The sequence below is a fragment of the Bradyrhizobium sp. HKCCYLRH2015 genome, from assembly GCF_051168215.1.
Classification (GTDB): Bacteria; Pseudomonadota; Alphaproteobacteria; order Rhizobiales; family Xanthobacteraceae; genus Bradyrhizobium.
Genome location: NZ_JBNPUO010000001.1, coordinates 344,814 through 402,484 on the forward strand (window position 1 = coordinate 344,814; position 57,671 = coordinate 402,484).

General features: G+C 65.7%; 47 protein-coding genes (2 of these 47 cut by a window edge). 25 read left to right on the forward strand and 22 right to left on the reverse strand.

Annotation, left to right across the window (positions count from 1 at the left end):
* The 3 genes in view from hpaE to hpaH are tightly spaced (at most 24 nt apart) and all read right to left on the reverse strand, a layout consistent with a single transcriptional unit that may run on beyond the window.
* A protein-coding gene (gene hpaE, locus ACQR1H_RS01480) for a 5-carboxymethyl-2-hydroxymuconate semialdehyde dehydrogenase (RefSeq protein WP_434907019.1) crosses the window boundary here: on the reverse strand, positions 1-565 show its start. 974 nt of this gene lie to the left of the window's left edge; the window shows 565 of its 1,539 coding nt (coding positions 1-565); its start codon is at positions 563-565; its stop codon lies off the left edge, out of view.
* Positions 558-956, reverse strand: a complete 399-nt coding sequence (locus ACQR1H_RS01485) for a 5-carboxymethyl-2-hydroxymuconate Delta-isomerase (protein WP_434907020.1) — start codon at positions 954-956, stop codon at positions 558-560. The genes hpaE and ACQR1H_RS01485 overlap by 8 nt, the downstream gene beginning before the upstream one ends.
* A 24-nt stretch (positions 957-980) precedes the next feature.
* Positions 981-1,787 carry a 2-oxo-hept-4-ene-1,7-dioate hydratase gene (gene hpaH, locus ACQR1H_RS01490; RefSeq protein WP_315801283.1) on the reverse strand — a complete coding sequence of 269 codons (807 nt, stop codon included), beginning with the start codon at positions 1,785-1,787 and terminating at the stop codon, positions 981-983.
* Positions 1,788-1,963: 176 nt separating this feature from the next.
* On the opposite strand from hpaH, the gene hpaR reads away from it, so the two are divergent.
* The 4 genes from hpaR to ACQR1H_RS01510 all read left to right on the forward strand — a co-directional run bounded on the left by hpaR (position 1,964) and on the right by ACQR1H_RS01510 (position 6,214).
* Entirely contained in the window at positions 1,964-2,419 is a 456-nt protein-coding gene (hpaR, locus tag ACQR1H_RS01495; protein ID WP_409997893.1) for a homoprotocatechuate degradation operon regulator HpaR, read from the forward strand.
* Between the two features lie 157 nt (positions 2,420-2,576).
* The gene (locus ACQR1H_RS01500) at positions 2,577-3,662 is read left to right on the forward strand and encodes a malate/lactate/ureidoglycolate dehydrogenase (RefSeq protein WP_434895273.1); all 1,086 of its coding nucleotides are present in this window, start codon (positions 2,577-2,579) and stop codon (positions 3,660-3,662) included.
* A 131-nt stretch (positions 3,663-3,793) separates the two neighbouring features.
* Positions 3,794-4,573, forward strand: coding sequence for an HpcH/HpaI aldolase family protein (locus ACQR1H_RS01505; RefSeq protein ID WP_316183352.1), 780 nt, complete (start codon positions 3,794-3,796; stop codon positions 4,571-4,573).
* 117 nt (positions 4,574-4,690) lie between these two features.
* Positions 4,691-6,214, forward strand: coding sequence for a UxaA family hydrolase (locus ACQR1H_RS01510; RefSeq protein ID WP_434907021.1), 1,524 nt, complete (start codon positions 4,691-4,693; stop codon positions 6,212-6,214).
* 236 nt (positions 6,215-6,450) lie between these two features.
* Here ACQR1H_RS01510 and ACQR1H_RS01515 read toward each other — a convergent pair whose 3' ends face one another.
* The gene (locus ACQR1H_RS01515; RefSeq protein ID WP_008964013.1) at positions 6,451-6,648 is read right to left on the reverse strand and encodes a hypothetical protein; all 198 of its coding nucleotides are present in this window, start codon (positions 6,646-6,648) and stop codon (positions 6,451-6,453) included.
* A gap of 434 nt (positions 6,649-7,082) precedes the next feature.
* On the opposite strand from ACQR1H_RS01515, the gene ACQR1H_RS01520 reads away from it, so the two are divergent.
* The 4 genes from ACQR1H_RS01520 (at position 7,083) to ACQR1H_RS01535 (ending at position 14,314) form a co-directional block, all read left to right on the forward strand.
* The gene (locus ACQR1H_RS01520; protein ID WP_434907022.1) at positions 7,083-10,394 is read left to right on the forward strand and encodes a DUF2126 domain-containing protein; all 3,312 of its coding nucleotides are present in this window, start codon (positions 7,083-7,085) and stop codon (positions 10,392-10,394) included.
* Between the two features lie 30 nt (positions 10,395-10,424).
* Positions 10,425-12,959, forward strand: a complete 2,535-nt coding sequence (locus ACQR1H_RS01525) for a circularly permuted type 2 ATP-grasp protein (RefSeq protein ID WP_434907023.1) — start codon at positions 10,425-10,427, stop codon at positions 12,957-12,959.
* Entirely contained in the window at positions 12,956-13,834 is an 879-nt protein-coding gene (locus ACQR1H_RS01530) for a transglutaminase family protein (protein ID WP_315801276.1), read from the forward strand. Before ACQR1H_RS01525 ends, ACQR1H_RS01530 begins: the two co-directional genes overlap by 4 nt.
* A 99-nt stretch (positions 13,835-13,933) precedes the next feature.
* Positions 13,934-14,314: a hypothetical protein gene (locus ACQR1H_RS01535; RefSeq protein ID WP_315801275.1), complete on the forward strand. Its 381-nt coding sequence runs from the start codon at positions 13,934-13,936 to the stop codon at positions 14,312-14,314.
* A 350-nt stretch (positions 14,315-14,664) separates the two neighbouring features.
* Here the strand turns inward: ACQR1H_RS01535 and ACQR1H_RS01540 are convergent, their stop codons facing one another.
* The 9 genes from ACQR1H_RS01540 to ACQR1H_RS01580 all read right to left on the reverse strand — a co-directional run bounded on the left by ACQR1H_RS01540 (position 14,665) and on the right by ACQR1H_RS01580 (position 25,380).
* Entirely contained in the window at positions 14,665-15,567 is a 903-nt protein-coding gene (locus tag ACQR1H_RS01540; RefSeq protein WP_316238762.1) for an SMP-30/gluconolactonase/LRE family protein, read from the reverse strand.
* A gap of 199 nt (positions 15,568-15,766) precedes the next feature.
* Positions 15,767-17,812: a PQQ-dependent sugar dehydrogenase gene (locus ACQR1H_RS01545; RefSeq protein ID WP_434907024.1), complete on the reverse strand. Its 2,046-nt coding sequence runs from the start codon at positions 17,810-17,812 to the stop codon at positions 15,767-15,769.
* Positions 17,813-17,821: 9 nt separating this feature from the next.
* Entirely contained in the window at positions 17,822-19,105 is a 1,284-nt protein-coding gene (gene nhaD, locus ACQR1H_RS01550) for a sodium:proton antiporter NhaD (RefSeq protein WP_315801272.1), read from the reverse strand.
* A gap of 115 nt (positions 19,106-19,220) precedes the next feature.
* Entirely contained in the window at positions 19,221-20,747 is a 1,527-nt protein-coding gene (locus ACQR1H_RS01555; protein ID WP_434907025.1) for a cryptochrome/photolyase family protein, read from the reverse strand.
* A gap of 30 nt (positions 20,748-20,777) precedes the next feature.
* The gene (locus ACQR1H_RS01560; RefSeq protein WP_315801270.1) at positions 20,778-21,371 is read right to left on the reverse strand and encodes an RNA polymerase sigma factor; all 594 of its coding nucleotides are present in this window, start codon (positions 21,369-21,371) and stop codon (positions 20,778-20,780) included.
* A 162-nt stretch (positions 21,372-21,533) separates the two neighbouring features.
* Entirely contained in the window at positions 21,534-22,184 is a 651-nt protein-coding gene (locus ACQR1H_RS01565) for a ChrR family anti-sigma-E factor (protein ID WP_315749232.1), read from the reverse strand.
* Positions 22,181-22,726: a sigma-70 family RNA polymerase sigma factor gene (locus ACQR1H_RS01570; protein WP_315772520.1), complete on the reverse strand. Its 546-nt coding sequence runs from the start codon at positions 22,724-22,726 to the stop codon at positions 22,181-22,183. The genes ACQR1H_RS01565 and ACQR1H_RS01570 overlap by 4 nt, the downstream gene beginning before the upstream one ends.
* 205 nt (positions 22,727-22,931) lie before the next feature.
* Complete coding sequence (gene folE, locus ACQR1H_RS01575) at positions 22,932-23,552, reverse strand: GTP cyclohydrolase I FolE (RefSeq protein ID WP_434907026.1); 621 nt, start codon at positions 23,550-23,552, stop codon at positions 22,932-22,934.
* 91 nt (positions 23,553-23,643) lie between these two features.
* Positions 23,644-25,380, reverse strand: a complete 1,737-nt coding sequence (locus ACQR1H_RS01580) for a methyl-accepting chemotaxis protein (protein ID WP_316183363.1) — start codon at positions 25,378-25,380, stop codon at positions 23,644-23,646.
* Positions 25,381-25,963: 583 nt separating this feature from the next.
* Between ACQR1H_RS01580 and ACQR1H_RS01585 the strand changes: the two genes are divergently transcribed.
* Complete coding sequence (locus tag ACQR1H_RS01585; RefSeq protein ID WP_434907027.1) at positions 25,964-27,550, forward strand: B12-binding domain-containing radical SAM protein; 1,587 nt, start codon at positions 25,964-25,966, stop codon at positions 27,548-27,550.
* Positions 27,551-27,930: 380 nt separating this feature from the next.
* Positions 27,931-30,288: an efflux RND transporter permease subunit gene (locus ACQR1H_RS01590; protein WP_434907028.1), complete on the forward strand. Its 2,358-nt coding sequence runs from the start codon at positions 27,931-27,933 to the stop codon at positions 30,286-30,288.
* A gap of 240 nt (positions 30,289-30,528) precedes the next feature.
* Here the strand turns inward: ACQR1H_RS01590 and ACQR1H_RS01595 are convergent, their stop codons facing one another.
* Positions 30,529-31,023 (reverse strand): hypothetical protein, encoded by a 495-nt coding sequence (locus ACQR1H_RS01595; protein ID WP_434885137.1) that lies wholly within the window; start codon positions 31,021-31,023, stop codon positions 30,529-30,531.
* Between the two features lie 478 nt (positions 31,024-31,501).
* Between ACQR1H_RS01595 and ACQR1H_RS01600 the strand changes: the two genes are divergently transcribed.
* The 5 genes from ACQR1H_RS01600 (at position 31,502) to ACQR1H_RS01620 (ending at position 36,035) form a co-directional block, all read left to right on the forward strand.
* Positions 31,502-31,738 (forward strand): hypothetical protein, encoded by a 237-nt coding sequence (locus ACQR1H_RS01600; protein WP_315801265.1) that lies wholly within the window; start codon positions 31,502-31,504, stop codon positions 31,736-31,738.
* Positions 31,739-31,961: 223 nt separating this feature from the next.
* A complete protein-coding gene (gene hpnC, locus ACQR1H_RS01605; RefSeq protein WP_434907029.1) occupies positions 31,962-32,840 on the forward strand; it encodes a squalene synthase HpnC in 879 nt (292 codons plus the stop codon).
* Entirely contained in the window at positions 32,837-33,676 is an 840-nt protein-coding gene (hpnD, locus tag ACQR1H_RS01610; RefSeq protein WP_315801263.1) for a presqualene diphosphate synthase HpnD, read from the forward strand. The genes hpnC and hpnD overlap by 4 nt, the downstream gene beginning before the upstream one ends.
* Positions 33,676-34,926 carry a hydroxysqualene dehydroxylase HpnE gene (gene hpnE / locus ACQR1H_RS01615; protein WP_316183367.1) on the forward strand — a complete coding sequence of 417 codons (1,251 nt, stop codon included), beginning with the start codon at positions 33,676-33,678 and terminating at the stop codon, positions 34,924-34,926. Before hpnD ends, hpnE begins: the two co-directional genes overlap by 1 nt.
* 344 nt (positions 34,927-35,270) lie before the next feature.
* Entirely contained in the window at positions 35,271-36,035 is a 765-nt protein-coding gene (locus ACQR1H_RS01620) for a phosphorylase (protein ID WP_410051467.1), read from the forward strand.
* A gap of 218 nt (positions 36,036-36,253) precedes the next feature.
* Here ACQR1H_RS01620 and hpnH read toward each other — a convergent pair whose 3' ends face one another.
* Together hpnH and ispH are read right to left on the reverse strand one after the other, a co-directional pair.
* Positions 36,254-37,402, reverse strand: a complete 1,149-nt coding sequence (gene hpnH / locus ACQR1H_RS01625; protein WP_316183626.1) for an adenosyl-hopene transferase HpnH — start codon at positions 37,400-37,402, stop codon at positions 36,254-36,256.
* A 34-nt stretch (positions 37,403-37,436) separates the two neighbouring features.
* Complete coding sequence (ispH, locus tag ACQR1H_RS01630) at positions 37,437-38,363, reverse strand: 4-hydroxy-3-methylbut-2-enyl diphosphate reductase (protein WP_434907030.1); 927 nt, start codon at positions 38,361-38,363, stop codon at positions 37,437-37,439.
* Positions 38,364-38,849: 486 nt separating this feature from the next.
* Between ispH and ACQR1H_RS01635 the strand changes: the two genes are divergently transcribed.
* Complete coding sequence (locus ACQR1H_RS01635; protein WP_315801258.1) at positions 38,850-41,450, forward strand: MMPL family transporter; 2,601 nt, start codon at positions 38,850-38,852, stop codon at positions 41,448-41,450.
* A 68-nt stretch (positions 41,451-41,518) separates the two neighbouring features.
* Here the strand turns inward: ACQR1H_RS01635 and ACQR1H_RS01640 are convergent, their stop codons facing one another.
* On the reverse strand, positions 41,519-42,145 hold the full coding sequence (locus ACQR1H_RS01640) for a DUF2147 domain-containing protein (protein ID WP_409997886.1): 627 nt from the start codon (positions 42,143-42,145) through the stop codon (positions 41,519-41,521).
* Positions 42,146-42,246: 101 nt separating this feature from the next.
* On the opposite strand from ACQR1H_RS01640, the gene hpnO reads away from it, so the two are divergent.
* The gene (hpnO, locus tag ACQR1H_RS01645) at positions 42,247-43,638 is read left to right on the forward strand and encodes an aminobacteriohopanetriol synthase HpnO (RefSeq protein WP_434907031.1); all 1,392 of its coding nucleotides are present in this window, start codon (positions 42,247-42,249) and stop codon (positions 43,636-43,638) included.
* Positions 43,639-43,835: 197 nt separating this feature from the next.
* Here the strand turns inward: hpnO and ACQR1H_RS01650 are convergent, their stop codons facing one another.
* The 4 genes from ACQR1H_RS01650 to ACQR1H_RS01665 form a co-directional block, all read right to left on the reverse strand.
* Positions 43,836-44,618 (reverse strand): anti-sigma factor family protein, encoded by a 783-nt coding sequence (locus ACQR1H_RS01650; RefSeq protein ID WP_315801256.1) that lies wholly within the window; start codon positions 44,616-44,618, stop codon positions 43,836-43,838.
* 2 nt (positions 44,619-44,620) lie between these two features.
* Positions 44,621-45,169 carry a sigma-70 family RNA polymerase sigma factor gene (locus ACQR1H_RS01655; protein WP_316183628.1) on the reverse strand — a complete coding sequence of 183 codons (549 nt, stop codon included), beginning with the start codon at positions 45,167-45,169 and terminating at the stop codon, positions 44,621-44,623.
* Between the two features lie 97 nt (positions 45,170-45,266).
* Positions 45,267-45,584: a cupredoxin domain-containing protein gene (locus ACQR1H_RS01660; RefSeq protein WP_315801255.1), complete on the reverse strand. Its 318-nt coding sequence runs from the start codon at positions 45,582-45,584 to the stop codon at positions 45,267-45,269.
* 13 nt (positions 45,585-45,597) lie between these two features.
* Positions 45,598-46,542, reverse strand: coding sequence for a metallophosphoesterase family protein (locus ACQR1H_RS01665; protein WP_315801254.1), 945 nt, complete (start codon positions 46,540-46,542; stop codon positions 45,598-45,600).
* Between the two features lie 202 nt (positions 46,543-46,744).
* Between ACQR1H_RS01665 and ACQR1H_RS01670 the strand changes: the two genes are divergently transcribed.
* The gene (locus ACQR1H_RS01670; RefSeq protein WP_434907032.1) at positions 46,745-47,932 is read left to right on the forward strand and encodes an acyltransferase family protein; all 1,188 of its coding nucleotides are present in this window, start codon (positions 46,745-46,747) and stop codon (positions 47,930-47,932) included.
* Between the two features lie 352 nt (positions 47,933-48,284).
* Here ACQR1H_RS01670 and ACQR1H_RS01675 read toward each other — a convergent pair whose 3' ends face one another.
* Positions 48,285-49,904, reverse strand: coding sequence for a GMC family oxidoreductase (locus tag ACQR1H_RS01675; RefSeq protein ID WP_434840197.1), 1,620 nt, complete (start codon positions 49,902-49,904; stop codon positions 48,285-48,287).
* A gap of 173 nt (positions 49,905-50,077) precedes the next feature.
* On the opposite strand from ACQR1H_RS01675, the gene ACQR1H_RS01680 reads away from it, so the two are divergent.
* The 7 genes from ACQR1H_RS01680 to ACQR1H_RS01710 form a co-directional block, all read left to right on the forward strand.
* A complete protein-coding gene (locus ACQR1H_RS01680) occupies positions 50,078-51,247 on the forward strand; it encodes a M20 aminoacylase family protein (protein WP_434907033.1) in 1,170 nt (389 codons plus the stop codon).
* Between the two features lie 503 nt (positions 51,248-51,750).
* Entirely contained in the window at positions 51,751-52,098 is a 348-nt protein-coding gene (locus ACQR1H_RS01685) for a hypothetical protein (protein WP_315801250.1), read from the forward strand.
* Positions 52,099-52,335: 237 nt separating this feature from the next.
* Positions 52,336-53,367, forward strand: coding sequence for an aKG-HExxH-type peptide beta-hydroxylase (locus ACQR1H_RS01690; RefSeq protein ID WP_434907034.1), 1,032 nt, complete (start codon positions 52,336-52,338; stop codon positions 53,365-53,367).
* On the forward strand, positions 53,364-54,569 hold the full coding sequence (locus ACQR1H_RS01695) for a radical SAM protein (RefSeq protein ID WP_434907035.1): 1,206 nt from the start codon (positions 53,364-53,366) through the stop codon (positions 54,567-54,569). Before ACQR1H_RS01690 ends, ACQR1H_RS01695 begins: the two co-directional genes overlap by 4 nt.
* A 99-nt stretch (positions 54,570-54,668) precedes the next feature.
* Positions 54,669-55,784 (forward strand): aKG-HExxH-type peptide beta-hydroxylase, encoded by a 1,116-nt coding sequence (locus ACQR1H_RS01700; RefSeq protein ID WP_434891055.1) that lies wholly within the window; start codon positions 54,669-54,671, stop codon positions 55,782-55,784.
* Between the two features lie 42 nt (positions 55,785-55,826).
* Positions 55,827-57,116 (forward strand): YcaO-like family protein, encoded by a 1,290-nt coding sequence (locus ACQR1H_RS01705; protein WP_434840200.1) that lies wholly within the window; start codon positions 55,827-55,829, stop codon positions 57,114-57,116.
* A protein-coding gene (locus tag ACQR1H_RS01710; protein WP_434907036.1) for a TfuA-like protein crosses the window boundary here: on the forward strand, positions 57,113-57,671 show its 5' end (the start). It continues 794 nt past the right edge of the window; only the first 559 of its 1,353 coding nucleotides appear in the window; it begins with the start codon at positions 57,113-57,115; its stop codon lies beyond the right edge, outside the window. The genes ACQR1H_RS01705 and ACQR1H_RS01710 overlap by 4 nt, the downstream gene beginning before the upstream one ends.

The following is a 57,671-nucleotide window of genomic DNA, read 5'->3' on the forward strand; positions in this document are numbered from 1 at the left end:
GTGCGGGGGCGATCTTCCAGGTCGACAGCATGAACGGCGTGTTCCAGGGCGTGATCACGCCGACCGGGCCGATCGGCACCCGGGTCGAAATGTTCCAGTGCTCGTCGCTCGGCGTGCTCTGGCCGTCGCGGGCCTCGGTGCATTTGTCGGCGAAGAAGCGGAAGTTTTCCGCGGCGCGGATCGCGGCCTTGGCCATGAAGCGATAGGCCTGCCCGGTATCGATACATTCGAGCACCGCGATGTCGTCGGCATGATCCTCGATCGCATCGGCCACGCGATGCAGCAGCTTGCGCCGCATCGCCGGCGCCATGTCGCGCCAGGATTTGAAGGCAAGTGCGGCCGATGTCGCCGCGCGGTCGATGTCCTCGGCATTGCCGCGTGCGACGGTCGCGAGCACGGTGTTGTCGATCGGAGACTTGGTCTCGAACGTTGCGCCCGAGATGGCCGGCACCACCTTGCCGTCGATGAAATGGCCGATGCCCTCGTGCTTCAGCTTCGCGAGCAGGGGAGCCGCGCGGTCGAGGTTGGACTTGTAAATGTCGGTTTTGGGATTGGCCCTATCCATGGGATGCCTTCGCTTTCAGGGCGTCGTGGATGTTGTTGCGTTTCCAGCTGGTCGCGGCGTCGTTGATCTGCATGTCGAAGGACAGCGCGAACTTGCTGCTGGCGAAGACGGGATCGAGGTAATCCGAGAGCGCCTTGAAGACGTATTCGCCGGCCTTCTGCCGTGCCGGGAGGTTGCGGCCTTCGCCGAGCCGCAGCAGCATGGCGAGGAAGGCGGCATCGGGCTTGCCGTCGGCGATCGCGTAATGCTCGCAGCGGATCGCGCGCACGCGGATGCCGCCGATCGGAAAGATCCCGGTCTCACTGGCGGCCTTACGGACCACCTCGCAGACGTTGGCCATCACGACAAAGGCGTCGAGATTGGCGGAGTATTCGATGCTGAAATGCGGCATGATGCGGTCGCTCCGGTGCAGGCGTCAGGTGAAGTAACAGCTCACCGTTCCATACGGGCCGTAGTCGGCCTGGATGGTGTCGCCCTTGCGGGCCTCGATCGGCCGGATGAAGGAGCCGGCCAGAACGACCTGGCCTGGTTCGAGGGCAAGCCCGCGCGCTGCGATCTTGTTGGCGAGCCAGGCAACGGCCGTCGCCGGGTTGTTCAGCACGCCGGCGGCCAAGCCGGTCTCTTCCAGTTGGCCGTTCTTATAACAGAGTGCGCCGATCCAGCGCAGGTCGGTATCGAGCGGCCGCAGCGGCCGGCCGCCGAGCACGATTCCGGCATTTGCCGCGTTGTCGGCGATCGTATCGAAGATCTTGCGGGTCGCCTTGGTCGCGGGATCCACCCGCTCGATCCGCGTATCCAGGATTTCCAGTGCCGGTACCACGAAATCGGTCGCGTTGAGCACGTCGAACACCGTGCAGTCCGGCCCCGACAGACGGTGCTTCATGACGAAGGCAAGTTCCGCCTCGATCCGCGTCGCGATGAAGCGGTCGGACGGCACCAGCCCGCCATCGGCAAAGAACATGTCGTCGAGCAGCACGCCCGAATCCGGCTCATCGATGTTCAGCGCGCTCTGCATCGCCTTCGACGTCAGCCCGATCTTGTGCCCCTTGATGACGCGGCCCGCGGCCACCTTGATGCCGATCCAGGCCTCCTGGATGGCATAGGCATCTGCGATGGTGATATCGGGAAACTCCTGCGAAAACTGCCTGATCTGGTGGCGGCTCTTTTCAGCCTGATCCAGGCGTAACGCGCAGCTATGTATCTGGTCGCTCGAAAGAGGCATGGTTGTCGCTCAGAAAAGAGGTGGCCGCAGATGATTAACATGTTAAGTTTCTGCCGGCAAACCGAAAGGACGTTTGCTGCAGTGCAAATATTCGGGGCGACCCCCAGGAGATTGATGTGAGCGAGACCAGGGCGAAGGTCGCGAGGCCGGCGGCGAAGGACGCCCGCAAGGTGCCGATGCGCGACTTCTCGCAGTCGCTGCCGATGGCCTTGTTGCGGGCGCGCGAGGCCGTGATGCGGCAGTTTCGTCCCAATCTGCGGCAGCACGGCCTGACCGAGCAGCAATGGCGCATCCTGCGCGCGCTGGCGGCGGTCGACGTGATCGAGGTGACCGAGCTGGCGCGGGTCGCGTTCCTGCTCGGGCCCAGCCTGTCCCGCATCCTGCGCGATCTCGAGGCGCGTGGCTTGATTCAGCGCGAAGTCGATAGTCGCGACATGCGCAGGGGCGTGCTGTCGATTTCGAGCAAGGGCATGAAGCTGATCGCGCAGGTCGCGCCGAGCTCGGAGGCGATCTACGCATCGATTGCCAGCCGGTACGGTACACGCAAGCTTGCCGCATTGCACAAGATGCTTGGCGAGCTCGAGCTGAGCATCGGCGGCGATCTCGCCCCCGACGACAGCGGTGACGGCTGATATGCCGCGGACGAGGCGCAACGGAAGGGGTCTCGTACTTGGCAGGCCGTTCGGCGTTTTGATAAGAAGCGATGCAGTCGAGCGGAGATGGCGTGCGTCGCAGGCATGGCATTCCATGCTAACTCTGTCTGCATGCTGATCGAACCCGCGAGTTGTCATGGTCACAATCAAGGTTGCCCGCCTCATCGATTTCGTCGCCGACGTCTTCGAACATGCCGAGTCCTCTGCTGAGGAGGCGCGGCGGATCGCCACCTATCTCACGACGGCAAATCTCACCGGGCATGACAGTCACGGTGTGATCCGGGTGCCCGTCTATATCCGCTGGAAGAAGATGGGATCGATCGTGCCCAACCAGACGGCGGACATCGTGGTCGACACGCCGTCGCTGGTGGTCGTGGACGGCAAGTTCGGCTACGGCCAGACGGTGACGCCGCAGGCCGTGAGGATCGGCATCGAGCGCTGCAAGAAGAGCGGCCTGGCTGCGCTGGCGCTGCGCAATTCCGGCCATCTCGGCCGCGTCGGCGACTGGGCAGAAATGGCCGCCGCCGAAGGACTCGTGTCCATTCATTTCGTCACGGCCGCGGGCTCCCTGCTGGTGGCGCCCTATGGCGGCGTCGAGAAGCGGTTCTCGACCGCGCCCTATTGTGTCGGCATCCCGCGCCAGGGGCAGGATCCCATCGTGCTCGATTTCGCGACCTCGATCGTGGCCGAGGGCAAGGTCCTGGTGGCGAGCCGCGGCGGCAAGAAGCTGCCCAAGGGCGCTTTGATCGATGCCGACGGGACGCTCAGCGAGGATCCGGCGGTGCTCTATGGACCCTATGAGACCGAGGGGACGCGCGACCACACCAAGGGGACGGGAGCGATCCGCGCTTTCGGCGAGCACAAGGGCTCCGGGCTCGCCTTTATCTGTGAGCTGCTCGGCGGCGCCTTGACCGGCACCGGGGCGACGTCAGCAAACCGGCGCTTCGCCAACGGCATGCTCGCGATCTACATCGACCCGAAGGTGGTCGATCCGGCGAGCTTCTTCGACGGTGAGATCACCCGCTATACGGATTTCATCCGGGCGACCAAGCCGGTCTTCGGCGTCGATCAGGTGCTGGTGCCGGGCGACCCCGAGCGCAAGATGCGGGCCGAGCGTACGGCCAATGGCGTGCCATTGCCCGACGACACCTGGGCGGCAATAGTGAACACGGCGCGCGACGTGGGTGTCAGCGAAGCGAGCATTCAGCGGGCGACATCGTGATATCAGTGTGATCGCCGGTGGCGCGAGCGATCCACGCGCAGATTGAGCGGGATTGCATTGCGTTGCGCCATCGGCGAGAACGAATTTGAACGAGACAGAACGGTTGAACAACAAGGGAAGGAAACGCAGTCGTGGCGAACAATAAGGTCAAGCAGCTCTGGGCCGAAGGCAAGGCGGTGGTGAATGCCTGGCTCGCGATCCCCTCGGGGTTTTCCGCGGAGGTCGTGGCTCAGTGCGGCTTCGACAGCGTCACCGTGGACATGCAGCACGGGGTGCAGGACTATCTGTCGATGGTCCAATGCTTCCAGGCGATGCATGGCCATCCGGTCACGCCGATGGTGCGCGTGCCGTGGAACGAGCCCGGCATCATCGGCAAGGTGCTCGATGGCGGCGCCTATGGCGTCATCTGCCCGATGGTCAACACAGCGCAGGAAGCCCGCAACCTCGTTTCCTACTCAAAATATCCGCCGAAGGGCGTGCGCTCCAACGGTCCGATTCGTTCGGGCATGTATGGCAGTGCGGGCGAGTATCAGAAGACGGCCAACGACGAGATCGTGCTGCTGCCGATGATGGAGACCAGGACCGCGGTCGAGAACATGGAGGCCATCCTCGATGTCGAAGGCATCGACGGCGTCTATATCGGGCCCTCCGATCTCGGCTTTTCCTATGGTCTGGTGCCGAAGCTCGATCGCGACGAGCCGGAGATCCTCAAGATCTATGAGAAGATCGTGAAGGAATGCGGCAAACGCGGGCTCAATCCCGGCATTCATTGCAGCGGCGCCGAGGGTGCGGTCCGCGCCATCAACATGGGCTTCAAGCTCGTGACCTTGTCGAACGAGGTCGGCCTGATGCAGGTCTATGCCCGCCAGCAGGTCGCGCAGACCCGCAAGGACTCCGGCGGCAAGGCGTAACGAGAAGGGCGAATGGCGAGGAGGGCGTAGCGAAGAGGATCCGTTTCCTTTCGCTATGCGCCGCTCGCCATTCGCATGTTGGTTCGCGATCGACGTCCTGATACGAGAGAGACAGCCATGGCTCCGCACCCCGTCATTCGTCTGCATCCCGAGGACAGCGTCCTGATCGCGCGCGCCAGCCTGCCTCCGGGGCTGTCGATCGCCGAGGGGGTCACGACGACCGACCGGATTCCGGCCGGTCACAAGGTCGCGGTGCGTCCGATCGCGCAGGGCGAGCCGATCCGCCGCTACGGCCAGATCATCGGCTTCGCCACCGCGCCGATCGCGCCGGGCCAGCATGTTCATACACAGAACTGCGGCATGGGCGATTTCGCCAAGGACTACGCCTATGGGGTCGACGTGAAGCCGACACCGAATTTCGATCTTCCGGCGACGTTCGAGGGCATTCGCCGGCCCGATGGCCGGGTTGCGACCCGCAACTACATCGGCATTCTGACCTCGGTGAACTGCAGCGCCCATGTTGCGGGCCTGGTCGCCGATGTGTTCAAGCGCAATCCGTTCACTGGCGACGATCCGCTCGCCGACTACCCCAACGTCGACGGCGTGGTGGCGCTGACGCACAAGACCGGCTGCGGCATGACGCTGGACGAACCGCTGAAGCTGTTGCGGCGAACCCTGGGTGGCTACGCGCGGCACGCGAATTTCTCCGCTGTGATCGTGCTCGGCCTTGGCTGCGAGGCCAATCAGATCGGCGGATTGATGGAGGAGCAGAAGCTCGCCGGCCGCCTGCGCGCCATGGACATCCAGGAGGTCGGCGGCACCCGCAAGACCGTCGAGGCCGGCATCGGCTTCGTGAAGGAAGCGCTCGCCGACGCCAACAGGGTCAAGCGCGAGACGGTTCCGGCCAGCGAACTGACAGTCGCCCTTCAATGTGGTGGATCCGACGGCTATTCCGGCATCTCGGCCAATCCGGCGCTCGGTGCGGCAAGCGATCTGCTCGTGCGACATGGTGGCACAGTAATCCTGTCGGAGACACCGGAGACCTATGGTGCCGAGCATCTGCTGACGCGCCGCGCGGTCAGCCGCGACGTCGGCGAGAAGCTCGTTTCCCTGATGCGCTGGTGGGAGGAGTATACGGCGCGCGAGGGTGCGGAGATGAACGCTAATCCCAGCCCGGGCAACAAGGCCGGCGGCCTGACGACGATTCTCGAGAAGTCGCTCGGCGCGATGGCCAAGGCCGGCAGCACCAATCTGGTCGATGTGCTGCATTATGCGGAAGCGGTCACCAAGAAGGGCTTCGTGTTCATGGACACGCCCGGCTACGACCCGGTCGCGGCGACGGGGCAAGTGGCCGGCGGCGCCAATCTCGTCTGCTTCACCACCGGCCGCGGCAGCGTGTTCGGCTGCAAGCCGGCGCCGTCCATCAAGCTTGCGACCAACACGCCGATGTACAAGCGGATGGAAGACGACATGGACGTCAATTGCGGCACCATCCTCGACGGCGAGGAGACGGTGCAGGACTGCGGCCAGCGCATCTTCGAACTGATGCTGAAGACCGCCTCGGGGCAGCCGACCAAGAGCGAGAGCTTCGATTTCGGCGGGGCCGAGTTCGCACCCTGGGTGCTCGGCGCGACGATGTAGCTTGATCGGTGTAGCTGGATCACTCAGCTATTCGACGGCCCCCATCGGGGCTGTGGTTCGGATGTCCCGGCATCTGATCGCAGCTGAGATCGCAAGTTAGCTGAGATTGGATCGCAACTGAGATCAGATGACAGGTGAGCGCGCCGCCATGTGCTGGCTGTCGTGGTCAGCCTGTTATGGGCAGTCCGTCATGGGCTTGCCCTGCCGACGCTCGCGCGACAGCGGCGCCGAGCAATTTACCGCTGGTGACCCAGGCCGATGCCGAGCGCCAGAGCCTTCTGGCGGAGCGAGCCTTCGGTCCGCTTCATCGCCTTGGCGATCTTGGCAACCGGGGTCTTGGACTTCGAGTGCTGCTTCAGCAGCTTGATGTCGGCGGGCGTGTAGGGTTTCCGCGCCAACTTCTTGGTAGCTGCCTTCTTAGCTGTCTTCGCCACTTGATTCTCCTTTTGGCAATGGTGGTCCTAAATAGCATGTGTAGTCGAGCTATCAAGCGATTGCGGCAAATGCAACGCTATTAGTTCTTGTTAGTTCATCATTCGGGGTTAATCCCTGCTTTGACGAACTGGTCAATCTTCCGTGAGCGCTTCCGCCGCTTCCTGTGGACAACTCTGCGTGGAGCGGCTGATAGGTTGTTTGTTCTTCTCTCGTTCTTTGTTCCGGCCCCGATTGGGGCGCGCAGCGGCCGGAAAAGCGACCGGTACGTGCAGCGGAGGCACCTGATAGGGGGGATACATTCCAACGGCGCGGCGCCAAATGCCGCCTTTCGGGCTTAGGATAGTTCAATAGGCAGCTCTTGCCCTTTGTTAGTGCTTGATCCCTAAGCACAGCAATGTTCTGCTCAAAAAAGTTGCTGGAGCGCCGAAACCTCGTGTCAATCTACGTCGCGTTACATCACGTCACCCATTACAAATATGATCGTCCGGTCGAACTGGGCCCGCAGACCATCCGCCTGCGTCCTGCACCCCATACCAGGACCCCCGTGCTGAGCTATTCGCTCAAGGTCACGCCGCCCAACCATTTCGTGAACTGGCAGCAGGACCCGCAGGGCAATTGGCTGGCCCGCCACGTTTTCCCCGAGAAGGTGAACGAACTCAAAATCGAGGTCGACTTCACGGCGCAGATGACCGTGATCAATCCGTTCGACTTCTTCGTCGAGCCTTATGCCGACAGTTTTCCCTTCGCCTATCCGGACGGCCTTAAGGTGGAACTCGCGCCCTATCTCGAGACGATCGAGCCGGGGCCGTTGTTCGCGGAATACTTGAAGTCGATTCCCCGTGACGCGGACAACACGGTCAACTATCTCGTCGAACTCAATGCGCAGTTGCAGAAAAAGATTCGTTATATCATCCGGATGGAGCCCGGCGTTCAAACGCCGGAGGAGACGCTGTCTCAGGCCGCCGGATCCTGTCGCGACTCGGCATGGCTGCTGATCCAGACGCTGCGACATCTCGGCCTCGCCGCCCGCTTCGTCTCCGGCTATTTGATCCAGCTCCGTCCCGACATCGATCCGGTCGAGGGACCGGTCGAGGTCGAGAATGATTTCACCGATCTGCATGCCTGGGCCGAGGTCTATCTGCCCGGCGCTGGATGGATCGGCTTCGACGTCACCTCGGGCATGCTCGCGGGCGAGGGGCACATTCCGGTCGCGGCTACGCCGCACTATCACTCGGCCGCGCCGATCAGCGGCAGTGCCGGCGTTGCCGAGGTCGATTTCAACTTCGAGATGAATGTGAGGCGCATCCGCGAAGCGCCGCGGATCACCCGGCCATTTTCCGATGAGGCGTGGGACCGGCTCGACCGCCTCGGCGAAGCGGTCGATGTCGATCTCGCCGCGCACGACGTGCGCCTCACGATGGGCGGCGAGCCGACCTTCGTGTCGATCGACGACATGGAATCGGCGGAGTGGAATACGGCGGCGGTCGGCCCGGCCAAACGCGGGCTCGCGGACAGCCTGATCCGGCGTCTGCGCGCGCGTTTCGCGCCCGGCGGCCTGCTGCACTACGGCCAGGGCAAGTGGTATCCCGGCGAAAGCCTGCCGCGCTGGGCGTTCGGACTGTATTGGCGCAAGGATGGCGAGCCGATCTGGCGCAATCCGGATCTGATCGCCAGCGTCGATGGCCCGCGCATGGCGACGATCCAGGACGCAGAGCGTTTCCTCGATACGGCCGCCGAGACGCTCGGGCTCGAGCCGGACTACGTGCTGCCCGCGTTCGAAGATCCCGCGCATTGGCTGCAGAAGGAAGCCGCGCTGCCCGAGAACGTCGATGCGCTCGATTCCAAGCTCGCCGATCCCGAGGAGCGCGCGCGCATGGCTCGTGTATTCGACGAAGGGCTGCACATTCCGCGCGGCTTCGTGCTGCCGATCCAGCGCTGGAATGCACAGCCCAGGCGCTGGCGCAGCGAGCGCTGGGGCCTGCGGCGCAAGCGGCTTTTCCTGATTCCCGGCGACTCGCCGCTCGGCCTGCGGCTGCCGATCGGCTCGCTGGCCCACATTCCGCCGGAGGATTTCCCGTACATCCACGAGCAGGACCCGATGGAGGAGCGCGGGCCGCTGCCGACCTACGCGCAGGGACGCCCGGTGATCGTGCCGCAGGTGCCGCCGCTGCCGAAGCTCGATCGTGCACAGTCGCCGCAGGACGTGCAGTATCAGTACTGGGGAGGGCTCGGCGTCCGCACCGCGATGTCGGTCGAGATCCGCGACGGCATTCTCTGTGTGTTCATGCCGCCGGTCGAAACCATCGAGGACTACCTGGAACTGGTCGCAACGGTCGAAGCGACGGCCGAGGCGATGCAGATCAAGGTTCACGTCGAGGGGTATGCCCCGCCGTTCGATCCGCGCATCGAGGTGATCAAGGTGACACCCGATCCCGGCGTCATCGAGGTCAACATCCAGCCGGCCGCGAGCTGGCGGCAATCGGTCGACATCACTTTCGGGCTCTATGAGGACGCGGCGAAGGTGAGGCTCGGCGCCAATCGCTTCCTGATCGACGGCCGCCACACCGGCACCGGCGGCGGCAATCATGTCGTCGTCGGCGGCAGCTCGCCGCCGGATTCGCCGTTCCTGCGGCGCCCGGATCTGCTGAAGAGCCTGGTCCTGTATTGGCAACGGCACCCGTCGCTGTCTTATTTGTTCTCCGGCATGTTCATCGGGCCGACCAGCCAGGCTCCGCGCATCGACGAGGCGCGCCACGACAGCCTCTATGAGCTCGAGATCGCGCTCGCCAACGTGCCCCACGTCGGGCAGAGCGTGCCGCTGTGGCTGGTCGACCGGCTGTTCCGGCATCTGCTGGTCGACATCACCGGCAACACCCATCGCTCGGAGATCTGCATCGACAAGCTGTACTCGCCGGAGGGACCGACGGGCCGGCTCGGACTGGTGGAGTTCCGCGCGCTGGAAATGCCGCCGGATCCCCGCATGTCGCTGGCGCAGCAGCTTCTCATCCGGGCGCTGATCGCCAAATTGTGGCGCGAGCCGCAGGATGGCCGGTTCGTACGCTGGGGCACGGCGCTGCACGACCGCTTCATGCTGCCTCACTTCATCTGGGAAGATTTTCTTGATGTGCTGGATGAGCTGCGGTCGTCCGGCTACGACTTCTCGCCGGAATGGTACCAGGCGCAGCTCGAATTTCGCTTTCCGACCTTCGGCCGCGTGCAGCATGGCGGCGTGACCCTGGAGCTGCGGCAGGCGCTGGAGCCCTGGCATGTGCTGGGCGAGGAGGGCGCCGCGGGCGGCACCGTGCGCTACGTGGATTCCTCGGTCGAGCGGCTTCAAGTGAAAGCCGAAGGGTTTGTCGAGGGCCGCCACCTCATCACCTGCAATGGTAGGAGGATGCCGATGACCTTGACCGGGCGATCCGCCGAGGCGGTCGCGGCGGTGCGCTTCAAGGCGTGGCAGCCGGCCTCCGGCCTGCACCCGACGATTCCGGTGCATGCGCCGCTGACCTTCGACCTGATCGACACCTGGAACGGCCGTTCGCTCGGCGGCTGCGTCTATCACGTCGCCCATCCCGGCGGCCGCAACTACGACACCAAGCCGATCAACTCCTACGAGGCTGAGGCGCGGCGGCTCGCCCGCTTCCAGGACCACGGCCACACTCCCGGACGAATCGCGCTGCCGCCGGAAGAACGCACAAATGAATTCCCGATGACCCTCGACTTGCGCAGGCCGCTCCTGCATTGATGACACGGAGTTTGTGCGGAGGATCAGGGTATGGACGGCTCGAGCGGCCAGGACCAGGGAGCGAGCCCCGCCGCCGGTCGGCCGGCGGCACGTTCTCCGCTGCGCCGTGCCGAGCATTGGGCCCGCGACTATGCCCGGCTGCCCGGCATCCCCGATGAGTTCATCGGCGCCGACGGCCAGCCGCGACCGGTCTGGACCCGCTTTGCCGACACCTTTGCCGCGCTCGCGCCGACCGATATCGACCGCCGCTTCGCATCCGCCGATCGCCATCTGCGCGAGGCCGGCGTCACCTACCGCTCGCCGGGCGACAACGCCGAGCGATCGTGGCCGCTCAGCCATCTGCCGCTGCTGATCGACGAGTCCGAATGGGCGCAACTGTCCCAGGGCATCGTCCAGCGCGCCGAGCTGTTCGAACGTGTGCTGCGGGACATCTATGGCGAGGGCCGGCTGGTGACGAGCGGCGCGCTGCCGGCGGCCGCCGTCGCCGGCTCCAGCGAATATCTGCGTCCGGTCTGCGGCGTCAAACCGCCGGGCGGGCGCTTCCTCAGCATCTATGCCGCCGACATCGGCCGCGGCCCCGACGGGCGCTGGTGGGTGCTCAATGATCGCACCCAGGCGCCGTCCGGCATGGGCTACGCGCTGGAAAACCGCCTGGTGCAGTCGCGCGCCTTCTCCTCGATCTACAAGTCCATGAACGTGGAGCGGCTCGCGCCGTTCTTCGAAGCATTCCGCGATGCGCTGCGCGCCAGCGCCGATCGTGACGAGCCGCGCATCGCCGTGCTCACGCCGGGCATGTTCAGCGAGACCTATTTCGAGCACGCGACCTTGGCGCGCTATCTCGGCTTCCTGCTGGTCGAGGGCGACGATCTCGCCGTCAGCGGCGACCGCGTGCACATCCGCACCGTCGCGGGCCTCAAGCGCGTCGACGTGCTGCTGCGGCGGCTCGATTCCAACTCGCTCGATCCGCTCGAGCTCGATGCCGGCTCGCGGCTCGGCGTCGCCGGCCTGATGGACGTCGTGCGCAAGGGCGGCGTGGTGATCGCCAACATGCCGGGCTCCGGCGTGCTGGAGGCGCGTGCGCTGCTTGGCTTCCTGCCGAGCCTCGCGCGGCGCGTGCTCGGTGAGGATCTCAAGATCCCGCACATCGCGACCTGGTGGTGCGGCCAGAAGTCCGCGCGCGACGAGGTGCTGTCGCGGCTCGAGGAGTTCGCGATCGAAGGCGCTTATGGCCGCGCCGTGCCCGGCTTCGCCAGCAGCGGTCCGGTGCTGGCCGGCGAGCTCTCGGCCGCGGAGCGCGAACGGCTGCGCGCTGCGATCAGCCAGCGCGGCATCGACTATGTCGGCCAGGAGGTGGTGCGGCTGTCGACCACGCCGGTGTGGGAGGGGGGCCGGATCGCGCCGCGGCCGTTCGTCCTGCGGGTGTTCGCGGCCGCCACGCCCGACGGCTGGACCGTCATGCCCGGGGGCTTCTGTCGCATCGCCGACAAGCTCGATGCGCGCGCGGTGTCGATGGGCGACGGCGCCCGCGCCGCCGACGTCTGGGTGGTCGCCGACAAGGCGGTGGCGGCGCGCACCTTGCTGCCGGGCTCTGACAACGTGCGGATCCGCCGAATCGCCGGCGTGCTGCCGAGCCGCGCCGCCGACAATCTGTTCTGGCTGGGACGCTATCTGGAGCGCGCCGAGGCCACCGTGCGGCTGATCCGCGCGCTCGCAGCCCAGCATCGCGATCCCGGCAAGGGCTCGCTGGCGCAGCTCAACACCGCCGAGCGCATCCAGCGGCTGTTGCTGGCGTGGGGCGCGGTTGAGCAGACCTCGCGCAGCAAGGGATTCCAGGTGGCGGCCGAGGCTTTGCAGGCCGAGGCGCAGTTCGGCTCGGCGCTGTCGCTGCTCAGATCCGCCCAGCGCACCGCGACCTCGCTGCGCGAGCGCCTCTCGCCCGACGCCTGGCAGGTCATCACCGAGATGCCGAACCGGCTGGCGCAGGAGGCCGAGGATGAGGACGCCGTCGTCAGCATCGCCGAGCTCACGCTGGACCGGCTCGCGAGCTTCGCCGGCCTCGCCCAGGAGAACATGAATCGTGCCGCCGGCTGGCGCTTCCTCGACATGGGGCGTCGCGCCGAACGCGCCATCAACACCGCGCGCTTCGCGCGCCAGTTCGGCTATGACGAGGCGACGCCCGAGGACCTCGACGTCCTGCTCACGCTGGTCGATTGTCAGATCACCTATCGCTCGCGCTATCTGATCGGCCCGTCGCTGGCGCCGATCCGCGATCTCGTCGTGCTCGACCTCTACAATCCGCGCTCGGTCGCGTTCCAGGTCGAGCTGCTCAACGAGCACATCGCGAGCCTGCCGGTGCTGAAGGAGAACGGGCTGATCGAGCGGCCGCAGCGCCTCGCGATCTCGCTGGGCGCGCGGCTGACCGCGGCGGAGGCGGCGCATCTCGACGGCCGCGCCCTGTTTGCGCTTGAGCAGGACCTGCTCAACCTGGCGGAGGCGATCGGCCAGCATTATTTCCCGCACGGTCCGAACGCGACGCGGCCGGAAAAGCTGACGGGCCTCGCGTGATCTACGACATCCGGCACGTCACGACCTATGAGTATGAGAGCGCCGTCAGCTTCGCGCGCTGCTCGCTGCGGCTGGAGCCGCTCAGCGGCGACGGCCAGGAGCTGATCTCGCACAGCGTCGACATCCGGCCGCGGCCCTCGGAGCGGACCGCGCGGCGCGATTTCTTCGGCACGTTGACCGAGAGCGTCGTGATCGACACCCAGCACCGCCACCTGCGCATCGACTCGCGCTCGCGGGTGAAGCTGTCGCGCACGCCGCCCGAGCGCGATGCGCCGAGTGCGGACTGGGAGCAGGTGCGCGATGCAGCGTTCGAGGCGACGAGCCTCGGCCCGTCGTCGCCGATCGGCTACGTCTTCGAAAGCGCCCTGGTGCCGGTGCTGGAGCTGGTGACGGACTATGCTGCGGCAAGCTTTCGCGCCGGCACCGGCATCGTCACCGGCGCCGCCGATCTGATGCGGCGCATCCGCAAGGAGTTCAGATACGATCCGAAGGCGACCGTGATCTCGACCCCGCTGCGCGAGGTGTTCGACAATCGCCATGGCGTCTGCCAGGATTTTGCGCATGTCATGATCGCCGGCCTGCGTGGCCTCGGCCTGCCCGCGGCCTATGTCAGCGGCTATCTGCGCACCATCCCGCCGGAGGGCCAGCCCCGGCTGCAGGGCGCCGACGCCACCCATGCCTGGGTGTCGCTGTGGTGCGGCGACGAGCTCGGCTGGATCGGCTTCGATCCGACCAACGATCTCCTGGTCGGCAATGATCACATCATCCTCGGCATGGGCCGCGACTTCTCCGACGTGTCGCCGGTCGACGGCATCATCGTCGGCTCGCCCAAGCAGAAGCTCGGCGTCGCCGTCGACGTCGTGAGGGTCGAGTAGGGTTCCCTGGCCGCGAACGGCCGGAACATTTTTCCCGCATCGCACTTGATCCGCCCGAGGGGCCCGAATGGGGGCTGGCTGACCCTTTCGAGCGATGGAGTGATCGACATGAAACGTGTTGCAATCGTGATTGGCCTGGTCGGCGCCTGCGTCGCCGGCACCGCCTCGGCACAGCCGAGCGCCAACCTCACCGGCACCTACCGCTGCATCCAGATGTGCCGCGACGGCATGATCGGCGCGCCGGCCTTCGTGACGCAGAACGGCGATGCCGTGAACCTGACCACCGAGACCGGCGAGTCCCTCCAGGCCTGGCCGGACTGGAATGCGCCCAACAGCCGGCTCTGGATCGATGCGCGTGACGAAAGCGCGGTCTATTCGCCCGACGGCATGCGTATCCAGTTCGACGACGGCCGCGTCTGGCAGCGCGACCTGCCGCCGCCGCTGATCGTCCAACGCGCGCCGGTGGTGTACGGGCGGTAAGCGATCGCTGTTGTCAGGAAGGCCCTCGCGCATGCGGGGCTTTCCGTTTCCAGTGAGTTGGAATGCGCTTGCGCAACAACCAGTGTCGTCCCGGCGAACGCCGGGACTCATAACCCCAACTGTTTTGTTGGCCGGCACGCAGCTCGCAACATCGTGCTCATCACTCCTGCTGCGGAGTATGGGTCCCGGGTCGGCGCCGTGCCAACGCTGTCGCGCTGGCACGGCTTGCCCGGGACGACAGCCAATCTGTTGCACGGTCTCTCATGAGCGCCAGACATTGAATATGCTGCAGTAGTGTCGCTACACGTCGTGTCCGAGTGATGCTGGTCGTGTCCCACCCGGCTGAGCAGTCAGCACGTCTGTGTCTGCAAGCAATGCTCGCGCCCTTCGACATCGGTGCGAAAGGACTCGACGAAGCCGCCCTGACGCTGGGTGACGAACACGGTCTTGCCGTCGCTGCCGCCGAAGGCGAGGTTGGTCGGCTCCTTGGCTCGCAGCGTGATCTCCCTGATGGCGCGGCCGTCGGGCGTCAGCACGGCGATGCTGCCCTTCAGGATGCGTGCGACGAACAGCCGGCCGCTGGCATCGGTACGCAGGCCGTCGATCGTGTTGGGCTCGAACCTTCTGATCAGTCTGGGCGTGGCGAGCGCGTCGCCATCGACCGCATAGGACCAGATCTCGCCGCTGTTGGATTCGCCGACATAGAGCGTGCGGCCGTCAGGGCTCAGATCGATGCCGTTGGCGGTGCCCATCGCCCGCGGTGCCGCCATCGCCTCGCCCTGCAGCGCGCCGTTGGGCCCCCTCGCGATCCGCCAGATGCGGCCGCTGCGCGCCTTCCAGTTCGGATCGCTCGCATAGATCGTGCCGTCGCGCGACAGCGTGATGTCGTTGGGCTGGCTCATGTCGTCGGCATGGAAGACGAGATGCGGCGCGGTCTCGCCCGGTGCGATGGCGAAGATGTTGTGCTTCTTGTAGTCGGCGATGAACATCGTGCCGGCGGCGTCGATGCGGATCGCATTGCCGACGCTGCCGTCGGGCAGCTCGGTGAATTTCTCCGACGTGGTCGCCTCAGGTGCGAGCCGGCCGATCGTGCCGGGCTTGCCGAGATTGACGACGAAGAGATTGCCGTCGCGATCGACGGCGGGCCCCTCGATGCCGAAGGTGTATTCGCCGGAAGGTGTGAGCTGCGCGCTCTCGAACAGTTTCGAGGTGGCCAGGGCAGGGACGGTCGCGAGGGCGAGCGTGACGAGCATCGCCCAACACGAGATGCGTAGGGTGGGCAAAGGCGCGATACGCCACTGCGCGCGCCACAACGCGCTCTCGTGCGCGCCGTGCCCACCATCACGGAGACAGGTGCCCGCGGCCGGCGGGCACGGCGCGCGCGAGATTGCGTTTTGGCGGAGGAAGCGTCGCCCTGCGCCTTTGCCCACCCTACGATTCATCGCGGCGTCGTCAGAGCGGCACCAGAAACTGCTGTTGGATGTAATAGCCATCATCGTCCGTGCAGGCGCCGTTGAGATAGGTGTCGGCCGGCCGGAAGAAACGGCTGAAGCCGGGCTTATTGACGGCAGACCTCTCGGTCACCACGACGATCTTGCCGAACGGAATGTCGCCGCATTCGCGGCCATCAGCGGCGAAGAACTTGCGGTGCGGCGGTCCGCCGGGCTTGACGCGCATCCGCGTGCCGGGAACCATGCGCGCGACGAGGTCGTCGGCAACATCAAGCAGCTTCGCATAGCCTGGTTCCGTCTTGATCAGATCTGCACCGGGCGGCATCTGCCGCTCGGCGCCCAGTCCGCGCAGCCGCTGACGCAGCCGGCCGGACTCGGGATCGCCGGGATAGATCCAGCCGTCCTGGGCCAACATGAAGCGCAGCACCGCGAGGTCCTTGTCTCGGTCGGATTGTCCGGCCTTGAGGCCGAAATCCGAATGGCAGCCGCTGCAATGTCTCTCGACGAGCGTCTTGCGCACCGTCGCCAGCCGCGCGCGGCTGGCGCCATTGTCCATCACCAAGGCGGCCAGCCGGTCGATCAGCTGATCGCTTCTGACATCGCAGGGCAGCGGCTCGGGCGCGGCCTCGCCGGTGCGGTCGATGCGGATCACGGTCTGGTTCTTGTCCTCGACCAGCCAGAGCGCGCCGTCGTCGGCCACGGTCATGCCGACCGGTGCGCCCTGCGGCCGGATGCCGTTGACGCGATGCCAGCCAACGATGATCTCGTCGAACGCGGCCGCGCGCGCCGGACCGGCCGCGGTCTGGAAGGTGCGCGTCGGCTCGGCGGCACAGCTCACGTGATAGCGCACCGGTGCCGGGCTCAGCTTGGGAAAGCCGTGCTCGTCGACTTCATAGGCGAGCAGGCGGCTGCCGGTCGGGCGATAGCCGTGCAGGCCGACCAGCAGCCTGCCTTTCAGCTCCTCGAAACGATCGCCCGTGTAGTAGAGCATGCCGAGCGGTGCACCATGCGGCGGCAGCAGCGACCACGGCTGCTGATAGTGCGAGGCTGTCGTGCAGAAGCTCTTGAGCGTTCCGGATTGCAGCACGCGCCTGAACTCCGGGCTCGGCGTGGCGAGGTCGTAGCAATAGGGCCAGCCATAGTGGCGCCCTTGCTCGATCGCGTTGATCTCCTCGTTCGGTGCGAACACGTCCTGCAGGTCGCGCGCGTTCTCGCCCTGCAGGAAGGCGGTGCCGGGATCGGGAAAGCGCGGATGCAATGCCAGCGCCATCGAGTTGCGCAGGCCGCGCGCGTAAACCTGGTGCGGCGGCGAGGGATCGCCGGGCTTCAGCGCCGCAAAGACGCCGCCGGCCGGTGGCGTGAACAGCCAGATCGCGGCGAGTGCCGAAGGGCCTTCGCCCGCGGCGCAGGGCTGCGTGATCGGCGCCGGCGACAGGCAGTTGTCGCTGGGCGCGCCGATATTGACGAACAGCCGTCCGGTACGGTCGAAGGCGAATGCCTTCAGCGGATGCGCACTTTCCGACAGGCGGGTGCCGTCGGGCAGCGTGAGGCGGCGTCCCGGCAGGTCGCGGATGATGGTCTCGATCGTTGCTCTCGGATCGGCCGCGAGCGGATCGAAGCGGAAGATCGACGTGTCGGTGGAGGCGTAGATGCGGCCGCCAGGGCCGGCCGCAAGTCCGAACGGATAGGATAGCCGCGTGATCACTTCGCGGAGGCGCTGGCCGGCCGGCGCCGCGGGATCGAGGATCAGCAGCCGGCCGTCATCATGGCCCCAGCCGCCCATGTCCGCGATCACGAACTGCCGATGGCCGGGGATCTGCATGATGCCGCGGGGAAATCTCAGGCCGTCGTCGCGGCTGGCGACGAGGCCGGCGCAGAAGCCGGCCTTCATGTCGATCCGCAGCCGTGGAAAGCCGAGGGGCGCTTCGCCGCAGCTCTTCGCGCCGAGCGCGTAGCCGCTCTTGAGCGTCACGTCGTCGGCGCGGCCGTCGCCCGCGCCGAGCAGCAGGGTCGCGACGACTGCCAGAATGCGCCACGACCAGCTCATGCGATCCGCTCAGTGCAGCAGGTTGTATTGGATGATGTAGGCCGCGGCGCCCGCGAAGTAGCCGAGCAGGGCGATGCCGCTGATGCGGCGCACGTACCAGAAGAAGTGGATGTTCTCGAGCCCCATCGCGGCGACGCCGGCCGCCGAGCCGATGATCAGGATCGAGCCACCGGTGCCGGCGCAATAGGCGACGAACTCCCAGAGGAAACTGTCCGGCGGAAACTGGCTCAGGCTGTACATGCCCATCGACGCCGCGACCAAGGGCACGTTGTCGATCACGGCGCTGGCGAGCCCCAGCACGATCACGATCAGGTCGAGCCGGCCGACGCTGCGGTCGAGCCATTGCGCCAGCGCCTCCAGGATGTGGGTGTGCTCGAGCGCGGCCACCGCCAGCAGGATGCCGATGAAGAACACGATCGAGGGCATGTCGATCCGGGTCAGCGCATGCACCAGGGTCAGGCGCTGCTTCTGCTCGAAGGCCTTCTCGCGATGGACGATCTCGCCGACCATCCACAACAGGCCGAGGCCGAACAGGATGCCCATGAACGGCGGCAGGTGCGTCACCGCCTTGAACACCGGCACGGCGACCAGGATGCCGAGGCCCATGAAGAACATCAAATTGCGCTCGAACGGCAGGATCGGGCTGATCGAGGCGAGGCCGGCGCTCGCCGGCGGCACGAGCTGCTTGCCGCGCAGGGTGAAGCTGATGACGGCAAGCGGGACCAGCAGGTTCAGGAGCGAGGGGATGAAGACCGACTTCATGATCGCGAGCGGCGTGATCTGACCGCCGATCCACAGCATGGTGGTGGTGACGTCGCCGATCGCCGACCAGGCGCCGCCGGCATTGGCGGCGATGACGATGATCGATGCGAAGACCAGGCGGTCCTCGTCGCGGCCGGACAGCTTCTTCATCAGCGACACCATCACGATCGCGGTGGTGAGGTTGTCGAGCATGGCGCTGAGGAAGAAGGTGACGAAGCCGACCAGCCAGACCAGCGTGACCTGGTTGCGGGTGCCGATCAGCGAGGTCACGACCTCGAAGCCGTTATGGGCGTCGATCACCTCGACGATGGTCATCGCGCCGATCAGGAAGAAGATGATCTGGGCCGTCGAGGCCACGGACTCGTTGAGCTCGGTCGCGACCGCCGGAGCCGTGCCGCCCATGACAGCATAGACGGTCCACATCAGGCCGGCGCCGACCAGGGCGGTGGCCGCCTTGTTGATCCGGAACGGGTGCTCCAGCGCCACCACGGCATAGGCGAGCGTGAAGACGGCGACGATGGCAGCGGTCATGAGTGAGGCATTCCGGGCTTGATCGGCGGAGGGGCGGGATGGAACTGCCCAAGATATGACCGATCGGCGTCCGGCCAGCAAGCCGTGAGCGCTGTTCAGACCGGCGAACGCCGGATTACACCAGGGCCGACACGATCGCGTCGGCGTGGTTGCGGATGGCGCGGATCTCCGCCGCGCTGCGGCGCTCGAGATTGACGTACTGGTTGCGCATGCGACCATTATTGGCGAAGCGGCGGCGGTGCTTGGCGAGGAAGCTCCAATACAGCGTCGTGAACGGGCAGGCGCTGTCGCCGGTCGCCTGCTTCGGATCGTAGCGGCAATTGCGGCAATGGTCGCTCATGCGGTCGATGTAGTGGCCCGACGCCGCATAGGGCTTGGTGCCGACCACGCCGCCATCGCCGTGCTGGCTCATCCCGAGTGTGTTGGGCAGCGACACCCAGTCGATGGCGTCGTGGAACATCGACATGTGCCAGAGGTGCACGTCGTAGGGCCGGACGCCGAGCAGCATCGCGAACAGGCCGAGCACCATCAGCCGCTCGATGTGATGCGCATAGGCATGGTCAATGGTGTGGCCGATCGCCTGCGCCAGGCAGCGCATCTCGGTCTCGCCGGTCCAGTAGAAGCGCGGCATCGGCAGGCTGGCGTCGAGCGCGTTCTCATCGGCGTAGTGAGGCATGCGCTGCCAATAGATGCCGCGCACGAATTCCCGCCAGCCGATGATCTGGCGGACGAAGCCTTCGAGAGCGTTCAGCGGCGCGTTGCGGCTTTCGAGCGCGGCCGTGACCACCTCGCGCGGGTTCAGCATGTGCAGGTTCAGCGCCCCCGACAGCCGCGAGTGATACAGGAACGGCTCGTCGCTCAGCATCGCGTCCTGATAGGTGCCGAACAGCGACAGCCGCCAGGCGACGAAGTCCGACAGCTCCGTCAGCGCGTCGACGCGCGACACCGGCAGGTCGAAGCGGCCGAGCTTGCCCGGACTGTTGGAGAAGCGCGCCGCGACCAGCTTGAGCACGTCGCGCGTGATCGCGTCGGGAGCATAGGATCGGGGCACGGGAATAGGCGGGCGGCTCCTGCCGAACCCCTTGCGGTTCTCGGCGTCGAAATTCCAGCTGCCGCCGACCGGGCGGCCACTGTCGTCGATCAGGATGCCGGTCTTGCGCCGCATCGCGCGGTAGAACGTTTCCATGATCGGGCGGGGATGGCGCTCGGTGAAGGCGTCGAACTCGTCCGCCGTGCACAGGAAGTGGCGGTCGGCGCGGATGTCGATCCGCTGCGGCAGCTTGCGCAAGCCCTCGCGCACGCGAAAGTCGCCGGGCTCCAGCACGATCGTCGCCGCCGGCTGCAGCGCGGCCTGATGCCGCGCAATCTCGCTGTCGAGCGTGCCGGTGTTGGCGGGATCATCGAGCCGGACATAGTGGACGGTACGGCCGCGGCCCTCGAGATCGGCGCGGAAGTGGCGCATCGCCGCGAAGAAATAGGCGATGCGCATCTTGTGCTGCGGCACGTAGCTCGCCTCGTCGGCGACCTCCATCTGCAGCACGGCATCCTGCTCCGGGTCGAAGCCGTCGAAGGCCGCCGAGTCCGCATCGAGCTGGTCGCCCAGCACGACGACGAGGTGTCTCACGGGACGTGTCCTGATCATGATACGTTGGTCATCGCGCCATGCCGACGATCAGGCCGCCACGGTAACCGCGTGGGCCTGGCCGAGACAATCCTTGCGCACCGTGAGCAGGCTGCGATGCAGCCAGGTCTTGATGGTGCCGACCGGCACGCCGAACCGTTCCGACAGCCGCGTCCGGCTTTCGCCCTCGAGATAGGCGAGCGCCAGCAGCCGTCGGCGCTCCTCCGGCAGCCGCTCGAGCGCCTCGCGGGCGATCGGTTCCGCCAGCGCGTAGTCGAACTCGTCGTCGGCGGCGCTGTCAGCGGGATCAGGGATCGCGAGCGCCTCATCGAGCTCCGAGGTCGGCACGCCGGTGGCGCGCAGCGCATCGATCGCGGTGTTGCGCATGATGGTGCACATCCAGGTGATGGGCGAGGCGCGCGCCGGGTCGAAGCTCGCGGCATGCCGCCAGATCTTCAGGTAGCCATCTTGCAGGATGTCGTCGAGGTCGGCCGAGGAGGGCAGCAAGGCGCGCACGGTCTTCCGCATCTTCAAGATCGTTGCAGCATGCAGCTCGGCAAAGGCTTGCTCGTCGTTGCGTCCGGCACGGGCCAGCAAGCCGCCGAGATGCGCGACGTACCCCTTATCCGCGCTTGCTGATCGCATCTGTCTCCTCCATGCGCTTCCTGAGCGGAAACGGGTCAGAGTCCGATGCGGATCACCCGAATGCTTGCGGTCATGGTTGCGAGGAGCGAAACGACGAAGCGATCCAGGCCCTCCGCGTCGCTCCGGATTGCTTCGCGGCGCTCGCAATGACGGCGGAGCAATTCAGAGCCGGACGAATGGGCTGATCAGCCGGCCGAGCAGGCCGTGCATGCGCAGGTCGCCGGTCATGGCGACGAGGCAGAGGCAGGGGCCCTCGTCACCGACCACCGGACGATGGTCGACCTCGTCGTCGCCATAGTCGAAGTCGCCGGGTCCGTAATAGCCGCCGAGATGGCTGAAGCTGCCCTTCAGCACGCAGGTCAGCTCGTTGCCGGAATGCGTATGCTCCAGCATCCGCGCCCCAGGCTCCGAGCGCAGCAGGAAGGCGCGCGATTTGCCGGTGCCCGGCAGCAGGATCGGGCGCATGCTGATGCCGGGCGCCACACGCCGGCGCTTGCCGATCTTGCAGCGCTTGACCATCTCGGGGAGGTCGGCGAGCTCGGGATCGTGCTCGGCGACCTCGCTCACCTGTGGCGCCGCCTGCGGGCGTCGATCGATGCGTGCCATCACGGCATCGAACGCATCCGCGCCCGTCGCGATCGGCTCGGCCGCATCCAGCGAGGCGCCGGCGAGCTGCTCGATGGCGCGGACGAAGCGCTGGCATCGGCCGCAATCGGCGACATGGACACCGACGACCAGCCGCTCGGCCTCGTCGAGCGCACCAGTGGCGAAGTCGGCCAGCAGGTCTTCCGGCGGGTGGTGGCTGATCGTCATGTCGCGTCGTCCAACAGGTCTCTCAGGCGATTCATCGCCAATCTGATTCGTGACTTTACCGTACCCAGCGGCAGGCCGAGCACCGCCGCGATTTCCGAATGCGGTCGTTCTTCAACGAACGACAGGCGGATCACGGTGGATTGCTCCACCGACAATCTTTCGATCGCGGCCGCCACCCGTGTGGCATCTTCGACACGCGAGACGATCTGGTCGGCTGCGGGCGTCGGATCGGCTTCCTCGTCCCGCCCCACTTCTCTGCTCAGCCGGCTGTCGCGGGCAGCCTTGCGCGCGGCGTCGATCCGCTGGTTGCGCGCGATCGTGAAGATCCAGGCGGCCGCGCCGGCCGTCGACGGATCGAATTGCCCCGCCTTCGTCCACACCGCCACCATGGTGGATTGGGCGATTTCCTCAGCGTCGTCGGCGTTGCAGCCGGTCTTGATGAGGAAACCTTTGATGCGGGGCGCAAAATGCGCAAACAGGGCCTTGAATGCCTCGCGATCGCCGCGCGCGGCGACGCGTCCGATCAATTCAGCCCAGTCCACAGTCGCCTTCGGCCCTCTGCTCACATTCACCCTGGTACGGGCACTGAAGGCCCGTGCAAATCGATGCCGGGACGATGCCACGTTCCATTGCGCTAATCCAGTCGCTCTCAGTCGCGTGGTCATGGTCCCCGGCACGCTGCTTGACCCTGGATAACGTGGACCATGGACGGCTGGATCACAGCGGGCGGAGGATTTTCCGGCCCCTTCAATCCTTCAGGTCGGAATTGACCATCGCCAGGAACTCCTGGCGGCTCATCGGGTCGGTGCGGAAGCAGCCGAGCATGCGGCTGGTGGTGAGATCGACGCCGTGCTTCTTGACGCCGCGCGAGCTGATGCAGTGATGGGCTGCCTTGATCACGACCGCCACGCCCTGCGGCTGCAGCACCTCGTCGATGATGTTGGCGATCTCGGCGGTCATGCGCTCCTGGATCTGCAGCCGGCTGGCATAGGCCTCGACGACCCGGGCGAGCTTGGAAATCCCGACCACGCGGTTGCGCGGCACGTAGCCGACCCAGGCGCGGCCGATGATGGGCGCCATGTGGTGCTCGCAATGGCTCTGGAACGGGATGTTCCGCAACAGCACCATCTCGTCGTAGCCGGCCGTCTCCTCGAACGTCTTGCGCAGATACTCCTCGGGGTTCTGCTCATAGCCGGAAAAATAGCTCTTGTAGGCCCGCGCCACGCGGGCCGGGGTCTCGGAGAGACCCTCGCGTGACGGATCCTCGCCGATCCAGGTCAGGATGGTGCGAATGGCGTCCTCGACGTCATCCTGGGTGACCGCGACCGGGTCGCAGGCGAACGGAGGTTTCTTGGCTGTCTGGCGCACGACGGCTCTCCAAAAACCAAGAAACGGTTCCGGTGTCGGAACGGATCACGTCTTGCGGGGGGCGATTTCCGCAACCGAGGGCTCGCCCCGGTCAGCTCGCCTTGCGCAGCCGCATCTCCGCGGACGGACCCGAGCGCAGGTTCTGAAAGAACTTCTCGACCTCGTTGGCGAGCGTCTGCGCGGTCGCGTTGAGGTCGCCGGACGCCGACAGGACGGAGGCGGCGGCCGTCGAGGTCTCACTGATGGCGTCGCGGAGCGAGCCGATGTTCATGACCAGCGTCTGGTTGCCCTGGGCGGTCGACTGCGCGTTGGTCGAGATCTCCCGCGTCGCCTGGTCCTGCTGCTGGATGGCATTGGAGATGTTCGAGGTGATCTCGTTGATGCCGCGGACCGCCTGGCCGATCTCGCGGACCGCGTCGACCGCGGTCTTGGTCGAGGCCTGGATCAGGCCGACGTTCTGGCTGATCTCCTCGGTCGCCTTGGCCGTCTGCCCGGCCAGCGCCTTGACCTCGTGAGCGACGACGGCAAAGCCGCGGCCGGCCTCGCCGGCGCGGGCGGCCTCGATGGTCGCATTCAGAGCGAGGAGGTTGGTCTGCTCGGCGATGGTCTGGATCAGGGTCAATACGCCGTCGATGCGCTGGGTGGCGGCGGCAAGGCCCTCGATCTCCGTGACCGACTTCTCGGTGCGTTGGCCGGTCTGCTCGACGGCGCCGGCCGACTGCCGGATCTGCCGGCCGATCTCCTCGACGGACGTCGACAACTCCTCGGCGGCGCTCGCGACGGCGGAAACGTTGGTCGAGGCCTGCGACGTCGCGCCGGCTGCGGTGACCGCGCGCTCGTTGGCGTCCGCCGTCAGCCGTGTGATCGCCTCGGCGGTGGCGCGCATCGCGGCGGCGTTCTCGGTGACGGTCCGCATCACGCTGCCGATTGCGGTGCGAAATTCCTCGACCGCGGTTTCGATGTGGCGGGCCCGGGCTTCGCGGATTTCGGAGTCCTGAGAGACCTGGACATTGAGGTCGCGGTTGTGGGCCATCGCCTGCTGGAACACGCCGATGGCGCGGGCCAGCTCGCCGACCTCGTCGGCGCGCCCGGCATACGGCACTTCGACGTTCTCGGCGCCGGTGGCGACCTGGCGGATCGTCTCGGTGATCTGAGACAGCGGCCGAGCGATCGAGCGAGCGATGATCACCACGCCGGCTGCGACCAGAACCAACATCAAGCCGCCAAGGCCTGTCAGCATGAGCGAGAGCTTGTTGTTCAGCGCCGCTTTCTCGGCGATCTTTCCTCCGCGCTCGACATAGACTTTGGACAGCGCTTCGAGGTCCGTGTTGAGCGCCTTGCGCACGGAGCGATTGGCGTCGTTGTCGCCCCACTCGCGTCCCGCAGCCGGGCTGATTTCATTGGCGCGGCGGACCAGTTCGGCGCGGAATTCGACGAATTGCTCGATCCGCTTCTTGAACGTTGCGAATTGCTGGGCGTCGTCGGCCTGTACGATCGCCTGCCACTTGTCGACGACCTTCAGAATCTCGGCGTTGAATTTGAGCAAGCCGTTGCCGTATTGCTTCACGACGGCCGGATCTGTCGACATGTAGACGCCACGCGACTCCATCACGACGGCATAGACGAGGCCGTTGACCAGCTGAACGTTGTGAGCGGCGAGATTGGCCGTCTCGATGGCTTTGATGAGCTCCGTGGCCCGCCGCGAGTTGTAGTCGGACAGCCAGGTGATTGCGGCGGTCAATAGCGCAAACAACGCGAAGATTGCATAGAGCTTGACTGCGATGGATCGGCGCGTGGCCGTCTTCGTTGACGTCGGGCGTGAGGTCATGAGGTGAGACACCGCGAGTTTTTGCTGCGACGGAGGAGGCGCTTGATTGTTAATAGTTATGCAAAACCTTCATGGAGAAAGCGTTAAGTGGACACCGTCAGTATTATACAACCACAGCGTACTTTGCTTGGCGTTTCAATCGATTAGTTGGTGCTCCGCAGCAGGGGCGCGCGCCGGGGCGTCCGGTTGACTACGGAGGGCATGCGCCCTTTCGAGGCCCCTCGTTCCCTTGCAAATGCATTGCAAACCAGTGACCGCGCGCACGCGCGCTCAGCAATTGGTCGCCGATCGGAGACAGGCGGGAGCGGTCGTCGCGCTCGACCGATCGATGATCCATCTGATTGGAACCTTGGATCGCCCGTCGCATTCCGCCATCCGTATTGCGATACATTGGATCAGGTCGCCTCATCAGGTCGCGTCTGATCATGCCTGGCAGCGTGAGCATCGGGCACGCGGCGGGGACGTCGCGCCTTGCGACAGGAGCGGAAAACTCGATCGCACCTCAACTTTTCCGGAAGGGGTGGCGAAGCCTTGTCTTCGGCCGTAAGGTAACCAGTTAGCGGGTTGTCGCGAGGGGCAGTCGATGAGATTCGAGGGCATCGAAACGGTACGTCGCATTCTCTGTGTGTTTCCGCGCTACACCTCGTCGTTCGGAACCTTCGAGCATGCCTATCCGCTCACCGACGGCATCCAGGCCTTCATGCCGCCGCAGGGGCTGCTGCTGATCGCGGCCTATCTTCCAAGCTCCTGGCAGGTGCGCTTCATCGATGAGAACATCCGCCCGGCGCGGGACGAGGATTTCTCCTGGGCCGAAGCGGTGTTCGTCAGCGGCATGCACATCCAGCGTCAGCAGATGAACGACATCTGCCAGCGGGCGCACGCGTTCGACCTGCCGGTCGCGCTCGGCGGCCCTTCGGTCAGCGCCTGCCCGGACTACTATCCGAGCTTCGACTATCTGCATGTCGGCGAGCTTGGCGATGCGACCGACGAGCTGATCGCGCGGCTGGCGCGGGATCCGTCACGGCCTGCGCAGCAGGTCGTGCTGCGGACCAGCGAGCGGGTGGCGATGACCGATTTCCCGGTGCCGGCCTATGAGCTCGCCGAGGTGAAGAAGTACTTTCTCGGCAGTATCCAGTATTCCAGCGGCTGTCCCTATCAATGCGAGTTCTGCGACATCCCCGGCCTCTATGGGCGCAACCCGCGCATCAAGTCGCCGCAGCAGATCATCGCCGAGCTCGACAAGCTCAGGGAATGCGGCGTCACCGGCTCGGTCTATTTCGTCGACGACAATTTCATCGGCAACCGCAAAGCCGCGACGGAGCTGCTGCCGCATCTGATCGAATGGCAGAAGCGCACCGGCTATGTGATGCGGCTCGCCTGCGAGGCCACGCTCAACATCGCCAAGCGGCCCGAGATCCTGGAGAAGATGCGCGAGGCCTATTTCATCACCATCTTCTGCGGCATCGAGACGCCCGATCCGGATGCGCTGACGGCCATGCAGAAGGATCACAACATGATGGTGCCGATCCTGGAGGGGATCAGGACCATCAACAGCTACGGCATGGAGGTCGTCTCCGGTATCATCATGGGGCTGGACACCGACACGCCGCAGACCGCGGACGCGCTGCTGCAGTTCGTCGAGGAGAGCCGGATCCCGCTGCTCACGATCAATCTGCTGCAGGCGCTCCCGAAGACGCCCCTGTGGGATCGCCTCGAGCGCGAGGGCAGGCTGGTCCACGACGACGGTCGCGACTCCAACGTGAAATTCCTGATGCCCTATGACGAGGTGGTCACGGCGTGGCGGCGCTGCATGGAGGTGGCCTATGAGCCGGAGCGGCTGTTCGCGCGCTACAAGCACCAATGCGACACCACCTACGCCAACCGCATCGCGGTGCCGGTCAGCGACGAGATGAAGAGCTGGCCGAACGTCAGGCGCGGCCTGGTCATGATGGGCAAGATCTTCTGGAAGGTGGGCGTGCTCGGAGACTACAAGCGGCCGTTCTGGCGCTTTGCCTGGAGCCAGCTCAAGCGCGGCGAGATCGAGAATTTCATCGCCGTGACGCTGATCGCGCATCACCTCATCATGTTTGCGCGCGCCGCCTCGCGCGGGCATCAGAACGCGTCGAACTACTCGATCCGGCTGCGCGAGGCCGCCCTTCCTGCGGGGTGATGGCCTCGCCGGGGCAGGGCAGCGGGGCGCTCGCCGGCGCCGCGGCCTGCTCCGGCAAGGACGGCTCAGTCGGATACCGGTCCTTGAGTCGTTCAGGTTTCGAGCCCCGCGTCCGTCGGGGCCGTCCACCTCTTTTCAAGCACGGCAGAATCGTGGCGTGATCGGAAGCCGTCGCGGCTCGCCGTCTTGTGTGGCCGCGCATGGTTGCGGCCGGGGAGTGAACCCTGCTAGACCGCCTCGACGAATTTTCACGTGTTTTCAAGGATTAGCTTCGGCTGCGGGCCACAATGCGGTCATCTCTGCTTCGCTGAGCGGCCTTATTTCTGCCCTATGCGCTCAGGCCTTCCGAATTGGGCCGCGCCCCAACCACTGGACACCGCATGCTGGAAGTCAGGCACGACAACGAAGTCCATGTCGAGAAGGTCGAGCACCGGCCGGCCGACAGCATCGCCTTTGGCATCGAGCGGCTCGGCCTCCTCGCGGTCAAGGCGCCGATCTTCTCCTGCGTCGTCCTGCTCGTCCTCATCGTGGCGGCGGTGTTCGGCATCAAGCGCATCCAGATCGACGATTCGCTCAGCCAGCTGTTTCGCTCCGACAGCAAGGAATTCCACCAGTACGAGGAGGTGACGAAGAAGTTCCCGGCCGAGGAATTCGACGTCCTCGTCGTGGTCGAGGGCAAGACCCTGCTGGCCCGCCCAAACCTCGAGAAGCTTCGTGACTTCGTGACCGACCTGCAACTGGTCGAGGGCACCCGTGGCCTGGTGTCGCTGTTCTCGGCCCGTCAGGCGCCGGCGCCCGGCAAGCTGCCGGCCGCGCTGTTTCCGTCGGATCTGCCGGAGGGCGAGGCCTACGACAAGTTCATCGAAACGGTGAAGTCCAACGAGATCATCCGCGGCAAGCTGTTGTCGGAGGACGGCACGCTGGCCCTGATCGTGCTGTCGCTCGAGCCCAAGGTGGTCGCCTCGAACGATCTCGGGAAGGTGGTGGGCGACATCCGGAAGCTGATGGCGGATGACCTCGGCGACACCGGCCTGAATGTCCAGCTTTCCGGCGTGCCGGTCATGCAGCTCGAGATCCGCAACGCGGTGGAGCGTGACGGGCTGACCTACAACATTCTCGGCATTCTCGCCGGCTGCGTCATCGCCATCATCTTCTTCCGCAAGGTCTCGTTCATGATCGCGGCGGCGTTTCCGCCGCTGATCGCGATCATGCTCGCGCTCGGCGCGCTCGGGTGGGCCAATTTCAATCTCAACATGTTCCTGAACGTGATGACGCCGCTCATCATGGTCATCAGCTTCTCCGATTCGATGCAGCTCACCTTCGCCGCTCGCGACCGCCTGATCGCGGGGCAGGACAAGGTGACGGCGTTCAAGAACGCCGTGCTGGTCGTCGGCCCGGCTTGCGTCCTGACCCACGCCACCGCCGGCATTTCCTTCATCGCCCTGCAGTTCTCCGACAGCGACCTGATCCGCAAGTTCGGCGAGGCGGGGCTCGCCGCCACCATCATCGCGCTGGTCGCGGTGCTGTCGCTGGTGCCGGTGTTCGGCGTGCTGCTGGTGCGCAACGAGAAGACGTTCGCGGTCAAATTCCAGGGCGCCGACGCCGGCGTCCAGGCGCTGCGCAATTTCTGCTACTGGATCGCGGTGCGCATGGTCGGCCGTCCCGGCCTGTTCAGCCTGATCGCGGTGCTGTTCGTCGGCTCGCTCGCGGTGGTGTATTCGACCCTGGAGCCGCGCTATCGCCTCGCCGACCAGGTGCCGGACAAGCAGCAGGCGGTTGCGGCGAGCAACCGGCTCGATGCCAAGCTGACCGGCGCCAATCCGGTCAACGTGCTCATCCAGTTTCCGAAGGGCGCCTCGCTGTATGCCCCGGAGACCCTGCAGACCATCGCCGACGTCCATGCCACGGTCGAGAAGACCGCGGGTGTCGGCAACGTCTGGTCGGTCGAGACGCTCCGGCGCTGGCTGGCCGAGAAGGCCGGCTCGTCGGATACCGCGACCCTGCAGGAATACGTCAATCTGATCCCCGAGCATCTGGTGCGCCGCTTCATCGACAAGGAGCAGGATGCGGTGGTGGTCGCCGGCCGTGTGCCGGATGTCGACTCCAGCCAGCTGCTGCCGGTGGTCGACAAGCTCGACCACGAGCTCGATGCGGTGAGAAAGAAGCATCCCGGCTATGAAATCGCCGTTACCGGTCTCGCCGCCATCGCCGCGCGCAACTCGGCCGGCATGATCGAAAAGCTCAACCATGGGCTGACGATCGAGTTCGCGCTGGTGGCGATGTTCATCGGGCTGGCCTTCCGGTCCTGGGTCGTCATGCTCGCCTGCATCCTGCCCGGCATCTTCCCTGTCGTGATGTCGGGCACCGTGCTGTGGGCCATGGGGGAGGGGCTGCAATTCGCCAGCGTGGTGGCGCTCACGGTCTCCTTCGGCCTTGGCCTGTCGGCCACCATCCACTTCCTGAACCGGCTGCGGATGGAGAGCGCGCCCGGCGTCAGTGCCGCGGTCGCAGTGGAGCGGGCCACCGTGTTGGTCGGGCCGGCGCTGATCCTCACCACCGTGGTGCTGGCCTGCGGCCTGGTCGTCACCGTGTTCTCGGATCTGCCGTCGCTGCGGCTGTTCGGTTGGCTCAGCGCGTTCTCGATGGTGGCGGCGCTGTTTGCCGACCTCTTCATCCTCCGCCCGACCGCGATGTTCCTGATCAACCTGTCGCAGAAGCTGAAGCGCAAGCCGCTTTGAGGCGCAAGCCTGAACTTCGCGCGTGTCCTGTCGCTTTGCGGCAGGTGCGCTCCCTCTCCCCGCAAGCGGGGCGAGGTGAACATTCTCTGTCGCACCAGCAGACGTGATCGCATGATGCTTGGAGCCTTCACTTGCGGTCGTGCCGCTGGATACGCTCCCAAAACAAAACGGCCCTGACATTGTCAGGGCCGTTTGCGCATTCGACGGCCCGTGAGCGCGCGACGCGCTCCGGTCCAAAGATCAGGTCTTCGACATCGTGATGTTGACGCCGCGGATCTCGCCCTTGGAGGAGATCTGCACGACCTGCTTGTTGCCGCTGGTCCTCAGGTTGATGCTGGCGGCGAAACCGGCGGCCTGCACGAACACGTCGATCTGGCCGTTGCCGGCGGTGCCCTGCAGTTCGCCGTTCACGTTGCGGCTGGATTCGCTCCAATTGCCGGAGATGCGGTCACCCTGGCTGGTGACGTCGCTGGTCAGCAGGAACTTGTAGCTGTCGCTGGCGCATTGCAGGCTCTGCTTGAGATTGGCGCCGGCCACCTTGTAGCTGGCCTTGCAGCGGATACGCTCGGTGGTGCCGTCGGACAGCGCGACCGTGCCGTTGCCGGCCCATGAGCCGTCGAAGCCGGCGAACGGGCCCGACTGAGCCTGAACTGCGGTCGCCGCCACGAACAGTGCCGCTCCGAGACCGGCGGCCTTGACGACGTGCCCAGAGAAAGGTGAGCCGAACAGTTTCATATCGAGTTTCCCATCCAAAATGACACCGCTGTGTCGGCGTATGCCGCCGCTTCGAACACTTGGTGTTCTCGCCGAAGGTTAGGTTCAAATGACGGCCAGTCGGGCGCTGCGACCGGATGCCATGATGCCCGCCGATACCGTGCGACCGGTCGGCGCCGAATGGTCGTCCTCGCAAGACGGCTGCACGCAGGCCGCCTCGACGGCGCCCGCATCTAACGGTCCGCGCGGCATGCTTGCAACAGCCAAATGCGAAAAACGTGTTCCGAGAATAACGCCCTAGTATCAACGCCTTGTTTGTGCCAAAGCTGTGATCTCCGAGCTTGATCCGCTCGGGATCATAGGGCGTAAATTTGGCCGCATTTGGCAGTGTACCTCCGGCGCTGGGGGGCTTGCGGTCCTTGCCAAACCAAACAGGTGTTTCCCGGGCAGCATCGGCGTTCCCGGGAGGTCTCCTCTGCTGTCAAAATGAAGGAACACGATGCGTAAGATTTTCCTGGCACTTTCCCTGCTGTCGTCGGTGTCCGTTTCCACTGGTGCGTTCGCGCAAGGCCGTGGCGGCACGCCCGAAGAGCAGGCGGCCTGCACGCGTGACGTTCAGAAGTTCTGCCGTGCCGTCATCGATCAGGGTGACTTCACGATTCTGGCGTGCCTCAAGGAGAACCGCCCCAAGATCAGCTCGGCCTGCGATCAGGTGCTGAAGACCCACAACCAGTAAGCGGTTGCCGTTCGGAACGGTTGTTTCCGAGCTCTCTTGGTTAACGACCGCCGGCCCGCTCCTCGGGGCAGGACGGCGGTTCGATCCTATGGGCTGCCCGACATCGATTGCATTGGTTTTGGCGGGATCTTCGCCTATATGGGGGCGAGCAATCCGTTCGCATGAGCGAAGCGGCGGGCATTGTTTTCGGTAGCGCCCTTTCAACCTGACAGCTGTTTCGTCCATGACCACCGCGAGCGATTTGCGATCCGGCAAGACACACCGGGACGAGAACTTTCCGGTGGCGTCGTGGATCATCCGTCCCGAGCACCGGGCGCTGATCCTCGCCTTCTACAATTTCGTGCGCACCGCCGACGACATCGCCGACCATCCCAGCCTGCCGGGCGACGAGAAGCTGCGGCTGCTCGATCTGCTCGAAGCCGAACTGACCGGGACCGGCGAGACCCAGGACGTCGCCGTCAGCCTGCGCCGGGCGCTCGCCGAGCGCGGCATGTCGCCCCGGCACGCGCTCGATCTGCTGGTTGCCTTCCGGATGGACGTGACCAAGCTGCGCTACGAGAACTGGGACGAGGTCATCCACTACTGCCGCTATTCGGCGATGCCGGTCGGCCGCTTCATGCTCGATGTGCACGGCGAGTCCACCGCGACCTGGCCGGCCTCGGACGCGATCTGCGCCGGCCTTCAGATCAACAACCACCTGCAGGACTGCGGCAAGGACTACAAGGCGCTCAACCGCGTCTATCTGCCGCGCGACGCGCTGGCCGAAGCCGGCGCCACGGTCGAGATGCTCGGCGCAGCCAAATCGTCGCCGCAGCTCTTGAGCTGCCTGCAGAAGCTCGCCGTCCGCAATGCGGCGCTGCTCGAGGAGGGCAGGGACCTCAACAGCGGCGTCAAGGATTTCCGCTTCGGACTGGAGATCGCCGTGATCCAGGCCTTCGCCGACCGCATCGTGGCGTTGCTGAAGGTGCGCGATCCGCTGAGCGAGCGCGTGCACCTGTCGCCCATCGGCATGCTCGGTCTCACCTTCACCTCGGTGATGGGCGAGATCGGCCGCCGCGTGGCCGGGCGTCATCCCCAGACCAAATCGGCAGCCGGCGCATGACCCTCGAGGCGACCGCGGATAACGTCGATCACGGCACGGCGGCCTCCGGCAGCTCGTTCTATGCCGCCATGCGCATCCTGCCGCGCGCCCAGCGCGATGCGATGTTCCAGGTCTACAGCTTCTGCCGCGAGGTCGACGACATCGCCGATTCCGACGGCCCGCGGCCCGAGCGGCTGGCAGCGCTGCAGAAATGGCGCGACGACATCGACGCGCTGTACCAGGGCAACCCGCCGCCGCGGCTGCGCGACTATGTCGCGTCGGTGAAGACCTTCGGACTGAAGCGCGAGGACTTCCTCGCCATCATCGACGGCATGGAGATGGACGTGCCGGCGGAGATCCGCGCGCCCGATCTCGCCACGCTCGACCTTTATTGCGACCGCGTGGCGAGCGCGGTCGGCCGCCTCTCGGTGCGCATCTTCGGCATGCCCGAGGAGGACGGCATCCTGCTCGCGCACCATCTCGGCCGCGCGCTGCAGCTCACCAACATCCTGCGCGACATCGACGAGGATGCCGGCATCGGCCGGCTCTACCTGCCGCGCGAGGCGCTGCTGTTCGCCGGCATCACCAGCGACGATCCGGTCAAGGTGATGCAGGAGCGGGCGCTGCCCAAGGTCTGCAACTCGGTAGCGGTCAGGGCCAAGACGCATTTCGAGAAGGCCGACGAGATCATGCGGCGAAATCGTCGGCGCGCCGTGCGGGCGCCGCGGATCATGTCGAAATATTATCGCGCCGTGTTCGACCTCCTGCTCGAACGCGGCTTCGCGCTGCCGCGCGAGCCCGTCCGCGTGAGCAAGCTCACGAAGATCGGCATCATCCTCCGTTACGCAATCATCTGATGCAGAAGACAGCTCACATCATCGGCGCCGGCGTGTCCGGCCTTTCCGCCGGCGTGCGGCTCGCCAACGCGGGCTACATCGTGCACGTCCACGAGGCCACGCAGCAGCTCGGCGGCCGCTGCCGGTCCTATTACGACGCCGCGACCGACCTAGTGATCGACAACGGCAACCATCTGCTGCTGTCGGCCAATCATCACGTGCTGTCCTATGCCCGTGCGATCGGCTCGGAAGCGGGGCTGGTCGGGCCGGAGAAGGCGCAGTTCGCATTCGTCGACATCCGGAGCGGCCAGCGCTGGCTGCTCGATCTCGGCAACGGCCGGCTGCCGCTGTGGGTGTTCGACGAGGGCCGCCGCGTGCCGGATACCAAGCTCGGCGACTATCTCGCATTGTCGCCGCTGATTTGGGCCGGCACGTCCAAGACCATCGGCAGCACGATTCCCTGCAAGGGCGCGCTGTACGACCGGCTGGTGCAGCCGCTGCTGCTCGCGGCGCTGAACTGCGATCCGCCGGAGGGCTCGGCGGGGCTCGCCGGCGCCATCGTCCGCGAGACGCTGTTGGCCGGCGGTCAGGCCTGCCGGCCGCTGATCGCGCGCGACGGGTTGTCGGGCGTGCTGATCGATCCGGCCGTGAAATTCCTGGAAGGCAAGGGCGGCAGCGTCCGGATCGGCCGCGAGCTGCGCGGCCTCGACAATGCAGGCGGTCGCGTCACCGGGCTCAGGTTCGGCGGTGATGAAACCGTCGCGCTCGGTCCCTCCGACGTCGTGGTGCTCGCCGTGCCGCCGCGGCCGGCGATGGCGCTGCTGCCGGGACTCACGGGGCCGACGAAATATCGTGCCATCGTCAATGCCCATTTCCGCATCACGCCGCCGCGCGATGCACCAGCTCTGCTCGGAGTGGTCGGCGGCCTGGTCGAGTGGCTGTTCGCCTTCCCGCAGCGGCTCTCGGTCACCATCAGCAATGGCGATCGCCTGGTCGACATGCCGCGCGAGGAACTCGCCGCCGCGATCTGGGCCGACGTCTGCAAGGCCGCCGGGATCTCGGGCGAGCTGCCGCCGTGGCAGATCGTGCGCGAGCGTCGCGCCACCTTCGAGGCGACGCCGGAGCAGAACGCGCTCCGGCCCGGAGTGAAGACGGCGTTCGGCAATCTCGCTCTGGCGGGGGACTGGACCGATACCGGCCTGCCGGCAACCATCGAAGGCTCGGTGCGCTCCGGCGACCGCGCCGCGAATCTCCTGCTCGGGCACGGGTGACGGGCGCAGGGCTGCCGAATCTGGACGCGCCGTCAGGCCGCCTGCGCCGCGAGTCTCACATTTTCGTGGCGTAGTTCTTGCTTAAAGTTCCACGCCTGGAGGCGCTGGCGCGATCTGTTCCAGGGCGGAACAGGGGTCGGCGGGGCCAAATGGCAACACCCGGCAAAAAACGCATCGGGTGCGGGTGCAGTGCGGCGCAAACGGGGTTTCCTCGTGGAAATTTTCTGCGTAATCCTCGGTTTGTTAAGGTCTTTCCGCTCTGGCGCCGCCGCGGCTGAGGCTTTGGAACAAGAGACGGAGACGTCGGATCACGCGACGTCCGAGAAGGTGTCAGGGGTCGGATTGTGAAGTTGGGGATGGGGGACGACACGTCCGCGGATCGCCCGATTGATCCGCGGCCGGTCTTGGTCGTGACGGGCTTGGTGCAGGAGGCCCGGATTGCTGCCGGGCCCGGCATGATGGTGATCTGCAGCTCGAGCGACCCCAGACAGTTGCGCTCGCTGCTCACCGTGTTCGACCCGACCTCGATCCGCGGTGTCGTCAGCTTCGGCGTGGCCGGTGGCCTCGATCCGACCCTCAAGGCCGGCGACATCGTCGTCGCCACCGAGGTGACCGCCGGCGATGCCCGCTGGCTGTCGGGCCTGTCGCTGCGCGAGGAGCACATCGCCCGCGCCGCCCTGAAGAAGCGCCGCGTCGTGCGCGGCGTGCTCGCCGGGGCCGAAGAGGTGGTGGTGGCGCAGGCCCGCAAGGCGGCGCTGCGCATGAAGACCGGCGCGGCCGCGGTCGACATGGAGAGCCACATCGCTGCCGCCTATGCCGCCGAGTACGGGCTGCCGTTCGCGGCGCTGCGGGTGATCTCCGATCCCGCCCATCGCACCCTCCCGTCGCTCGCCAAGGACGCCATCAAGCCCAACGGCGACATCGACCTGCCGATGATCCTGCGCGGCGTCGCCCGCAATCCGGCCGTGCTGCGTGGTCTGGTGTCGACGGGCATCGAGTTCAATCGCGCCCTGCGCTCGCTGCGCGGCGCCCGCGACCTGCTGCTGAGCGGCCTGCTGGCGGCCGAGCATTTCCTCGAGACCGAGACGCTGGCCGCCGCCGAAGCGTAAGGCGCCGGCTGGCGAATGATCGTCGGCTTTATCGGCTAAGGCTCCGATAATCCCGCTTGCTCCGTCGCTGCGCTCGCAATGACGTGTGGAAAGAGCTTCGCTCAGAGGCGCAATCCCTGCACCGAAACGGAGCGGCGCCTGCGAGCCCATAGCACCTCAACGAAAAACGGCCGCCGGTTGCCCGGCGGCCGTTTCGTTGTGGACTGATCTCAGCGGCCTCAGGCCGCGGTCGAGGCCTTCTGCTGGGCTTCGACGGCCTCGTCCTTGCGGATCTCGGAGAGGCGCTTCTGCACCTCCGACGAGAACACGTATTGCGCCGGGCGCTGCTTGGAGAGGTCGATCTCCGGCGCCATCGGGCCTTCGGTCTTGATGCCGCGCAGCGACACGAACATCGCCTTGATCGGGTTGGTCAGCGCCGCATTGGCGGCGGTCGCCTCATAGCCGCAATGCGCCATGCAGTCGGCGCACTTCTCGTACTTGCCGGTGCCGTAGGAATCCCAGTCGGTGGTCTCCATCAGCTCCTTGAAGGTCTTGGTGTAGCCTTCGCCGAGCAGATAGCAGGGCTTCTGCCAGCCGAAAATGTTGCGCGCAGGCATGCCCCAGGGCGTGCACTCGAATTCCTGGTTGCCGGCGAGGAAGTCGAGGAACAGGCCGGAATGCATGAAATTCCACTTCTTGCCCTTGCCGAGCTTGAAGACGTCGCGGAACAGCTGCTTGGTCTTGGTGCGGTTGAGGAAGTGCTCCTGGTCCGGCGCGCGCTCATAGGCATAGCCGGGCGACATGGTGACGCCGACACCGAGCTCGGTGGTGAAGTCCAGGAACTTGGCGATCTCCTCGGCCGGGTGGCCGTCGAACACGGTGGCGTTGACGTTGACGGTGAAGCCGCGCTCCTTGGCGGCCTTGATCGCGGAGACGGCGCGGTCGAACACGCCCTTCTGCGACACCGCCTTGTCGTGATGCTCGCGCAGGCCGTCGAGATGCACCGAGAAGAACAGGTAGGGCGACGGCTCGAACAGGTCGAGCTTCTTCTCCAGGAGCAGCGCGTTGGTGCAGAGCGAGACGAACTTCTTGCGCGCGACGAGGCCGCGCACGATCTCGCCGATCTCCTTGTGGATCAGCGGCTCGCCGCCGGGGATCGCGACCATCGGCGCGCCGCATTCGTCGGCGGCGTCCCAGCACTCCTGCGCGCTCATGCGGCGGTTGAGGATCGCGTCGGGATAGTCGATCTTGCCACAGCCCGCGCAGGCCAGGTTGCAGCGGAACAGCGGCTCCAGCATCAGCACGAGCGGATAGCGTTTCCGGCCGAGAAGCTTCTGCTTCATCAGATAGGCCCCGATACGCAGTTCCTTATGGAAGGGGATTGCCATTACGTCTCTTCTTTCTGGACCAAACGAGGACCGATCAGCCCGCGACCAGCTCGGCCGGCAGGCGGAATTCGATGTTTTCTTCCCGCCCCGGGACCACCGCGACCTCGACCGGTCCGATGCGCCACAGGGCTTCGATGACGTCGTCGACGAGCACTTCGGGAGCCGAGGCGCCGGCGGTGATGCCGACGGCCTTGGCCCCCTTCAGCCAAACCGGATCGAGCTCGCTGCCATCAGCGATCAGATAGCTTGCGACCCCGGCCTCGGTGCCGATCTCGCGCAGTCTGTTCGAGTTGGAGCTGTTGGCGGCGCCCACCACCAGGATGACGTCCACCAGCTTGCTCAAGTCCCTTACCGCAGATTGCCGGTTCTGTGTCGCATAGCAGATATCCCGGATATCGGGACCTTGAAGGTCTGTAAAGCGGGCTTGAAGGGCTAAAATGATGTCCCGGGTGTCGTCCACGCTGAGCGTGGTCTGGGTAATATAGGCCAAGGGGGTGTCGAGCGGCAGGGGCAGGGCGGCCACATCGGCCACGTTCTGCACGAGGTAGACCGGGCCGGGAACCTGGCCCATGGTTCCCTCCACCTCCGGATGGCCGGCATGACCGATCAGTACCAGGGTACGTCCCTTGGACATGTAGCGCTTGCCCTGGTTGTGAACCTTCGTCACCAGCGGGCAGGTGGCATTGAGCACCGGCAGCCCGCGGGCGGCCGCTTCCTCCTCGACCGTCCGGGCGACGCCGTGGGCGCTGAACACGGTGACGGCGCGCGGGGGGACCTCGGAGAGGTCCTCGACGAAGATGGCGCCCTTGGCCTTCAGGCTCTCGACCACATGCTTGTTGTGGACGATCTCATGACGCACGTAGACCGGCGGGCCATACTTCTCCAGCGCGCGCTCCACGATCTCGATCGCACGCACGACTCCAGCACAAAAACCGCGCGGCTGCGCGAGATACACCTGCATGGGACGTCCAGCCACGTTGCCTCACTTTCGACCCGGCACCTCCGTGCGTGCGACAGGGTTGCAATAATCGCACCAGCGAGTGCCCCAATGGCCCGCCACACGGATGGAAACGCAGGGCTTTGTGTCAAAAATCGAGCGAAGAGAAAAGCCGGTCTGCAAGTCGCTCGCATGTGATGCGTCGCACGCAGCCCCCGAGAGGTTGCAGGTAATTTAGTAATTATAAATTAGATCAATCAATTGAGTTGGTTATGCTCTCACTCGTTCGTCACTTTACCGCCGAGAACAGCCGCTATATCAGCCGGCCCGACGGTTCCGTGCATCGTTCAACTTGATCCGCCGTCGAGGGACCATCCTCGTCTTCAAGGTTGGGCCAGGCCGGGTCGGGGCGCGCTCAGGATGTGTGCGTCCGGGGCTCGCCCTGATCGGGGAACTCCGCCATGAAGCGGACGTTTCCGCCCAGCTCTCTAAACATTAGAAAGTCACGAAGTGCTGACCACGTTTGTCGTCTCGATCGTCAAGGCCTGCACCCGGTTTGCCTGGCCGACATTGATTGCGGCCCTGCTGCTCTCCGTCGGCGCGGGCTTCTATACGGCGCGTCATTTCTCGATCAATACCGACATCAACAAGCTGATTTCGCCTGATCTCGACTGGCGCAAGCGCGACCAGCAATATGAGCAGGCGTTCGATCGCGATCGCATGATCCTGGGCGTGGTCGAGGCGGCGACACCGGAGCTGACCGGCGTGGCGGCTGATGCGCTTGCCAAGAAGCTCAAGGGCGACACCGCGAACTTCTCATCGGTCGAGCTGCTCGGCGGCGGCGAGTTCTTCGCCAGGAACGGCCTGCTGTTCCTGCCGACCGAGGAGGTCAAGCAGCTCACGGACCAGTTCACGGCGGCGGCGCCGCTGGTCGAGATCATGGCCGGGGACCCCTCGATCCGCGGCCTGACCGGTGCGCTGGAGACCGGCCTTGCCGGCGTCAAGCGCGGCCAGGTCAAGCTCGATAATGCCGCGCGGCCGTTCGACTACATCTCCCAGACGGTCGAGACCGTGCTCGACAAGGGCGATGCGACCTTCTCCTGGCGCCAGCTGATCTCCGACAAGCCGCTCGAAGACAGCGATAAGCGCGCCTTCATCCAGTTCAAGCCGATCCTCGACTACCAGGCCCTGGAGCCCGGCAAGGCGGCGACGGATGCGATCCGTCAGGCGGCGGCCGAGCTCGATTTCCCGCACCGCTTTCACGCCCGCGTGCGGCTGACCGGGCCGGTGCCGATCGCCAACGAGGAATACGCCACCGTGCAGGAAGGCGCCGTCGTCAACGGCATCGGCACCGTGGTCGTCGTGCTGATCATCCTGTGGCTGGCGCTGCATTCGGCCAAGATCATCTCGGCCGTGTTCATCAACCTGTTCATCGGCCTCGCGCTCACCACGGCCGTCGGCCTGATGATGGTCGGCTCGCTCAATCTGCTGTCGGTCGCGTTCGCCGTGCTGTTCATCGGCCTCGGCGTCGATTTCGGCATCCAGTTCAGCGTGCGCTATCGCTCCGAGCGGTTCAAGAACGACAATCTTCCGGAGGCGCTGGCGGAAGCCGCGCGCCGCTCCGCGGTGCCGCTGTCGCTCGCGGCGATGGCGACGGCTGCCGGTTTCCTGTGCTTCCTGCCAACCGACTACAAGGGCATCTCCGAGCTCGGCGCCATCGCCGGCGCCGGCATGATCATCGCGTTCCTGTCGTCGATCACGGTGCTGCCGGCATTGCTGAGGATCCTCAATCCGCCCGGCGAGAAGGAGCCGGTCGGCTACGCCTTCCTGGCGCCGGTCGATCATTTCCTCGAGAAGCACCGCGTGCCGATCATCGTCGGCACGCTCGGCCTGGTCGTCGCCGGCCTGCCGCTGCTCTATTACATGAAGTTCGACTTCAACCCGATGAACCTGCGCAATCCGCGCGCCGAGTCGATCGCGACCTATCTCGACCTGCGAAAGGATCCGAACACGGGCGCCAATGCGATCGACGTGCTGACGCGCTCCGAGACCGAGGCCAAGGCGATCGAGGCCAAGCTGGCGAAGTTGCCCGAGGTGGCGCGCGTGATGTCGCTCGACAGCTTCGTCCCCGAGGACCAGCCGGCCAAATTGAAGCTGATCGCGCAGGGCGCGAAGGTGCTGGGGCCTGCACTCAACCCCGATCAGGTCGATGCGGCGCCGAGCGACAAGGAGAATGTCGACGCCCTGAACTCGACCGTCGACAATCTCCGGCGCACCGCGGGCGAGAGCAACGGGCCGGGCGCGGTCGCGTCGCGGCGGCTCGCCGACGCGCTTGCCAGGCTCGCGGGCGCCAGCGAAACGGTTCGCAACAAGGCGCAGGCGGTGTTCGTCGAGCCGTGGAAGATCACGCTGACGCAGCTCAGCGCCACTCTCCAGGCGCAGCCGGTCAGCCTCGCGAACCTGCCGCCGGAACTGGTGTCGCAGTGGAAGAGCAAGGACGGACTGATTCGGGTCGAGGCGCAGCCCAAGGGCGATCCGAACGACAACGACAATCTCAGGCGATTCGCCAACGCCGTCCTGACGGCCGAGCCCAACGCGATCGGCGGTCCGGTCTCGATCCTGAAGTCCGGTGACACGATCGTGAAGGCATTCATCCACGCCGGCATCTACTCGCTGGTCGTGATCAGCCTCCTGCTGTGGGTGACCTTGAAGCGCTTCAGCGACGTGCTCATGACGATCGTGCCGCTGCTGGTTGCGGGCGCCGTGACGCTGGAGATCTGCGTGCTGATCAAGCTGCCGCTGAACTTCGCCAACATCGTCGCCCTGCCGCTCCTGCTAGGCATTGGCGTCGCGTTCAAGATCTACTACGTGGTGGCGTGGCGCGGCGGCCGCACAAATTTGCTCCAGACCAGCCTGACCCGGGCGATCTTCTTCAGCGCACTGACGACGGCGACCGCATTCGGCAGCCTGTGGCTGTCGAGCCATCCCGGCACGTCCAGCATGGGCAAGCTGCTGGCGCTGTCGCTGGTCACCACGCTCGCCGCCGTGCTGCTGTTCCAGCCGGCGCTGATGGGCAAGCCTCGCGAGATCAAGGAGCAAGAGGGCTCGTGATCACGGAATAGAAAAAGCGGCCGATCTCTCGGCCGCTTTTTTTTGTTCGCGTGACGGACGCCCGTTAGTTAGCGGGGGCGCGCGATCTCGGGCAGCAGGCAGATATCGCCGACCTGGTCCGCGGGCTTGTGTCCCGGCTTGGCCGATGCGGTTGCGCCACTGCCGACGCCGGTGGTCGTCTTGGCCGCCGGAGCAGGGGCCGGCGCGATTGGTTTCTGTGTACCTTTGGCCATGCTGTTCACAGGGCTCGACGGAATCGGCGGAGCAACCCGCGTCCAGGTCTCGCCGCCGCACAGGAAGCCGAGCACGCAGCCCTTGATCTCCAGGTGATCGGGGTCGACCGGCGTGATGGTGGAGCTGTAGAGCTGCCCATCCTTGGCGTTGTAGACTTGGCCTTCCCACGCGTCTGCGCCGGGCTTCTTCTTCATGTCGATCAGGATCGGCATGCCGAGCGTCGGGCGGCTCTGGCGGGCCGGATCGGGGTTGTTGCTGTCGCGCCCGCCCGGGGTCTTCTCCCAGGCCACGACGCCCCACATGCTGCCATTACATTGTGCGACTCGGATGTTCGCGACGCCGTCGGCAACCCGCCAGTCGCCGGTGGGGTCGGCCGCGAGCGCGGAAGAAATTCCTGCTGCGAACACGACTGCGGAGTATGCTAGTGTCGTCGACATGAGATATCTAAGGCGATGCAACATTGGCAGAAACCCGTGCTTGCTTTGATGGTGCGAATGAGGGCAAAACGCCGCATTGCGCGTTTTCAGTTGACGTCACGTCCATCAACCGAAGTATGTAGCCGATGCTAGAACCCAATCTAGACGTTTCCGAGATGTTTGTGGAGCGCCAAGCGCAGCGCAGCACGATGCACTCTCGGCATCTGAACGAGCAGCTTGTCCGCGTTCTCAAAACGATTGGATATGATGTTGGGTTCCAGAAGGGACAAGGGCAATATCTCTACGATCGTGATGGGGCCCGTTATCTTGACCTGCTCAGCGGTTTTGGCGTCTTTGCAATCGGCCGCAATCATCCGACACTGCGCGCCGCGCTGAAAAGCGTCCTCGACACCGACCTGCCGAATCTCGTTCAGCTCGACGTCTCGACCTTGGCGGGCGTTCTTGCCGAGCGGCTGCTGGAATATGTCCCGTATCTGGACAAGGTGTTCTTCGCCAATTCCGGCGCCGAGACCGTGGAAGCCGCGATCAAATTCGCGCGTGGCGCGACCGGCCGGCCCGGCATCGTCTATTGCGGGCACTCCTATCACGGTCTCACCTATGGCGCGCTGTCGCTGACCGATGATTCGAACTTCCGCAACGGCTTCGAGCCGCTGCTGCCGGGCTGCACGGCGATCCCTTTCAACGATCTCGCCGCGCTCGAGCAGGCGCTGTCGTCGCGCGAGATCGCAGCGTTCATCGTCGAGCCGATCCAGGGCAAGGGCGTCAACATGCCCTCCGACGAGTTCCTGCCGGGTGCCGCTGCGCTCTGCAAGAAATACGGCACCATCTTCATCGCCGACGAGATCCAGACCGGCATGGGACGCACCGGCCGGTTCCTCGCCGTGGAACATTGGAACGTCGAGCCCGACATGGTGCTGCTATCGAAGGCGCTGTCCGGCGGCCATGTCCCGGTCGGCGCGCTGCTGACGCGCAAGCAGATCTTCGACAAGATATTCAACCGCATGGATCGCGCCGTGGTGCACGGCTCGACCTTCGCCAAGAACGACCTCGCGATGGCCGCCGGCATTGCCACGCTCGAGGTGATGAAGGCCGAGAAGCTGGTCGAGGCCGCCGCCAAGCGCGGCGCCGAGCTGCGGCTGGCGCTGACCCGGATGGTGCCGGGCTACGAGCTGCTCAAGGAAGTCCGCGGCAAGGGGCTGATGATCGGCGTCGAGTTCGGTCCGCCGAAATCGCTGCGCCTCAAGGCCTCGTGGACCATGCTGGAGAGCGCCAACAAGGGCCTGTTCTGCCAGCTTATCACGGTGCCGCTGTTCAAGGATCACAAGATCCTGACCCAGGTCGCCGGTCACGGCCTGCACACGATCAAGCTGCTGCCGCCGCTGACCATCACCGAGGAGGACTGCGCCTGGATCGAGCGCGCCTTCGATGACGTCATCGCGCAGAGCCACAAGGTCCCCGGCGCGATCTGGTCGCTCGGCAAGACCCTGGTCGACAACGCCATCCGCAAATCGGCGTGAGCTGACGAACATGTAGGGTGGGCAAACGCGCGACGCGCCGTGCCCACCATCTCGATCCTCGCAGGACCTTTGGTGGGGCACGCTACGCTTTGCCCGCCTTACGAAGGGCTTGTCATGGCGAGCGAAGCAATCCAGCCTTCCTTCGCGCCTCGGGATTGCGTCGTTTCGCCCGCAATGACGGAGCGCGCGAGAGCGACTCAGCTGCTCCCACCCATCTTCCGCTCGAACCGCTCGCCGAACTCCTCGAGCTCGTCGCCGCCGATATCGCTGATCGCCCAATAGCTGAGGCCGCGGTCGCGCCAACTCCTGATATTGAAGCCCTGGATCGTGTCCATCCGTGCGGCGCGGCGCTCGGTGGACGAGGTCTGCGCCACGAACAGATTGATGACGTGCTGGCGGCGGCGATAGACCACCGCGCCGATCGGGCGGGCATCGACATAATCGAGCCGCCCGCCGATCAGGGTGAATCCCTCAGCGGTGAGGTCGATCACCGGCGGCGCCACGTCGAGCCTGCCGTTGAACCAGGGCTTGACCGTGTGCTGGTCGGTCGAGATCACGTCGGTCAGGTGGCCGGCCTGCAGCGAGCGCAGATGCGCCGAGACGATCTCGGCCTCGATCCGCTGCTGGTCGTCATTGCGCAGCACGATGGCGACGAGACCGGTGGCGGCCAGCGCCGACACGGCCGAGCCCATCGCAAAGCCCTTCAGCAGCGAGCGGCGGCTCGGCCGGACGGCAAACGGAGTAACGACGGCCGCCTCGACCGGCGGCAGGGCGGCTTCGATGCGCTGGCGCAAGGCGGCGGGCGCCTTGTAGCCGAGGTCGGCGCCGGCGAGCATCTGCTTCATCTCCCTGATGGCAGCAAGCTCCGCAGCGCAGCGCGGGCAGGTCGCGACATGGGCTTCGACCTCGAGAGCGTGGCCGGCGTCGAGCTCGCCATCGGCCAGCGCGTGGATCAGGATCTCGGCTTCATCGCAGGTCATGGCTAGAGCTCCTCCTGCGCGAGCCAGGCGGCGCGCAGCATCGCGCGGGCGCGGGCGAGACGCGACATCACGGTGCCGACCGGCACGTCGGCGGCCTCCGCGATCTCGCGATAGGACAGATTGTTGACCTCGCGCAGCACGAACGTCTCGCGGAACGGCTCGGCCAGCGTGTCGATCATTCGCCGGATCGCCGAGGCATCGCGCTCGCGCAGCACGGCGCCTTCCGGCGTCTCGGTGCTCTCCTGCCACAGCGGCGGCTGCTCGGCCGCTTCGGGCGCATCGTCGAGCGCCTTGACCGGCGCACCGGCGCGGCGCGCGAATTCGGCGTGGCAGACATTGCGCAGGATCGCAAACAGCCACGGCTTCATCGCCGGACCACGGTAGGTGTCGAAATGCTTCAGCGCGCGCAGGTAGCATTCCTGCACCGCGTCCTCCGCGTCGGCGGCGTTGCGCAGCAGATAGCGCGCCAGCGTGTAGACATCGTCGAGATGCGGCAGTGCCGCCTCGCGGAAGCGTCGCGCCCTCTCGGGATCGTCACTGGCTGTCGTCACCGGCGTGGTCTCCGGCCCGGTTCGCGGTCGCACGGCGCGGCCGGCGCTACGGCGCCGACCGGCCCATGCGACGATGCTCATGCCCTGGTTCGCGATGCTACTCAACCTTGACCAGCCCCGTCATGTGCGGATGCAGCGAACAGAAATATTTGTAGTCGCCGGCGGCTGCGAAGGTGAAGGAGAAGCTGTCGTCGGTATCGAGCGTTTTCGACCGGTATTTCCCGGCCGACACCACCGTGTGCGGGATGTCGTCGTGGTTGGTCCAGGTCACGGTGTCGCCGACCTTCACCGTCACCGCGGCCGGGGTGAAGGTGAAGTTGTCGATGGTGACCTTGATGGTCTCGGCGCGCAGCGGCGTGGCGCCGAGAAGCAGCGCGGCGGCGAGGCAGGCGCCGCGAACAACAGACTGGCTCATTGCGTTTCCGTCCTCAGCCGGCCAGCGGCGTGTCGATGATGGCGAGCCGCTCGGACCCGACCTTGAAGTCGATGCTGGCGATGCCGAGCAGGCTGCGCAGTCTGGCGTCCTCGACCTTCATCGGGCCGGGCGAGGGCGCCGTGCCCGGCGCCGGCTGCGGAAAGGCGGTCGAGCGCGCGGTGTGGAAGGTGACGTTACCCTCGACCTTCTGCATCACCTGATGAATATGGCCGTTCAGCACCGTCACCGAGCCGAACCCCTTCAGGCTGTCCAGCGCGCGGCCGCCATCCTCGGTGCCCCAGCCCCATTCCGGATATACGGTCCACAACGGGATGTGCGCGAACACGACGACCGGGGTCGATTTGGAGCGGCCCTTGAGATCCTGCTCCAGCCAGGCGAGCTGCTCGGCGCCGAGATTGCCGAGCCCGCCGGCCTTGAGATCGACCACGTTGACCAGCCCGATGAAGTGTACGCCATTGGCGTCGAACGAATACCAGCCGGAGCCGCGCGTGCCCTTGCCGTAGCGCTCCTTGTAGAGCTTGACGTCCTCGTCGAGGAAGTCGTGCTCGCCGGGCACGTAGTGCACGTCGAGACGCGTCTGCGAGATGATGCGATCGGCGTCGTCGAACTCGGCCGCCTTCGACAGATGCGAGATGTCGCCGGTGTGGATCATGAAGGACGGCTTCACCGGCATCGCCTTGATGCGGTTGACGGCCTCCTCGAGCGTGCCGAGCGCGTTGGGATTGGCCGGCTTGTCGAAGCCGACATGGCTGTCGCTGATCTGCAGGAAGGTCAGGCCGGAGGCGGGCTGCTCGGCCGCCCGCGCGGCGTCGACCAGGCCGAGCGAACGCGGCACGCCGCCTGACAGCGTCCAGAGCACGCCGGTGCCGGCCCACGTCATGCATTCCAGCACCTTGCGCCGGCTGACGCCGTTCTCGTCGTGATCACCAAGGCTCATCGTCATCTCCCGTTGCCCGTCATCGGGCTTGCGGGGGAGAAGAGCGGCGGCGGTCCGGTTTTATTCCCGGATTGCAGCCGTCGAAACGCGATGACGTGTTCGTGATCATGCCGGCGATGGCCGCCGGCTCGCCTGGTCGCGCAGGATGTCGGCGCAGGGCCGCGCGAAAGATATAAGCGGGTGGCCGCCGAGGGCGCGGCCGATGGATACGACGTCGATGCATGAGCGCGTGACCCCGAACTCGCAGAACACAGAAGCGGCGCGCGATCGGATCGTGCCGCTCGATCGCGCCAGGACGTTCATCACGCTCTCGGTCGTGCTCTATCACTCCGCCATCAACTACACTCATTTCGGCCAGGGCGGCGACCGCATGCACTGGCTCGGCTTCGACCTCGTCGCGCTGTTCAACGACAGCTACTTCATGTCGTGCATGTTCTTCATCTCCGGCCTGTTCGTGCCGGCAAGCCTGGCGGGCCGGGGCGCGTCGGACTATGTCGGGCGCCGCGCGCTGCGGCTCGGCGTGCCCTACATCGTGTCGATCCTCGTGATCATGCCGATCGCCTATTACCGATACTACGTGGCCGAGGATCAGTTCGCCGCGGTGTGGTGGCGCATGATCAGCGAAGGGCCGTGGCCGTCCGGCTCGGCCTGGTTTCTCGGCGTGCTGCTGGGGTTTGATATACTGGCTGCGCTCGTCTGCGTCCTGGCGCCGCAGGCGATCGGCGCAGTCGGGCGCTGGGCCGGGGCGTTGCTGCACTATCCGCTCACTGGCTTCCTGATCTTCCTCGTGATCGCCAACCTGGCCTATCTGCCGCCGCATCTCGGCTTCGGTGACGGTTTCTGGTTCATGCCCGGACATTTTCCGCTGCCGCTGCAGGCGAGCCGGGTGCTGCTCTATCCGGCCTTCTTCGTCGGCGGCGTCGCGATCGGTGCCGCCGGGCTGCGAGCGGGCCCGTTCGCGGCCGACGGCGCGCTGGTGCGGCGCTGGTGGATCTGGTTCGGTCTTTCCTATGGCTGCTATGGCGCGATCCTGTTGCTGGCCTACGCCCATCACAACTGGATCGCCGACTTCGACTCGCCGCCGCTATGGTGGCGTGCGGCCTATGGCAGCGCCGTGGCAAGCTTCTGTGCTGCGATGGCGTTCGGCGTGCCGACCTTCTTCCTGCGCTGGGCGAAGGCGCCGCTGGCGCTGATGGATCGCCTGCAGCCGTCGGCCTACGGCATCTATCTGCTGCACTTCCTGCCGCTGCTGTGGCTGCAATATCTGGTCTACGACCCGGCGTGGCCGGCGGGAGTGAAGTTCGCGATCGTGCTGGCGGGCACGCTGTCGGTGAGCTGGCTGGCGACTGTGCTGTTGCGCCGAATCCCGTTGGTGGCGCGGATCGTCTGATCCGTTGCGCGCGGCGGTGGCTGCCGTCGAACTCGTTACGGTGACACTTGGCGTCAATAAGACGAGGCGCGGTGCGGGTGAATGCGCCCTCTCCTCTTGTGGGCCCCTTGTGGGAGAGGGCATGTAGGACAGTGCAGCAAGCTCGGTTGGGTGAGGGGTATGCCTCAACGAGCGTCGCTCGCCGAGATATACCCTCACCCAACCGCGCGCGTGGATAGGCCGAAGATGCCTTCTCTCACAAGGGGAGAGGGCGCTGTATCGTACAGCGCCCTGTGTCAACGCCATCGATGCCGATGGTGAGAATTGCGCGCGCGAGTTCGGCGCAAAACGAGCGGGATCGCATGCGCGCGCTTCACCGCCCATCCTCCAGGATCATCATCGCCGCCTTCTCTGCGATCATCGCGGTCGGCGTGTTGGTGTTGCCCGAGGTGATGGTCGGCATGATCGAGGCGTCGGCGATGCGCAGGCGGTCGATGCCGCGGAAGCGCAGCCGCTCGTCGACCACGGCCATCGGATCATCGGGGGAGCCCATCTTCGCCGTGCCTACGGGGTGGAAGATGGTGGTGCCGATGTCGCCGGCGGCCTTGGCGAGCGCCGCGTCGTCATCGCCGACCGATGGGCCGGGCAGATATTCTTCCGGCCTGTAGGCGGCGAGCGCATTCTGTTTCATCAGCCGGCGGGTGACGCGGATGGCGTCGGCCGCGACCTGGCGGTCGTCCTCGGTCGCCAGATAGTTCGGCGCGATCGATGGCGCTTCATCGATTGCTGCGGAGCGGATGCGGACGCTGCCGCGCGAGGTCGGACGCAAATTGCAGGCGCTGACCGTGATCGCGGGAAAGCGATGCAGGGGATCGCCGAACTTGTCGAGCGACAGCGGCTGCACGTGGAATTGGATGTTGGCGCGGTCGCGCGTCGCATCCGAGCGCGTGAAGATGCCGAGCTGCGACGGCGCCATGGTCAGCGGCCCGCGGCGCCGGAACGCGTAGTCGAGACCCATCAGGCCGCGGCGGACCAGCGAGTAGTAGGTCTCGTTCAGCGTCTTCACGCCCGTGACCTTGTAGATCGCGCGCTGCTGCAGATGGTCCTGCAGGTTGCGTCCCACGCCCGGTCTGTCGAGGACGAGGTCGATGCCGAGCGCGCCGAGCCACTCGGCCGGGCCGATGCCCGAGCGCTGCAGCACCTGCACCGAGCCGATCGAGCCGGCGCTGAGGATGACCTCGCCCCTGGTGCGGGCCTCGATGGTCTCGCCGTTTTGCCGGAAGCGCACGCCGGCGGCGCGGCCGTTCTCGATGATCAGGCGATCCACCATCACCTGCGTTTCCAGCCGCAGGTTCGGCCGGCTCAGCGCCGGCTTGAGGAAGCCCCGCGCGGACGACCAGCGCCGGCCGCGCTTCTGGTTGACGTGGAAATAGCTGATGCCTTCATTGTCGCCGGTGTTGAAGTCGGGGATGCGGCGCAGCCCCATCTGCTCGGCGGCGTCACCGACCGCGTCGAGCACTGCCCAGGACAGCCGGGGCGCCTCGATCCGCCAGCCGCCGCCGACGCCATGGTGTTCGCTTTCGCCGAGAAAATGATCCTCCAGCCTCCTGAATACCGGCAGCACGTCGGCATAGCTCCAGCCGGCGAGGCCGAGCTGGCGCCAATGGTCGTAGTCGGCGGCCTGGCCGCGCATCGAGATCATGGCGTTGATCGCCGAGCAGCCGCCGATCACCTTGCCGCGGGGGTAGGCCAGCGAGCGGCCATTGAGGCCCGGCTCGGCCTCGGTGCGAAACATCCAGTCGGAGCGCGGATTGCCGATCGCGAAGAGGTAGCCGACCGGAATATGGAACCAGATCCAGTTGTCGTTGCCGCCTGCCTCGAGAATCAGGACGCGGGCCTTGGGATCGGCCGACAGCCGGTTGGCGAGGATGCAGCCGGCGGTGCCGGCGCCCACCACGATATAGTCGTAATCCCCCTCGAGCTGTCTCGGCATCGGCATTCCCTTCCCATCGTTGCGAGCTTTTAGTCAGCCCGGACCGGCCCGGACAAGCGCCACGTTCATGGCTGGTTGACCGAGCCATGAGACGGGCGCAGCCCTTATCTTGGGCGGTGCGGCTTTTGCATGCTAAACAGGCGCAAAATCCCACCGGAGTTACGAGATTCCCCATGCCCATCGTCAACCGCGTCGCCGATCTGCAGCCCGATATCCAGGCCTGGAGGCGGGATATCCATTCGCATCCGGAGCTGCTCTACGACGTGCATCGGACGGCGGCCTTCGTCGCGGATCGGCTGCGCGAGTTCGGCTGTGACGAGGTCGTGACCGGCCTCGGCCAAACTGGCGTCGTCGGGGTCATCAAGGGCCGCAAGCCCGGCCATGGCGAGGTGAAGGTGCTCGGACTGCGCGCCGACATGGACGCGCTGCCGATCGTGGAGGCGACCGGACTGCCCTATGCCTCGAAGACCCCGGGCATGATGCATGCCTGCGGCCATGACGGCCATACGGCGATGCTGCTCGGCGCCGCGCGCTATCTGGCGGAGACCCGCAACTTCGCCGGCGAGGTCGCGGTGATCTTCCAGCCGGCCGAGGAGGGCGGCGGTGGTGCGGACGCGATGATCAAGGACGGCCTGATCGACCGTTTCAAGATCGACCAGGTCTACGGCATGCACAACGGGCCCGGCCTGCCGGTCGGCGCCTTCGCCATCCGCCAGGGGGCGCTGATGGCGTCGACCGACGCGATCGACATCACCATCGAGGGTCATGGCGGTCATGCCGCCAAGCCGCACAATTGCATCGACTCGCTCCTGGTCGGCGCCCAGCTCGTCACCGCGCTGCAGCAGATCGTGTCGCGCAGCGTCGATCCGCTGGAGGCCGCGGTGCTGTCGATCTGCGAGTTCCACGCCGGCAATGCCCGCAACGTGATTCCGCAGAGCGCGGTGCTGCGCGGCACCGTGCGGACGCTGACGCCGAAGGTGCGTGAGCTGATGGAGAAGCGGGTGCGCGAGGTCGTGACCGGCGTCGCCCAGATGACCGGCGCCAGGATCGACCTGAACTATGCGCGCGGCTATCCGGTGGTCATCAATCACGCCGAGCAGACCGAGATCGCGATCCGCGCCGCCAAGGAGGTCGCAGGCGACGCCAATGTGCACGAGATGCCGCCGATGATGGGTGGTGAGGACTTCGCCTACATGCTCGAGGCGCGTCCCGGCGCGTTCATCTTCGTCGGCAATGGCGACAGCGCCGGCCTGCATCACCCGGCCTACAATTTCAACGACGAGGCGATCGTCTACGGCACCTCGTTCTTCATCAAGGTGGTGGAGAACACGCTGGTGGCGTGAGCTCGCCATCCGGCACGCAAGTACATCGGCAGGCCCGCGCGTGAGCGCGGGCCTTTTGCGTGTGCAATGCACGTTGGGTTCCATGACCTTGGACGGAACTGCTGCGTGTGCGCTGCGGTGGAACGAGGTGCGACGATATGCCTTGCGATGACATTCGCGGGCGCAGGCACGCATCATGCGCAGCCATTGCAGGCATCCGAGGCGATCGCAGCACGTCCTCGATGCAAGCAATCAGCAGGTGTATCGATCCGACTACTCTATTGTGACTCAAATAGCTTCATGTTAGTTTTCTCCCGCTTCAGCGACTGGCTGAGTGTGGACGGCCTGAGCGAAGTGGTTAGCACAGCTACATCGTTCCAGGATTTGTGTTCCAAGATCTGTGCTCCAAGACGAATGTTCCAAGATCTGTGAGTTCAGGGCGCGAGGTCACAGGACTTGTACCGGGACGTTGCTATTTCCTTTCTGAATGAATGGCGGTTCTCAACCGACTGGGAGTTTTAGGAATGGCTGATCGCGATCCGGCGGAAATGCGCAAGAAGGTCGATCTTGCGTTGAAATCCGTAGTAGATTCAGAGATTGCACGTGCCTCTCTGAAGATCGACATCATGGCGGAAGGCGTTCCATTCTCGCGCGGAGCGATCTTCAGCAAGACCAACCCGTTTTCGCGCGGCATCGTCTTCAGCCGCCTCGCGGCGATGGAGCGTCCGGACGAGATGGAACGCGAAATCGCCAACGATCCTGCGGTCTTGGGTGCTCTTGCGGAGCGCCTCACGCAGGTGCGGGCGGTGAAGGACCTCAAGGGTCAGTTCAACGTGTCTCAGGCACCGGCCGCGCCGAAATCGACCAGGTGAACGGACCGATCGTTCGGCTCAGACCAAGCGAAGCGGGCCTGCCATGTCGGATCTTGCCGATGTGACTGGTCGTGGCCCGCCCGCGCCTGGCCATTTGCGTATGACGGGACGTGGTCGCCGTCGTCCGCATGAGCTTTCCTGATAGCTGCTCTTGATACCGGCATCGGTTGCGGTCCTGCCTCGGCAGGAAAGCTTGCGGCTGGCTTCGTTGGCGTATTTCCGGAGGCATGCTCGATCATGAGTGACGCTTGGACTTGGCGACCGTCGAAATCTGCCTGGCATGAGAAATTCAACGACAAGATCCTGAGATGGCAACCGGAGGAGCGCCTCGGCCTCGATTGCGAGCCGCTCAAGGCGTCGCTCATCGAAGCCAATGCGCGTGAAGCGGATTGGCTTCGCCATCCCTGCATGAACGCCATCACCTATGAGGGGCACGACAAGAGTCCACAGCGCGATCTGCAGGTCGCGATCTGGACGGCTGCCAATGCGCCGACGGCGTCCACGTCGCTGACGGCGCCGGAGCCGCTGACCTTATGGTCGCCGGTCGGAGGCTATCGGATCGAGGCCGGCACGTATGACTTGAACGAACTGGCCGGACTGCTTCCGATGAAGGAGTGGCCCTACGACATATCCGTCGATGTGGGGTGCCACTCGCTGGGATTTCCGATCCCCGATACCTGGGCCGAGCACACCGATCTCTCGGCCGACGAGCAGGCCCGGATGACGCGCGAGGTGACGAACTCGCTGGAGATCCTCGTGACCGCCGCGAAGAAGTTTCCCGAATGCGTGAATTGGGTGTCCGATGTGACGCGCGTCCTGATCCCCTTGCGCAGCAGCGAGCGATCTTATTTCCGCAGCGGATCGCAGGCCGACGTGCCCGGCATGGTCTATGCCGATCTGTTCGGCGGGCTGATGCAGGTGATGGAGGCCATCGTCCACGAATCCGCGCATCTGCATCTGTTCATGGCGGAGGCCTCTGGACCCCTGGTCGATCCGCAGCACCAGGGCCGCTACGCATCGCCGCTGCGACCGGAGCCGCGGCCCCTGCGCGGGATCCTGCTGGCGTTTCACGCCATCGCCTACATCTGTGCCTTCTATCGCGAGGCCGAGAAGCAGGGTTTTGGCGGATCGGCCGAGTATGATGCCGAGCTTGCCAACATGCTGACCAAGCTCAAGGAGGCGCAGGTCGTATTGGGTGATGCCCGACAGTTCCTGACCGAGGATGGCCGCATCTTCGTCGATCGCACCGCCGAGATAGCCTACCAATGAAGGACGGTCCGCATCTTCACTTCGTGTTCAAGGTCGCGTCGCGTTGCAATCTGAACTGCTCCTATTGCTACGTCTACAACAAGGGCGACAGCACCTGGAAAGAGCGCCCCGCGATCATGGACGACGAGGTCGTCGAGATCGCGATCGACCGCATCCGCCGCCATTGCCTGGCAACAGGCCAGACCTATTTGACGATCACCTTTCATGGCGGCGAGCCGTGCCTGGTCAAGCATGAGCGGTTCAGCTCCTGGTGCCAGAAGATCAAGGACGCGCTGGCGGGCATCGCGCGGGTGCAGCTCTGCATGCAGACCAACGGCACACTGCTCGACGACGGCTGGGCCGAGATCATCAAGAGGTTCGACATCGATCTCGGGATCAGCATCGACGGAACGCCGGACGTGCATGATTCCCTGCGTGTCGATCATGCCGGGCGGGGCTCCTATCGCGACGTCGAGCAGGGCCTTTCGGTGCTGCGCCGCGCCGGAATTCCGCTGCGCTTCCTGTCGGTGATCCAGCTCGGGGCCAGCGGCGCCGCGGTGCATCGTCATCTGACGAGCCTGGGACCGGCCTCCATCGACTATCTGCTGCCGGATTTCACCCATGACACCATCGCTGCGGTTCGCGACCGTTATGGGCCGACACCCTGTGCCGATTTCCTGATCCCGATCTTCGAGGATTGGTGGCGGGAGGGCACGCTGGATCTCCGGATCAAGATTTTCTGGAACATCGCCTGGCTCGTTCAGGGCGGCGAGAGCCGCATCGACATGCTCGGCAACCAGCCGCTGACCTTCCTGTTCGTCAACACCGATGGCGAGATCGAAGGGCTGGATGTGCTGCGGGTCTGCTACGACGGCGCCGCGCGCACCGGCCTGAACGTGCGGACCTCCGACTTCATGGACGTCCAGCACGCCGGCGCGTTTCACCGCGCCGCGGTGTTCGAGGGCCTGCCGCTGCCCGACGGCTGCCGCGCCTGCCGCGAGCGCGACACCTGTGCCGGCGGCTATCTTCCGCATCGCTATGCGTCGCGGACCGGCTTCAACAATCCGACGGTGTGGTGCGCCGATCTCCTGAAACTGTTCGATCACATCCGCGAACGGCTGGGGACGTCGGTGGAAGAAACGAAGCTCCGCCGGGCCCATTTCATCGACATGGCGCTGCAGCGGGCGGTGGGGTTGCAGCAGGAGTTACCGGCCATCGGCTGAGGCGGGACCTTGATCGCCGTCTCATGAGCGATCGCGCCGGGGCCTGCGATCGGGCGGCGCGGTTGAGAGTGGAACGCGGAAGCGGAAGGAGTGCGCGCGATGACGATCACCCGGATGCCCGACGTTCTCAGCTGGAACGATTACGACGCGGTATGCGACGGCGTGCTTGCCACCTATGGCGACCGGCTCGCGCAGAAGCTGGGCGAAGCCGTGGGGGAGATCTGCCGCGACGGTCCCGCGGGCGGGGACGATCTGCGCAGCCTGATGGATCGCGTCGCGGACGATGGCTTCATGCGGATTCTCGATGCCCCCGAGACCTCGTTCCGTCTGTTGTCGGCGCCGGGCCGGCACGCCGAGGACAAAGGGCGATTTCTGCGCGATGCCTTCGTGGCCGAAGCGTTGCGCCAGGGGCTCGACGTCGCCGCCGACCGGGAGGTGTGGACCGCGCTCGGCGACCGCGGCTATCTGCGTGACGGCGTCTGCATCTGGCCCCAGGTCGAGGGCATGCCGGTGACCGATTACGGCAGCCCGCATGCGCTCCGGGTGGACCTGTCCGGCCAGGACCGGCCGGTCCCGCCGCCGCGCCCGCCGTTCTCGGACGGCGAAATCGACCGGCTGCACGATCTGCTGCGACGGTCGCGGGCGGCGCTCGAGCGGACCGAGCCGGGGCTTCCCCGTTTCGTCGCCCGCTTCAACATCGCCCTCATCCTGCAGAAGGACCCGGAAAGCCCGGGCAGCTTCTCGTCGGGATCGAACGGCTACTACATCGGCCGCACCTTCCTCGCCAATCCGCATCTACCCGAGATCGACGAATCCCACATCGCCGATGCGCTCGTCCATGAGGGCATCCACGCGCTGCTCTACATGCAGGAGCAGGAGCAGCCCTGGTTCCTCGAGTCGACGGCGAAGGGCTCGCTGCCGCGCATCACCTCGCCCTGGAGCGGCAGCCGGCTGCCGTTTCCGTCGTTCCTGCAGGCCTGTTTCGTCTGGTACGGCCTGCTGCATTTCTGGAGCCGGGCGATGCAGTCCGGCGCGTTCGAGCAGGGCGTCGCAATCAAGCGCATCCAGCTCTGCCTGCGCGGCTTCTGCAAGCAGCCGCTGCTCGACAGCATCGCGGGGTTTTCATCGGTGGTCGATGCCGATGTGCAGAAGACGATCGAGGAGATGCAGAACGTCGTCGTCGGCGCCTTTGCCGATGTCCGCCATGCGGGCTGATGCGACGACGACGTCGGTGACGGTTGAGTGCGGAGGCTGAGGATGGGGAGTGGAACGGCACTGCATCGGGATCGTCTGGCGCGTCCGGTCCAGAAGAGCTTTCGATCGGGAACGCAGCGGTCGGTGCCGCCGTCGCAGACGGTGGAGCGGGTGCGTCCTTACCTCGCCGAGATGGGGATCACGCGGGTGGCCGACGTCACCGGCCTCGACCGGGTCGGCATTCCCGTCACCATGGTCTGCCGGCCGAACTCGCGCTCGGTCTCGGTGTCGCAGGGCAAGGGGTTGACCCTGGACGCCGCGAAGGCGTCGGGCCTGATGGAATCGATCGAGCTGTTTCACGCCGAGACGATCACGCTGCCGTTGAAGCTTGCGACCTATGCCGAGCTGATCCGCGACCATGACGTGGTCGACGTCGCCGACCTGCCGCTGATCGCCGGCGGCCGCTTCCATCCGGATCTGCAGATGCTGTGGATCGAAGGCCGCGATCTGATTGCGGATGCCGATGTCTGGGTGCCGTTCGAGATGGTGAACCTCTCGACATCGCGCCCCGAAATGCCGGCCGGCAGCTTCATCTCGTCGTCGAACGGCTTGGCGTCCGGCAACCACCTGATCGAGGCGCTGCTGCACGGCATCTGCGAGGTCGTGGAGCGCGATGCGACCACGCTCTGGCACCTGCGCAGTCCGGACGAGCAGCAGGGCCGGCGCATCGCGCTCGACACGGTTCAGGACGAAGGCAACAGGCGGCTGCTGGAGATGTGCGAGCGTGCGGGCCTCGAGGTGGTGGCGTGGGACATCAGCTCCGATGTCGGGCTCGCCGCCTGCCAGTGCCTGATCTTCGATCGTGACGAGGAGCTGGGGCGGGATCTCTATGCTGCGTTGGGCATGGGCGCGCATCTGTCGCCGGAGATCGCCTTCCTGCGCGCGCTGACGGAAGCGGCGCAGAGCCGGCTGACGCTGATCGCGGGGGCGCGCGACGACGTGTTTCGCGAGGAATATGACGAGACGGCGCTGGCCGCGCAGTTTCTCGGCGAGCAGCGGGCGTTGCTGCGAACCAGCCCGCCGACGCGAAGCCTGCGCGAAACGCCGTCGCTGGCCTCGGAGACGTTCAACGACGACCTCGCCGTGGTTCTCGATCGGCTGCAATCCGCCGGTGTCCGGCAGGTGATCGCGGTCGATCTCACCAAGAGCAGGTTCGAGATCCCCGTGGCGAGGGTCGTCATTCCAGGGCTAGAGACCTTCGACAAGAATCCGGACTACAGCCCGGGGCGGAGGGCGCGGGCCTTCGCCGATGATCAGCTCTCGCGGCGCCAGCCATCGGGGCATCCGCTATGACATGCATCGTGTTCACCGGGCCGACGCTGCATCCGCGCGACGCCGCGCTCGAATTGGAGGCGGAGTATCTCCCGCCGGTGCAGCAGGGCGACGTCTATCGCGCCGCGCTGGCGAAGCCTGCGGCGATCGGGATCATCGACGGCTATTTCGAGCAGGTGCCGTCGGTGTGGCACAAGGAGATCCTGTGGGCGATGGCCAGCGGCATCCACGTGTTCGGCAGCGCCAGCATGGGCGCGCTGCGCGCGGCCGAGCTGCACGCGTTCGGCATGGAGGGCGTCGGCAAGGTATTCGCGGCGTATCGCGACGGCGTGTTCGAGGCCGACGACGAGGTCGCCCTGATTCACGGGCCGGCGGAGCTCGGCTTTCCCGCGCTGTCCGAGCCGCTGGTCAACATCCGTTTCACCCTGCAGAAGGCGGTCGCCGCTGGGGTGATCTCGGAGGCGTCCCGTCAGATCCTGGAGGCGCTCGGCAAGGCAAGCTTCTATCCCGAGCGCAGCTACTCGGCGCTGCTGCAGGGCGCGCGGTCCGATGGCCGCCTGACGTCGCAGGAGATCG

Coding starts and splice junctions, on each gene's coding strand:
- ACQR1H_RS01670 (WP_434907032.1), top strand. CDS start 46,745: ATGGATACGACGTCGATGCATGAGCGCGTGACCCCGAACTCGCAGAAC.
- ACQR1H_RS01565 (WP_315749232.1), bottom strand. CDS start 22,184: ATGACGATCAGCCACCACCCGCCGGAAGACCTGCTGGCCGACTTCGCC.
- ACQR1H_RS01580 (WP_316183363.1), bottom strand. CDS start 25,380: ATGACCTCACGCCCGACGTCAACGAAGACGGCCACGCGCCGATCCATC.
- hpnH (WP_316183626.1), bottom strand. CDS start 37,402: ATGGCAATCCCCTTCCATAAGGAACTGCGTATCGGGGCCTATCTGATG.
- ACQR1H_RS01640 (WP_409997886.1), bottom strand. CDS start 42,145: ATGTTGCATCGCCTTAGATATCTCATGTCGACGACACTAGCATACTCC.
- ACQR1H_RS01600 (WP_315801265.1), top strand. CDS start 31,502: ATGCGTAAGATTTTCCTGGCACTTTCCCTGCTGTCGTCGGTGTCCGTT.
- ACQR1H_RS01700 (WP_434891055.1), top strand. CDS start 54,669: ATGACGATCACCCGGATGCCCGACGTTCTCAGCTGGAACGATTACGAC.
- hpnD (WP_315801263.1), top strand. CDS start 32,837: ATGACCCTCGAGGCGACCGCGGATAACGTCGATCACGGCACGGCGGCC.
- ACQR1H_RS01500 (WP_434895273.1), top strand. CDS start 2,577: ATGGTCACAATCAAGGTTGCCCGCCTCATCGATTTCGTCGCCGACGTC.
- ACQR1H_RS01685 (WP_315801250.1), top strand. CDS start 51,751: ATGGCTGATCGCGATCCGGCGGAAATGCGCAAGAAGGTCGATCTTGCG.
- nhaD (WP_315801272.1), bottom strand. CDS start 19,105: ATGACCGCTGCCATCGTCGCCGTCTTCACGCTCGCCTATGCCGTGGTG.
- ACQR1H_RS01705 (WP_434840200.1), top strand. CDS start 55,827: ATGGGGAGTGGAACGGCACTGCATCGGGATCGTCTGGCGCGTCCGGTC.
- ACQR1H_RS01660 (WP_315801255.1), bottom strand. CDS start 45,584: ATGAGCCAGTCTGTTGTTCGCGGCGCCTGCCTCGCCGCCGCGCTGCTT.
- ACQR1H_RS01675 (WP_434840197.1), bottom strand. CDS start 49,904: ATGCCGAGACAGCTCGAGGGGGATTACGACTATATCGTGGTGGGCGCC.
- hpaR (WP_409997893.1), top strand. CDS start 1,964: ATGCGCGACTTCTCGCAGTCGCTGCCGATGGCCTTGTTGCGGGCGCGC.
- hpnE (WP_316183367.1), top strand. CDS start 33,676: ATGCAGAAGACAGCTCACATCATCGGCGCCGGCGTGTCCGGCCTTTCC.
- ACQR1H_RS01485 (WP_434907020.1), bottom strand. CDS start 956: ATGCCGCATTTCAGCATCGAATACTCCGCCAATCTCGACGCCTTTGTC.
- ACQR1H_RS01545 (WP_434907024.1), bottom strand. CDS start 17,812: ATGAGCTGGTCGTGGCGCATTCTGGCAGTCGTCGCGACCCTGCTGCTC.
- ACQR1H_RS01585 (WP_434907027.1), top strand. CDS start 25,964: ATGAGATTCGAGGGCATCGAAACGGTACGTCGCATTCTCTGTGTGTTT.
- ACQR1H_RS01525 (WP_434907023.1), top strand. CDS start 10,425: ATGGACGGCTCGAGCGGCCAGGACCAGGGAGCGAGCCCCGCCGCCGGT.
- ACQR1H_RS01595 (WP_434885137.1), bottom strand. CDS start 31,023: ATGAAACTGTTCGGCTCACCTTTCTCTGGGCACGTCGTCAAGGCCGCC.
- ACQR1H_RS01540 (WP_316238762.1), bottom strand. CDS start 15,567: ATGCTCGTCACGCTCGCCCTCGCGACCGTCCCTGCCCTGGCCACCTCG.
- hpnO (WP_434907031.1), top strand. CDS start 42,247: ATGCTAGAACCCAATCTAGACGTTTCCGAGATGTTTGTGGAGCGCCAA.
- ispH (WP_434907030.1), bottom strand. CDS start 38,363: ATGCAGGTGTATCTCGCGCAGCCGCGCGGTTTTTGTGCTGGAGTCGTG.
- ACQR1H_RS01555 (WP_434907025.1), bottom strand. CDS start 20,747: ATGATCAGGACACGTCCCGTGAGACACCTCGTCGTCGTGCTGGGCGAC.
- hpaH (WP_315801283.1), bottom strand. CDS start 1,787: ATGCCTCTTTCGAGCGACCAGATACATAGCTGCGCGTTACGCCTGGAT.
- ACQR1H_RS01665 (WP_315801254.1), bottom strand. CDS start 46,542: ATGAGCCTTGGTGATCACGACGAGAACGGCGTCAGCCGGCGCAAGGTG.
- ACQR1H_RS01650 (WP_315801256.1), bottom strand. CDS start 44,618: ATGACCTGCGATGAAGCCGAGATCCTGATCCACGCGCTGGCCGATGGC.
- ACQR1H_RS01690 (WP_434907034.1), top strand. CDS start 52,336: ATGAGTGACGCTTGGACTTGGCGACCGTCGAAATCTGCCTGGCATGAG.
- hpnC (WP_434907029.1), top strand. CDS start 31,962: ATGACCACCGCGAGCGATTTGCGATCCGGCAAGACACACCGGGACGAG.
- ACQR1H_RS01680 (WP_434907033.1), top strand. CDS start 50,078: ATGCCCATCGTCAACCGCGTCGCCGATCTGCAGCCCGATATCCAGGCC.
- ACQR1H_RS01510 (WP_434907021.1), top strand. CDS start 4,691: ATGGCTCCGCACCCCGTCATTCGTCTGCATCCCGAGGACAGCGTCCTG.
- ACQR1H_RS01590 (WP_434907028.1), top strand. CDS start 27,931: ATGCTGGAAGTCAGGCACGACAACGAAGTCCATGTCGAGAAGGTCGAG.
- ACQR1H_RS01560 (WP_315801270.1), bottom strand. CDS start 21,371: ATGCGATCAGCAAGCGCGGATAAGGGGTACGTCGCGCATCTCGGCGGC.
- ACQR1H_RS01695 (WP_434907035.1), top strand. CDS start 53,364: ATGAAGGACGGTCCGCATCTTCACTTCGTGTTCAAGGTCGCGTCGCGT.